Below are 57,060 nucleotides of genomic sequence, written 5' to 3' on the forward strand. Positions count from 1 at the left end.
GATCGAGATCGACAGGCTGACCGTGAGGTACGCGCCCATGATGATGAGAATGCCCTCGATGGCCTGCCCGGTCTGGTTCAGCGTGGTGTTGACCACCGACACGATGTCCGGATAGCCGATGGCCACGGCCAGCGAGCTGTTTTTCAACAGATTGAGATACTGGCTGGTCATGGGAGGAATGATGACCCGCAAGGCTTGCGGCAGCACCACCAGGCGCAGGGCCAGCGGCCGCCGCAATCCGAGGGCGCCGGCCGCTTCCCATTGGCCGTTGCCGACCGCCTGGATGCCCGAGCGCACCACCTCGGCGATGAACGCCGCGGTGTAGATCACCAGGCCCAGCAGCAGCGCCGCGAACTCCGGCGTCAGCGTCAGGCCGCCCGTGAAGTTGAAGCCCTTCAGTTCCGGCATGTCCAGCGTCAGCGAGGCGCCGCTGGCGAGCCAGCCGATCACCGGCAGGCCGATCAACAGGCCGATGGCCGCGCGGCCCTGCGGGAACGCCTGGCCGGTGGCTTCCTGGCGTTTCCGGCCCCAGTGGCCCAGGAACAGGATGGCGACGACCGCCAGGCCCAGCCCGGCCAGCACCCAGTCGAGCGAGGCGCCTTCCAGCCCCGGCACCTTGAGGCCGCGGTTGGAGATGAAGACGCCCGGCAGCGGATGGTGCGCCTGGCGCGGACCCGGCATGTTCTCGGTGATGAGCGCATACCAGAAGAACAACTGCAGCAGCAGCGGCACATTGCGCATGACCTCGACGTAGATCGAGGCCAGCCGCGCCACCAGCCAGTTCCTGGACAGCCGGCCCACGCCGATCAGCACGCCCAGCACGGTGGCGGCCACCAGCGCCAGCAGGCCGACCCGCAGCGTGTTCAGGATGCCCACGACGATGGCGCGGCCGTAGGTGTCGGCCGGCCCGTAGGCGATGGGCGATTCGCCGATGGCGAAACCGGCTTCGCGCGCGAGGAAGCCGAAGCCGGTAGCGATGTTGCGCAGCGCCAGGTTCTGCAGGGTGTTGTGGACCAGGAACCAGATCGTCGATCCCGCCAGCGCCAGCGCCAGGGCCTGGTAGGCCAGGGCGCGGGTGGCGGGATCGTTCCAGGACCAGCGGCGCGGCGCTCGCCGCGCGTTGGCATTGTTCTGCTTGCCCACGGTTCAGCCCGCCATCAGCGCGCCGACCGCGGCGGCCAGCCGGTCCATGCCCTGTTCGATTACTTCGGTGGCGGTGGCGAAGGAGAACCGCACATACGGCGACAGGCCGTACGAACCGCCGTCGATCACCGCCACGCCGGCCTGGCGCAGGAAGAACAGGCTGACGTCCAGGTCGGTCTTGAGTTCGCCGTCCGGCCCCTTGCGGCCGATCAGGCCGGCGACGTTGGCATAGACGTAGAAGGCGCCGTCGGGCGTGGCGCAGGAAATGCCGGGAATCGCATTCAGGCGCCGCACGATCAGGTCGCGGCGCGCCTTGAAGATGGCGACCATCTCGGTCACGCTGGACTGGTCGCCTTCGAGCGCGGCCTGGGCCGCGGCCTGCGAGATGGCGCTGGGGCAACTGGTGCTTTGCGACATGACCGTGCTCATGGCCTTGATGAGGTCGGCCGGGCCGGCGCCGTAGCCGATGCGCCAGCCGGTCATGGCGTAGGCTTTGGACATGCCGTTGACGATCAGCGTGCGCTCGGCCAGGCGCGGCTCGACCTGCACCGGCGAGACGTGCGCTTCGGCGCCATAGCAGAACGGCGCGTAGATTTCGTCGCTCAGGATCCAGACGCGGGGGTGGCGCACCAGCACCTCGGTCAGGGCGCGCATCTCGGCGCGGCTGTAGACCGCGCCGCTGGGGTTGCTGGGCGAATTCAGGATCAGCCAGCGGGTGCGCGGGGTGATGGCCGCCTCCAGGCTGGCGGCGTCGAGCTTGAAGCCCTGCGATTCGGGTCCGGTCACGACCACCGGCTTGCCCTCGTTGAGCAGCACCATGTCGGGATACGACACCCAGTACGGCGCGCACACGATCACTTCGTCGCCCGGTTCCAGGCTGGCGGTCAGGGCCGCGCCGATGATCTGCTTGGCGCCGGCGCCCACGGTGATCTGGTCCAGGCCGTACTTGGCGCCCAGGGTCTGCTCCAGGCTGCCGGCGATGGCGCGGCGCAGGCCCGGGGTGCCGTTGGGGCTGGTGTAGCGGATATCGCCGCCGGCGATGGCGTCCTGGCCGGCGCGCGCGATGTGGGCGGGCGTGGCCATGTCGGGCTCGCCCAGGGTGAAGTCGGCGATCTCGCGCCCGGCGCGGCGCAATTCGTCGACCACGATCTTGGCGGCCATGCTGGGGGAGGGTTTGATCTGCTTGAGGCGGGCGTTGACGATGCTGTTCATGGTGACTGCTTCAAAGAATGCGGAGGCCGGCGCGAGGCGGCCAGTCCGCGGAAATCGGGAAAACGCGGCGCGGCCCGGCGCCATCGCCGGGCCGCGCGAGAGTCGCTCAGCGCACGGGCCAGCCGTACATCAGGCCGCCCTGGGTCCACAGCTTGTTCAGGCCGCGGTCCAGCTTCAGGGGGCTGTCCTTGCCCATGGCGCGGTCGTAGCTTTCGCCGTAGTTGCCGACCTGCTTGATGATGTTGTAGGCCCACTTGTCGTCCAGGCCCAGGTTCTTGCCCATGCCGGGCGTCACGCCCAGGATGCGCTGCACGTTGGGGTTGGCGCTCTTGAGCATCTCGTCGACGTTCTTGGACGTGATGCCGTATTCCTCGGCTTCGAGCATGGCGTTGAGCGACCAGCGCACCACGTTGAACCACTGTTCGTCGCCCTGGCGCACCATGGGGCCGAGCGGTTCCTTGGACAGGTTCTCCGGCAGGATCTCCCAGTCGTCCGGCTTGGCCAGGCGGGTGCGCATGTTGGCGGCGGTGTTGGACTTGTCGTTGGTGTAGGCGTCGCAGCGGCCGGACTCCAGCAGGCGGAAGTTCTCGTCGTAGTTCTCGACCAGCACCGGCTTGAAGGTGATGCCGCGGGCGCGGAAGTAGTCGGCCAGGTTCAGTTCGGTGGTGGTGCCGGGCTGCACGCAGACCGTGGCGCCGTCCAGTTCCTTGACCGTCTTGACGTTCATCGACTTCTTCACGATCAGGCCCTGGGCGTCGTAGAAGTTCACGCCCACGCCGATCAGGCCCAGGGTGGTGTCGCGCGTCAGGGTCTGGGTGGTGTTGCGCGACAGCATGTCGATCTCGCCCGATTGCAGGGCCGTGAACTTGGCCTGCGCGGTCAGCACGTTGCCCTTGACCTTCGCGGCGTCGCCGAACATCGCGGCGGCCACGGCGCGGCACATGTCCACGTCCAGGCCGGTCCATTCGCCCTTGCTGTCGAGCACCGAGAAACCGGGAATGCCGGCAAAGCCGCATTGCAGGAAGCCTTTTTTCTTGACGGCTTCGAAGGTGACGCCGGCCTGGGCGCCGGAGGCAACGCACAACAGGGTCGCCGCGACGGCGGTGGTCAGGAACTTGCGCATGAGAGTGTTCTCCAGGGGTACGGAAAAGGGCAGGGAATGGCTAGGAAACAGACCGGCGGCGCACCGTCGCGTCCCCCGGGCGGGCGGGATGGGACAGGCGCTTGGGACGGGGAGGGGAAAGGCGGGGCGTCAGCGACGATGGCCTTCCGGGCGGGCCTTACCGGTGGAGGCGGGCGGCGTAGCGTTGGAAGGTCGGGCGGGGGACAGGCAACAGGCTCATCGGCGGCACTTGGACGGCAGATCTTGCATAACTGATGCGACGTATGATGGCAGCCATCATACAAGTGAGCAAGTCAGGGGATTCCCGTAATTTGCAATGTCGGCAGCGGTTATATGGCGCGAGCGGCCGGGCGCCATGAGGGCGCGGCGCGCGGCAGGCGACGGGCCTGGGCGGGGCGGCGCGTGGCCGCCCCGGAGGATTCCGCGGCGCCAGTCGCGCCGGGAACGGGACCGGGGCCGGTCAGGCCGGCGGGTTGGACAGCAGCTTGCGGTAGCGGGCGATGCTGTCGCCCAGGTGGCGGGCCATGGCGGCGCGCGCGGCGCCGGGATCGCGGCGCATGATGGCGGTCAGGATGGCTTCGTGCTCCTGCACGTTGCGGGTCTCGTAGACCTCGAGCTCTTCGGGGGTCTTGCCGCCGTGCTTGATGTTCAGGTCCAGCATCACGTCGCGCACCGCCGCCTGCAGCAGGGCCGGGAAGTGCGGGTTGTTGGACGCGCGCGCGATCGACAGGTGGAACTCGTAGTCGGCTTTGACGGCGGCTTCCATGTCGCGGGTGGCGCGGTTGAAGGCGTCGAAGGCCTCGACGATGCCGCTCAGGTCGGCGGCGCTGCGGCGCTCGGCCGCCAGGCCACAGGCCTCGACCTCGAGGCCGGCGCGCAGTTCCATGATGTGCAGCGCCCACCGCGGATCGGCGGCCGGGGCGACGACGAAATCGATGGGCTTTTCGCGGTCTTCGGTGACGAACACGCCGATGCCGGCCTTGCTGACCAGCCGGCCGCTCAGGCGCATCGAGGCCACGGCCTCGCGGATCACGGTGCGGCTGACGTCGAATTCGGCGCACAGCGCATGCTCGGACGGCAGCTTGTCGCCGGGGCGGTACTGGCGGGCGTCCAGCCGCTTGGTCAGTTCGTCGATCACGACGTCGGTCAGGCGCGAGCGCGGGCGGGGCCGGGGAGTTTCCATTGTCTCTCTTGTAGGGTTGCGGCGCCGGGAGGGCCGTAACCCCTATGATAAACGCCCGATGCCGTATGACAGCATACAGGAGCGTTATCGGGCCATGGCTGGGGCGGGCTCATGGCGCCGTGGCCGTGGCGCCCAAAGCAGGACGCCCTCCGGTGGGCGGAGGGCGTCCTGGCTGCGCGGAACCGCAAGAGGCAGTGGTCGGCGCGTGGCCGCCCGTTGCGGGCTGGCGTTTACTGCGGGCCGAGCTTGCGGATCAGGGCGTCGAGCATCTCCAGTTCCTCGGGATGCAGGTCGGTCAGCGGGGCGCGCACCGGGCCGGCATCGTGGCCGACCAGCTTGGCGCCGGCCTTGACGATGCTGACGGCGTAGCCGGCGCAGCGGTTGCGGATCTCCAGGTAGGGCAGGAAGAACTCGTCGAGCAGGCGGTTGGTGGTGTCGTGGTCATTGGCGGCGATGGCGCGGTAGAACTGCATCGCGGTCTTGGGCACGAAGTTGAAGACGGCCGACGAGTAGACCGGCACGCCGAGCGCGCGGTAGGCGGCGGCATAGACCTCGGCGGTGGGCAGGCCGCCCAGGTAGGAGAAGCGGTCGCCCAGCTTGCGGCGGATGCGGACCATGGCTTCGATGTCGCCGACGCCGTCCTTGAAGCCGATCAGGTTGGGGCAGCGCTCGGCCAGGCGGGCCAGGTGGTCGGCCGACAGGCGCGACTGGGCGCGGTTGTAGACGATGACGCCGATCTTGACGGACTTGCAGACCTGTTCGACGTGGTCGGCGATGCCTTGCTGGGAGGCCTCGGTCAGGTAGTGCGGCAGCAGCAGCACGCCCTTGGCGCCCAGGCGCTCGGCCTCCTGGGCGTAGGCGATGGCCAGGCGGGTGGGGCCGCCTGCGCCGGCCAGGATCGGCACCTTGCCGGCGCAGGTGGTGACGGCGGTGCGGATGACATCCGAATACTCGTCGGGGGCCAGCGAGAAGAACTCGCCGGTGCCGCCGGCGGCGAACAGGGCGGTGGCGCCGTAGGGGGCCAGCCATTCCAGGCGCTGGGCATAGGTCTTGGCGTTGAAGTTGCCTTGCGCGTCGAAATCGGTCACGGGGAAGGAGAGCAATCCTTCCGAGACGATGGCCTTGAGTTCCTGGGGTGTGGTCATGCCTGGGTCCATTGAAGCGAAGTGAAGGCCGCCGTAGCGTCATGCCCGCGGCCGGGGATTGGGTAACTGATGATGTATGTCATCGTACAACATACAAGTTGAATCGACAATGCCTGCGCGCCGATCCAAAAGAAAACGGGCGGCCCGTGGCCGCCCGTTCATGGCTTCGCCGGAAGCGGCTCAGGCCGACAGCACGCCGTCGGTCATGCGCGGCAGGCCGAGCGGATTGGCGCGCTTGAGGCCGTCGGGCAGCAGCGCGTCGGGCAGGTCCTGGTAGCAGACCGGACGCAGGAAACGGCGGATGGCGGTGGCGCCGACCGAGGTCGAGGCGGGATTGGAGGTGGCCGGGAACGGGCCGCCGTGCACCATCGCATGGCTGACTTCGACGCCGGTGGGATAGCCATTGGCCAGGATCCGGCCGGCCTTGCGTTCGAGCACCGGCAGCAGGCCGCGCGCCATGTCGGCGTCGGCTTCGTCCACGAACAGGGTCGCGGTCAACTGGCCTTCCAGGTGCTCGGCCACCGCGCGCATCTGCGCGGCGTCGCGGCACGCCACCACCAGCGAGGCGGGGCCGAAGACTTCGGCCTCCAGCTCGGGCGAGGCCAGGAAGCGGGCGGCGTCGGTGCCGAAGACGGCGGGGCCGGCGGCGTTGGCGGCGGGCCGCGAGGCTTCGCCGCGTCCCAGCGTGGCGACGCTGGCGTGGCCGGCCAGGGCCTGTTCGCCCTGTGTGTAGGCGGCGAAGATGCCGGGGGTCAGCATGGTGGCGGCGCCCTTGGCCTGCACCGCCTGGCCGGCGGCCTGGCGGAAGCGCTCCAGCGCCGGGCCTTCGATGCCGATCACCAGGCCGGGGTTGGTGCAGAACTGGCCCACGCCCATGACCAGCGATTCGACGAAGCCCTTGGCGATAGTCTCGGCGCGCGCTTCCAGGGCGGCGGGCAGCAGGAAGACCGGGTTGATGCTGGACATCTCGGCATACACCGGGATCGGCACCGGGCGCGCGTTGGCGGCCGCCACCAGGGCCAGGCCGCCGCGGCGCGAGCCGGTGAAGCCGACCGCGGTGATGGCCGGGTGCGTCGCCAGCGCGGTGCCGATCTCGTTGCCGGCGCCGAACAGCAGCGAAAACACGCCTTCGGGCAGGCCGTGCCTGGCCACCGCTTGCTGGATCACGCGGCCCACCATTTCGGAGGTGCCGGGATGGGCGTTGTGCGCCTTGACGATCACCGGGCAGCCGGCGGCCAGCGCCGACGCGGTGTCGCCGCCCGCCACCGAGAACGCCAGCGGGAAGTTGCTGGCGCCGAATACGGCCACCGGGCCCAGCGGCACGTTGGCCAGGCGCAGGTCGGCGCGCGGCAGCGGCTGGCGGTCGGGTTGGGCGGGGTCGACGGTGGCGTCCAGGAAGTAGCCGTCGCGCACCACGCGCGCGAACAGGCGCAACTGGCCGACGGTACGGCCGCGCTCGCCCTGCAGGCGGGCCAGCGGCAGGCCGGTCTCCAGGTGGGTGCGCTCGATCAGCGCATCGCCCAGTGCCAGGATGCCTTCGGCGATGCTTTCGAGGAATTGCGCGCGGGTCTCGAGCGGCGCGGCGCGGTAGGGGTCGAACGCGGCGGCGGCCAGTTCCGCGGCGCGCGCTACGTCCTCGGCGGTGCCGGCGCGGAAACCGGGTTGCAGCGGTTCGCCGCGGGCCGGGTCGATGGCGTGCAGCGGGGCGCCGGCGCCCTTTACGGACTGGGCGCCGATCAACATATTGCCGGTCAAGGTCATGAATCTCTCCGAATGAAAACGCCCCCGGAACGGGGGCGAACAGGTGTGGCGCGTCGCGGACCTATTGCGGGCCGAGCTTGCGGATCAGGGCGTCGAGCATCTCCAGTTCCTCGGGATGCAGGTCGGTCAGCGGCGCGCGCACGGGGCCGGCATCGTGGCCGACCAGCTTGGCGCCAGCCTTGACGATGCTGACGGCGTAGCCGGCGCAGCGGTTGCGGATCTCCAGGTAAGGCAGGAAGAACTCGTCGAGCAGGCGGTTGGTGGTGTCGTGGTCATTGGCGGCGATGGCGCGGTAGAACTGCATCGCGGTCTTGGGCACGAAGTTGAAGACGGCCGACGAGTAGACCGGCACGCCGAGCGCGCGGTAGGCGGCGGCATAGACCTCGGCGGTGGGCAGGCCGCCCAGGTAGGAGAAGCGGTCGCCCAGCTTGCGGCGGATGCGGACCATGGCTTCGATGTCGCCGACGCCGTCCTTGAAGCCGATCAGGTTGGGGCAGCGCTCGGCCAGGCGGGCCAGGTGGTCGGCCGACAGGCGCGACTGGGCGCGGTTGTAGACGATGACGCCGATCTTGACGGACTTGCAGACCTGTTCGACGTGGTCGGCGATGCCTTGCTGGGAGGCCTCGGTCAGGTAGTGCGGCAGCAGCAGCACGCCCTTGGCGCCCAGGCGCTCGGCCTCCTGGGCGTAGGCGATGGCCAGGCGGGTGGGGCCGCCTGCGCCGGCCAGGATCGGCACCTTGCCGGCGCAGGTGGTGACGGCGGTGCGGATGACATCCGAATACTCGTCGGGGGCCAGCGAGAAGAACTCGCCGGTGCCGCCGGCGGCGAACAGGGCGGTGGCGCCGTAGGGGGCCAGCCATTCCAGGCGCTGGGCATAGGTCTTGGCGTTGAAGTTGCCTTGCGCGTCGAAATCGGTCACGGGGAAGGAGAGCAGTCCTTCCGAGACGATGGCCTTGAGCTCCTGCGGCGTGGTCATGGGCGGGTTTCCGTAAGTGGCGGGGTGGCCGCTGGCAGGCGAGCCTGTCGCGCGGACCCGATTGAATAGGTACGTCATCGTACAACATGATTTTGGTCGGTTCAACCTATTGCCCAGCGCTTGCAGGCGTAATGTTCGGGAAATCCGCAATGCGAGCCAGGCTTGGGGCAAAGCATAATTGCATTAGTTGTACGATAACGTATCGCGCGCCGCCTACCGCGGCACTCCATTCTGGCACTCCATTCTCAGAGGACTCCCCCATGCTGCCCGCGGCTGGCCCTGCGCCCGTGCTGATCAAGATTCATCCCGAGGACAACGTTGCCATCGTCGCCAATGACGGCGGCCTGGCGGCCGGCGCCGCGCTGGCCGACGGCCTGACGCTGGTCGAAGCCGTGCCGCAAGGCCACAAGGTGGCGCTGCGCGACCTGGCGCAGGGCGAGCCGGTGCGCCGCTACAACGTCATCGTGGGCTACGCCGCGCGCGACCTGCCGCGCGGCAGTTGGGTCAATGAACGCGTCACCACCATGCCCGCCGCGCGCACGCTGCAGGACCTGCCGGTCGGCACGCGCAAGCGCGCGCCGCTGCCGCCGCTGGAAGGCTACACGTTCGAGGGTTACCGCAATGCCGACGGCACCGTCGGCACGCGCAACATCCTGGCGATCAGCACCACGGTGCAATGCGTGCAGGGCGTGGTCGAACACGCGGTCGAGCGCATCCGCCGCGAGCTGTTGCCGCGCTATCCCAACGTCGACGGGGTGGTGGGCATCGAGCACACCTATGGCTGCGGCGTCGCCATCGACGCGCCGGGCGCGGCGATTCCGGTGCGCACGCTGCACAACATCGCCCGCAATCCCAACTTCGGCGGCACCGCGATGGTGGTGAGCCTGGGCTGCGAGAAACTGCAGCCCGAGCGCCTGCTGGCGCCCGGCGCCATCCCGATCCGCGCTGGCGAGGGCATGGCGGCAGACGGCGGCGTCGATACCATCGTGCTGCAGGACGACGAACACGTGGGCTTCGAGTCCATGATCGCCAACATCATGCGCACCGCCGAGCGCCATCTGCGGATCCTGGACCAGCGCCGCCGCGAAACCTGTCCGGTGTCGGAGCTGGTGGTGGGCGTGCAGTGCGGCGGCAGCGACGCGTTCTCGGGCGTGACGGCCAATCCGGCGGTCGGCTTCGCTGCCGACCTGGTGGTGCGCGCCGGCGGCACCGTGATGTTCTCGGAAAACACCGAGGTGCGCGACGGCATCGACCAGTTGACCGCGCGCGCCGCCACGCCGGAAGTGGCGCAGGCGCTGGTGCGCGAAATGGCCTGGTACGACGAATACCTGCAACGCGGCAGCGCCGACCGCAGCGCCAACACCAGCCCGGGCAACAAGAAGGGCGGCCTGTCCAACATCGTCGAGAAGGCGATGGGGTCGATCATCAAGTCCGGCACGTCCAATATCGATGGCGTGCTGTCGCCGGGCGAACGGCTGACGCGCAAGGGCCTGATCTTCGCGGCCACGCCGGCCAGCGATTTCATCTGCGGCACGCTGCAGTTGGCGGCGGGCATGAACCTGCACATCTTCACGACCGGCCGCGGCACGCCTTATGGGCTGGCGCAGGTGCCTGTGATCAAGGTCGCCACCCGCAGCGACCTGGCGCGGCGCTGGCACGACCTGATGGATGTGGACGCCGGCCGCATCGCCACCGGCCAGGCCAGCATCGAGGACGTGGGCTGGGAGCTGTTCCGTCTGATGCTGGACGTGGCCAGCGGCCGGCGCCAGACCTGTGCCGAGGCGCTCAAGCTGCACAACGCCCTGGCGCTGTTCAACCCGGGTCCGGTGACCTGACGCCTGTCAGGCGGGCCCGTACACGCTAAATACAACGACAACGGAGACAACATGGATTCAAACAGAAGGCACCTGCTGGCCGCCGCCGCCGCGCTGGGACTGGCGCGGCTGACGCCGGCCTGGGCCCAGGCAGACGCATGGCCGACGCGGCCGGTGCGCATCGTGGTGCCGTACCCGCCCGGCGGTTCGTCGGACATCATCGCCCGCGTGATCGCGCCGCGCCTGGCCGAAGCGCTCAAGCAGACGGTGGTGGTCGAGAACAAGCCGGGCGCCAACGGCAACCTGGGCGCCGGCATCGTGGTGCAGTCGGCGCAGGAGGGCCACTCGGTGCTGCTCTGCGACGTCGGCGCGCTGGCGATCAGCCCGTCGGTCTACACCAAGCTGTCGTTCGATCCATCCAAGGATCTGCGCGCGGTCGGCATGCTGGCGTATTCGCCGCACGTGCTGGCGGTGCATCCCGATGTGCCCGCCAGGACCGTGCCGGAGCTGGTGGCGCTGTCGAAGAAGCAACGCCTGAATTTCGCCGTCACCGCCATCGGCAGCGCGCCGCACCTGGCGGCCGTGGCGGTGCAGCAGGCCACCGGCGCGCAATGGGAATACGTGCCCTACAAGGGCGGTTCGCAGGCGGTGACGGACACCATCGGCGGCCAGACCCAGGTCATCATGAACGGCCTGCTGGCGACGCTGCCGCACATCAAGGGCGGCAAGCTGCGCGCGATCGCGATCTCGAAGAAGGAACGCATGCAACTGGTGGCCGACATCCCGACGATTTCGGAGCAGGGCGTGGCGGGCTTCGAGTCCGGCACCTGGCAGGGCGTGATGGCGCCCGTCACCACCACCGACAAGACCGCCAGCCTGCTGGCCGCGCTGATGGGCCAGATTGTCAACCAGCCCGACGTGAAATCGCAACTGAACGAGCAGGGCGCCGAGATCGTGGTGCGCGATCCGGTGCAACTGGCGCAGTTCTTCAACAGCGAGCGGGCGCGCTGGGCCAAGGTGGTGCAGAGCGCCGATATCCGGCTGGATTGAGGCGGGCGGCTCCGCCCGGCCCTCCAAAGCACCGCGGACCGTGGAGCGCCTGGCGCCGCACGGTCCGCGTTCTTTGGGATGCAGCGATCAGTCGGCCGTCTGCGTATCCGACGGCGCCTGGGCCGGCGTTGCCACCGAGGTATCGACAGACTTATCGACAGACGTGTCGACCGTCGCGTCCACGGACGTGGCGGCGGGCGCGGCGGCCTCGACCTGCGCCGGCTGCTGGGCGCCTTCCGCGGCCGGCTTGCCCTTGTTCGCATTGCCCTTGCCGCCGCGACCGCCCGCCTTGGCGTGGCGGCGCGAGGCCATGCGTTTGGCGTGCTGCGCCTCGTTGGCGGTGACGGCGCCGGCGGGTTCGCCGTTCAGGTCCACGCGCGCGGCGGCCTCGACCATGCAGTCCCAGTAGCGGCGGCCGTCACACCAGGTCTTGACGGCCTGCTTGATCTCGTCGGCGCTGAGCTGCAGGGCCTTGGCGTGTTGCACCAGATCCTCGAGCACGCCCAGCTTGAGCGGCACCTTGGGCGCCGGCTTCTTGGGGAAGGCCTTGGGGAATTGCCGTTGCAACCGCGAAATGGCGATCAGCACCGGGTCGACCGCCGGCGCCTCGCGTCGTTCGCCAGCCGGCGAACGCGCAGGTTTCTTCCGGGCGGCAGCCGCATCGTCGGACGGACGCGCGGAGGGCTTGCGCGACCCCGCTTCGTTGGCGGCCGGACGGGCGGGTTTCTTTTTGGAAGCCGCCTCTTCGGGAGCCTGCTTCACGAGCAGTTCTCGGATTGCGGCGAGCTGTTCTAGACCCATGGTGTGCTGCGACTTCAAATGTTGAAAGCGTGGAGCATAACAGTTGTAGCGGGTCAGATTGAAGTTGCGGCCCTCCGGCGGCCGTCGTAAGCTCGTGGCCACCATGGGGATGCACACGCCGGTTACGTTTACAAGCCCGTCCGCCGCCACCCGCCGCGCGGTGGCGTGGCTGGCGGCGGCGTTGCTGGTTTTCCAGTCGCTGGTGGCCTCCGCGGCGTTCGGCGCGCCCGCGCCGGCGGCGTCCGCGGGGGTGTCCGGAAATGGCGCCAGCGTCATCCTCTGCACCGCCAGCGGTCCGCGCGTGGTGGTGTTGGCGGCGGATACACCGGCCAGCCCGTCCGCGGCCGGCCATGACGCCGGGGCCCTGGGCGGCCCGTTGCCGCACTGCTGCGCATCGACCTGCGCCATGCTGGGCGGGGCTTGCCCGCCCGCGCCAGCCGACATCGCCTGGCGCCTGCCGGCCGAGCTGCCGGCGTTGCCTTTTGCCATCGACGTCGCGCCGCATCCCCGCGGCGAGCCGCTGTGGCTGCCACAGCAGTCACGGGCCCCGCCGCGCGCGGCCTGATGCCGTTTTCGCGCCGCGCCTGCACGGTTTCGCCCGGCTGGCTCGTCGTTGACACGCACGGGACCCCGGCCCTGGCGCCTGCCTCGCCCCGTCTCGCGCGCCATTCCTTTCGCGACTTTCCCCCGCGCCTGCCGCGCGTCTCTTATTCGCCACGCGGCCCCGCGCCGCCCATTTTCCAGGAGATTCATCATGTTCAAACCCGTTCTGATCGCCGCCACGCTGATCCTGGCCCCGCAATGGGCCTGGGCCCACGCCCACCTGCAGCGCGCTACGCCGGCCGACAAGGCCGAAGTGGCCACGCCGTCCTCGGTGAGCGCCAGCTTTTCCGAAGGGCTGGAGCCCGCGTTTTCCACGCTGACCGTGCTGGATGCCGCCGGCAAGCCCGCCGTCACGGCCAAGGCGGCGCCGGCGCCCGGCGACGACAAGACCCTGGTGCTGCCGGTGGCCCAGCCGCTGCCGGTCGGCGCCTACACGGTCAAATGGCAAGCGCTGTCCAAGGACGGCCACAAGACCGACGGCGCCTGGACCTTCACGGTCAAGCCTTGAGATGACCCCGTTGTTGCTGGCGTTCGCGCTGTGCCGGGCCCTCGCCGCCGGCGCGGTGGCGGTGTTGTTCGGCGCTGGCGCGATGCTGGCCCTGGGCGGTTCGCCCCGCCTCGGGCTGGAGACGGAAGCCGCGCTGCGGCGCGCTTTCCGCCTGGCGGGGATCGTCGGCCTCGTCGCCACGCTGTCCCTGTTGCCGTTGCAGGCCGCCAGCATCGCCGGCGACTGGCACGCGATGTTCGATGAAGACATGCTCGACACCGTCATCCTGCAGACCCGCTACGGGCAGGTCTGGATCGTGCGGGCGCTGGCCGCGGCGGCGCTGCTGGGCGTGGTGCTCGGCTTGCGGCCCGGCAGCCCCAGCCTGATCGCCGGGGTCGCCGCGCTGGCGCTGGCGCCGCTGGCCCTGAGCGGCCATGCGGCGATGCACGAGGGCTGGTTGGGGTTGGCGCACGCGCTGAATGACTTCCTGCACGTGCTTGCGGCGGCGTTCTGGCTGGGATCGCTGCTGGTCTTCCTGCTGTGGCTGGCGGCTTGGCGGCGGCCGGCGTGGCGGCGGGACGCCACGCGGGCGCTGCTGCGGTTTTCGGCCTGGGGGCATGTGGCCGTGGCCGTGCTGCTGTTGAGCGGCGTCGCCAATGCGGCGCTGATTCTCGGCCCCGGGTTGCCCGACCCAGCCTCCGGATACGTGCAGGCGTTGATGGTCAAGGTGGCGCTGGCGCTGGCCATGACGGGCCTGGCGCTGTGCAACCGCTATCGCTGGATCGCGCGCATCCGGACACAACCCGTGGTGGCGTTGCGCGCGATCCGGCGCAACACGCTGTGGGAGCTGGCGCTGGGCGCGTTGGTGCTGGCGGTGGCGGGCCTGCTGGGGCTGACGTCGCCGCACTAGCCTGCGCCCGCCACGTTGGCCGGGCGCGGCGTGCGGTTCAGCCCGCCAGCACCAGCAGCAGCGCCAGGCCCAGCAGGATGGCGAAGGCGCCCACCGCGAACGGCAGCAGTTGCGCGTAGACCGCGCGCTCCTGTCCGCGGCCGTGGGCCAGGCCGGCGGCGATCGACATGCGGATCGGCGAGAAGAATCCCATCGACGTGCCCGACACGTGCAGCAGCGCGGCCGCCGCCGGCAGGCTCAGGCCGGCGTGCAGCGCCAGCGATAGCTGCGATGGCATGAACAGGCTGTTGGGCGCGTTACCGCTGTTGGCCAGGATGCCGAAGGCGCCGGCCAGCAGCGGCGTCAGCAGCAGCGTCCAGTCCTGCAGGCTGCGGAACAACCCATCCGCGAAAGCCTGCGAAATGCCGGCGCCGGCCAGCACCTCGGCCATCATCGCGAACAGGAACACGGACAGCACTGCGTGCTTGCCGGTGTTCCAGGCGTGGCGCGCATTACCGGCCAGCAGGCCGGGCTGGCGGCGCAGCAGCGCCATCAGCAGCGCGCCGCCGATCAGCCAGCTCCCGGCGTGCAGGAAAGGCGCCCAGGCGGGCAGGTCGGGATAGGGCGCGATCCTGGCCAGCCGGGCCAGGGCCGGGTTCAGGCCCGGCGTCAGGCGCGTCACCACCAGGCAGGCGATCAGCACGACGTAGGGCAGGGCGCCGCGCGCCGCCGCGCGCAGCTCGGCGCGGCCGGGCCGGCGGTCGAGCACGAAACGCAGCACGATCAGCGGGCCATAGGCCGCCAGCAAGGCGGTCTCGGGCCCCAGCAGCGCCGTGGCCGCCGTCAGCAGCGCCAGGCAGGCCAGCATCCAGCCGGCCTCGCGGGCGCGCTCGTTGGCGGCGGCCGGCAGTCCGGCGCGGTTCGCGGTGCGCCAGAATAATGTCATCCAGACGATCATCAGCAGGGCCACCGGCACCATGCCGACCAGCGCCAGATGGGATGCCGGCACGCGCGCATAGGCCGAGGCCAGCAGCGTGCCGCTGCCCATGGCGCCCCAGGGAATCAGGGTCTGGCTCAACAGCGCGAACACCATCAGCTCGCGCGGCTTGAAGCCGAGCGGCCGGATCAGCAGCACCGTGCCCAGCATGCCGACGCCGAAGCCGGTGGCCGACTCCGCGAAAGGGCCGATCAGGAAACAGGCGAAGAACAGCAGGCGGCGCCGCGCCAGCAGGTCGGCCGGCGCCCGCGCGTTACGCTGGCCGGGATCGCCGCGCGCCGCCATCTGCCAGAACAGCAGGCCGCCCAGGATGTAGGGAGTGATGATGGCGCCGATCCACAGGCCGCGCGCCAGGGCATGGCCCAGTTGGCCCGCGCCGAAGACGCCGGGCGCGCTGAACAGGGCCACCGGCGCGGCCGCCAGCAGGCCCAGCACGGCGGCCAGGGTGGTGTTCAGGCGGCCGCTGGCGATGGCGGCAATGACGATCAGCGCCGGCAGCGACCACAGCAGGTAGGTCAGCATGCCGCCGCGAAGCCGCGCAGGATCGATTGCGCGTGCGGGGTGGGCGCCAGGGCGGCGCGCAGCGCGGCGACGTCATGGCCGTCCGCCGCGAGCAGGCCCTGGCGCCGCGCCAGGCAGGCGTCCATCAGGCCGGCGGTGAATTCGGGGTGGAACTGCACCGACAGCGCGCGCGGGCCGTAACGCAGCACCTGGTGCGGATCGTGCGCCGTGCCGGCTAGCACCGTCGCGGTCGCGGGCGGCCGCAGCACGCTCTGCTCGTGCGTCAGGTGCGCCAGGAAACGGTCGGGCAGGCTCGCCAGCAGCGGATCGGCGGCCGCGGCGGGCAGGCGCTGAACCGTATGCAGGCCGATTTCGCGGCCGCGCGGGTGATAGTCGACCACGCCGCCGAACGCGTGCGCCATCAGTTGATGGCCATAGCAGATGCCTAGCAGCGGCAACTGCGCGGCCATGGCGTCGCGCAGCCATTGCGCGGTGCGCTCGCTCCACGGCTCGCGGTCGGTCACCATGGACCAGGAGCCGGTCAGCACTGCGCCGCGCAGCGAGGCGGGGTCGGGCAGCGCGTCGCTGGCGGCGGGATGCAGGACCGCCAGGGGGACGTCGATGCCGTCCAGGGCGGCGGCGACCCAGTCGGCCTGTTCGCCGTGGGTGGCGCGCAGGTCTTCGGGCGGACGGCCCATTTGCAGGATGGCGAGCGGTTTGTGCGGCATGTCGGTGGCGGAATCGGCGCGGGGTCCGGACGGACCCCGCGCCATGATGAGGCCAGCGCGGTCATTCATCAATATGAAAAACCGTCTATCTGCTATGAGCCAGGATGATATCGCCGGGCCGCCTGGCGTCCCGCCACGCCCGGCCTCAGGCGGAGGCGGCTTCCGCCTCGGCGACAGCGGCTTGCGCCGCCGCCACGGCCCGATGCGGCGGACGCGCCAGGCCGAGATGCTGGCGCAGCGTGGCGCCCTCATACTCACTGCGGAACAGGCCGCGGCGGCGCAGCTCCGGCAGCGCCAGTTCGATGAAGTCGTCCAGCCCGCCGGGCAGCCATGGCGACATGATGTTGAAGCCATCGGCGCCATCTTCCTCGAACCATTGCTGCAACTGGTCGGCCACGCTCTGCGGCGTGCCGACCACCTGCTGGTGGCCGCGGGCGCCGGCGATGCGCAGGTACAGCTCGCGGATCGTCAGGTTGTCGCGCCGCGCCAGATCGATCAGCAACTGCTGGCGGCTCTTGCCGCCGTTGGTCTCGGGCAGGTCGGGCAGGGGCCCGTCGACCGGATACCCCGATAGGTCGAAGCCGCCGATCATGTTGGACAGCAACTGCACGCCGACCACCGGATGGATCAGGTCCTGCAGGCGCGAACTTGTCCTCGGCCTCGGCCTGGGTGCGGCCGATCACGGGAAAGATGCCGGGCATGATCTTGATATCGTCGGGATCGCGGCCGTACGCCACGGCGCGGCCCTTGATGTCGCGGTAGAACGCCTGGGCTTCGTCGAAGGTCTGGTGGGCCACGAAGATGACCTCGGCGGTGCGCGCCGCCAGGTCGCGGCCGGCGGGCGAGGCGCCGGCCTGCACCACCACCGGCCGGCCCTGCGGCGAACGCGACACGTTCAACGGCCCGCGCACCGAGAAATGCTCGCCGCGATGGCGCAGCGGATGCAGCTTGGCGGGGTCGAAGTACTGGCCGCTGGCCTTGTCGCGCAGGAAGGCGTCGTCCTCCCAACTGTCCCACAACCCCAGCACCACGTCGTGGAATTCGGCGGCGCGGGCGTAGCGGCGGGCGTGTTCCACGTGTTCGTCCAGGTTGAAGTTCTGCGCCTCGCCCTGGCCGCTGGAGGTCACCAGGTTCCAGCCCGAACGGCCGCCGCTGATGTGGTCGAGCGAGGCGAACTTGCGCGCCACGTGGTAGGGCTCGTTGTAGGTGGTGGAGACGGTGGCGATCAGGCCGATCTTCTCGGTCACGGCGGCCAGCGCCGACAGCAGCGTCAGCGGCTCGAAATGGTCGCTGCGCGCGGTGCGCGACAGCGACGGCAGGTCGGTGTTGCGCACGCCGACCGAGTCGGCCAGGAAGATCGCATCGAACTTGGCGGCCTCGGCGCGCCGCGCCAGTTCGACATAGTGGCGGAAATTGACCGGCGCATCGGCCTGGGCCTCGGGATGGCGCCAGGCGGCGATGTGGTGGCCGGTCTGCATCAGGAAGGCGCCGAGCTTGATCTGGCGCGAGGAGCGGGTCATGGGTTTCCCTCCAAAAGGAATGGCGGCCTCGCTCGGGCGGCGGCCGTCGGCAAGTGACGAAACAGGCGGTCAGGGCGCGACAAGTGGCGTGGCCGTCGCAGGCATCACCAGGCCATCCGCAGCGAGGCCAGCGACGGCAGCGCCGGCACGCCGCCGGCCGCCTCCGCGCCCAGCGGCGGGCTGTCGTCGGCGGGCGCGCCATCCGGCTCCAGGAAGTCGGACAGCACGTCGTCGCGCAGGCGGATGAAGCGTGGATCGCTGCGGTTGCGGGCGTGCGCCAGCGGCACGTCGACGATGCGGCGGATGCGCCCCGGGCGCGGCTGCATGATCACCACCCGGTCGCCCAGGTAGACCGCTTCCTCGACATCGTGCGTCACCAGGAGCATGGTGATGCGCTCCTTCTGCCAGATGCGCTGCAACTCGGTCTGCAGCCGCGCCCGGGTCAGCGCGTCGAGCGCCCCGAAGGGTTCGTCCAGCAGCAGCACGCGCGGCCGGTTGACCAGGCCGCGCGCGATCGCCACGCGCTGCGCCATGCCGCCCGAGATCTGGTGGGGATACGACTGCTCGAAGCCCTCCAGCCCCACCAGGGCGATGTGCTCGGCCACCCGGTCGCGCTTTTCGTTGTTGGAAATCGCCGCGTTGCGCAGGCCCACGGCGATGTTCTGCGCCACCGTCAGCCACGGGAACAGGCGGTGGTCCTGGAACACGATGCCGCGTTCCGGCCCGGTGCCGCGCACCGGCTCGCCGCCCAGCGTGATGGCGCCCTCGAAGCTGTCGTCCAGCCCCAGGATCAGGCGCAGCAGGGTGGACTTGCCGCAGCCGCTGGCGCCTACGATGGAAACGAACTGGCCTGCGGGGATGTCCAGGTCCACGCCCGTGAGCACCTGCAGCACGCCGCCCTCGGCCTGGGCGCTGGGATAACGCTTGCCGACCGCCTGCAGCGACAGGTCCAGCGAAGTAGGTTGAGTCATGCCTGAGTTTTCCTGCGGTTATTGGTCCTGCCCGCGCAGGCGCGCGAGCCGCCGTTCGGCCACGCGGGCCAGGGCATTCATGAGCCAGCCGATCACCCCGACCACGAACATGCCGAAGATCACCAGGTCCATCTGGAAATGTTCGCTGCCCTCGATCAGCAGGTTGCCGATGCCGACACCCGCCACCAGCAGGTATTCGGCGCCGATGGTGGCCAGCCAGGAATAGATCAGCGCCAGGTAGACGCCGGTGAAGATGGCCGGCGCGGCGGCCGGCAGCACCACCTGGGCGAAGGTCTGCCAGCGGCTGTAGCCGTAGACCCGCGCCACCTCCAGCAACTTGGGCGGCGCGTTGCGCACGCCATCGCAGGTGTTGACCACCACCGGCACCAGCGCCGCCAGCGACAGGAACACCACCTTGGCGGTGTCGCCCAGCCCGAACCACACCGAGATCAGCGGAATCCAGGCGAACAGCGAGATCTGTTTGAAGGTGTTGAAGCTCGGCCCCACCAGCCGGTTGAACAGCGGCGACAGGCCCAGCAGCACCCCCAGCAGCAGGCCCGAGACCGTGCCGATGGCGAATCCGGTCAGCTCGCGCGCCAGGCTGGCGCCCAGTGCGCGCCACAGCTTGCCGCCGACGATCTGGTCGGCGGCGGTGGCCAGCACCTTGCCGGGCGACACCAGCAGGGCCGAGTTCACCAGGTCGGCGCGCGCCAGCAGCCACCACAGCGCGATGGCGGCCACCGGCAGCACCAGGCCGCGCCAGCGGCCGCCACCGCGCACGGCCAGGGGTTGCGCCAGCGCCAGTTCGGCCGCGTCGCGCGAGGCAGGCGTGGGCGCGTTCATGGCCGCACCTGCACGTTGGCGGCGCCGCGGCGGCCGTGGATCAGGCGCGTCTCGGTCCAGTCGAGCAGCCGGTCGATGGCGTAACCGATGGCGCCCACCACGATCACCGCGGCCATCACCAGGTCGAGCTGGAACAGTTGGCGGCCATAGACGATCAGGTAGCCCAGGCCCTCGCTGGAGGCCACCAGCTCGACCACCACCAGCGACAGCCAGGCCTTGGTGAAGCCCAGCCGCAGGCCGGTGAAGAGCGTCGGCAGGGCCAGCGGCACCACCACCTCCAGCACTTCCTGGCGCCGGCTGTAGCCATAGACCCGCGCCACTTCGCGCAGCGTCGGACTGGCCTGGCGAAAGCCCTGCAAGGTATTGAGCGTGACGGGCACCAGCGCCGCCTTGGCGATCAGGATGTACTTGAGCGGTTCGCCGATGCCGACGATCAGCAGCACGAACGGCAGCCAGGCCAGCACCGGGATCTGCACCAGCGCGTTGAAGGTCGGCAGCACGTAGGCCTCGAGCCGGCGAGACAGGCCCATCGCCGTGCCCAGCAGCAGCCCCAGCAGGCTGCCCAGGGCAAAGCCGACCAGCACCCGTTGCAGGCTGGCGCGGGTGTTCAGCCACAGGTCGCCGCTGGTCGCCAGGTCGCGCAGGGTGTCCCAGACGAAGGCGGGCGGCGGCAGCACCTGGGGCGAGATCCAGCCCTGGCTGGCGCCAGTCTGCCACAGCGTCAGCAGCGCCAGCGGCAGCAGCCAGGGCGCGGCGGTCCAGGCCGCCTGGCGCGCCCAGGCCGGCGCCGGGGCCAGGCGCGGCAGGGCGTGATGAGAAAGAGAGGCCATGGCGCGGTCCCGTCAGCGCGCAGCCTGCGCCGGGCCCGATACCGGCTTGCCGGCGGCGTCGAACGCGGTCCAGTAGCGCTCCAGCCCCTGGGCCTTGAGCGCATTCTGCAGATAGCGCGGATCGAACCAGCCGTCCAGCGAGACCTCGCGGCGGATCAGCTTGAGCTTGGCGGCGTCGGCCACCACCGCCTTGTAGCGGGCGATGATGAAGTCGTCGATCAGCGGCGAGTTGCGCGAGGCCAGGTCCTGCTTGTCGAACTCGGCCTGCCACGAGGCGTAGGGCACGCCGCTCTTTTCCCAGATCTTGAAGAGGGCGTCGCGGTTCTTCTCGTCGGACGACCACTGCGCGGCGCGCACGAACACGTCCACCACCTTCTGCACCTGGGCGGGATTCTCGCGCTCGAAGTCCTCGCGCACCAGCAGCGAGGCCTGGCGGGTGTAGGCGGGATCCTGGCCCTGGGTGCTGTAGATGACCTTGGCCAGGCCCTGGTCGCGCACCTTGAACCATTCGTAGCCGCCGAAGGCCGCGTCCACGCCGTTGGACACCAGCGCCGCCTGGGCGCTGCCGGCATCCAGGTTGACGCCCTTGATGTCGCGCTCCGCCAGGCCATGCGCGGCCAGCACGTTGATCGCCACCAGGTGGCCGTTGGTGCCGCGGAAGATCGACACCTTGCGGTCCTTCAGGTCCTCGATGGACTTGAGCGGGGAGTTCGGCGGCGTCACCAGGTACAGGTTGTTGCGCGCGCCGCTGACCAGCAGCAGCTTGGTCTTCAGGCCGTTGGCGCGGCCCACCACCTGCGGCAGGTCGCCCTGGTAGGCGAAGTCGATCTGCTTGTTCGACAGCGCCTCGTTGACGGCCGGGCCGGCGCCCTTGAAGAACAGCCACTCGACCTTGACGCCGTCGGCGGCGAAGGCCTGTTCCAGCCACTGGTTGACGCGCACCACGCCGCCGGGCGAGCCGCCCCAGGTGATCGGGTCGCCGCCGCCGGCCGTGGCCACGCCGACGCGGATCACGTCGGCGGCCCGGGCGCTGCCGCCCCATGCCGCCAGGGCCACCAGGCCCAGTGCGGCAACGCGTTTACTCAGGATCATCAATGACTTCATGGAAAGACTCATTCAGGAAAGGATCGGGCAACCGGCCGGCATCACGCCGCCCGGCGGTCAGGCAAACAGCGGCGGGCGGGATCAGGCGGCCGCGCGCGCGGGCGCGGCGGCGAGCTTGCGCTCGATGGCGGTGCCCTGGAAGAAGGCCGGATTGGCCTCGGTATAGAAGCGGTAGGGGTTGCCGAACACCAGCGCCTTGAAGTCCTGCGCGCTGATCACGCCCTGTTCGACCAGGTCCCAGCTTTCGGCCAGCGGCGCGGTGAGGTCGGGCACGTCCCAGTGGCCGATGTCCGAGGACCAGATGGCGTTGATCTTCACGCCGAGCGGGTTGACCTTGTCGTTGAAGGCCGCCGCCACGGTGCGGTCGTCGGATTCCGAGCCGAAGTAGAAGCTGTCGACCCAGCGCTTGCGGATGTCCTCGACCGATTCGATGCCGGCGGCGGCGAAATCGTCCAGTTCGTCCGGATGCGGGTCGCGGCTGTGCGGCAGGGCCGAGATGCCCAGGCTGTCGCGCAGCAACTGCTGCGGGTCGATGTCGCGGCCCCGGATGAAATCGGCGCCGTAGCGCTGGAACAGCTCGTGCAGCAGCGCCACGTCGGCGTTGGCCGGGTTGTAGTTCTGCACCGCCGCGCGGTTGCGCTTTTCCCAGCGGTCCACCAGGTGGGTGTAGACGTGCGAGCCCCAGTCGGCGCCGCCTTCCAGCAGCGCCACGCGCAGGTTCGGAAAGCGCCGCGTGACGCCGCCGAAGAACAGCGCCTTGGCGAAGGCCTGCGAGCCATCGGCGAAGTGGCCGATGTGGTTGAACATGTAGTTGCTGATGGAATGGCGCCCGGTCCAGCCCTGGCTGCCGTAGTGCGTGGTGACCGGCAGGCCCAGCTCGACCACCTTGGCCCAGAACGGGTCGTAGTCGTACTCGCTGTCGATGCCGTAGAAGTCGATGTAGCTGGCGTGTTTCGAGATCTCGGGATGGTCGGCGGCGGGATACTTGCGCGCGATCGCCTTGATCGGCCGCTTCACGCCGCCGGCGATGTTGATGACTTTCAGGCCCAGCGTCTTGACCGCGAACTCCAGTTCCTCGATGCCTTCCTGCGGCGTGTTCAGCGGAATGCCGGCCACCGGCGTCAGGCGGTCGCTGTACTTGCGGTACTGGTCGGCATGGAAGTGGTTGATGGCGCGGTGCAGCGGCTGGCGGAACTCGTCGCCCGCGGCCAGCGGCGCCAGGACGTCATTGGGGAATAGCACGGAGTAGTCCGCGCCTTGCTCGGCCAGGCGCTCGTTGAGCAGCTCGGGCAGGGTGTAGGTGGCCAGGTCCAGCGTGTTGCGCGTGACCCGCGCCCACCAGGGCGAGCGCAGGGTGCGGTTGTCCTGGCGCTCGGCCGGCGTCTGCTGGTACCAGTCCTTGCCACCGCTCTTGGTGGCGAAGCGCGAGCCCAGCGCCTTGCGCAGCGCATCCACCAGCTTGCCACCGCCGTAGTGCTGGACATAGTCCTCCAGGACCGGCGCGTAATCGTTGACGTGCACGTCGGTGTCGATCACCGGGAAATCCAGGGTCGCCTTGACGGCGGCGGATCGTGACGCGTGGCTCGGGTGCAAAGGCTGGTTCATGCTGGCGCTCTCCGTGGGTCATGTCGCGAGGCGCAGGGGAAGGTCCCTGCTTGCCCGGCAAACATTACGGGAGCGCCGCGCGGCGACCAACGAAGGATTGGTTGTTTAGTTGTGCGTCATGACCAAATAACCAGCGCACGCTCGACGCGCCGGCTTATAGCCATATAGCGCCAGGTTGGTTCGCCTGGCCGTCGGAGCGCGCTATCTTTTTCGTTTCGGCGAAAACAGGGTTCTTGTCATGCCAGCGCAACGTCAACTCAAGCTGGGCGCGTTCATGCGCCCCGTCAGCATCCACACCGGCGCCTGGCGCTACCCCGGCGCCCAGCGCGACGCCAATTTCAACTTCGAGCACCTCAAGCGCTACGCCCAGGCGCTGGAGCGGGCGCGCTTCGACGCGTTCTTCATGGCGGATCACCTGGCGCTGCTGAACATGCCGATCGAGGCGCTCAAGCGCAGCCATACCGCCACTTCGTTCGAGCCGTTCACGCTGCTGTCCGCGTTGAGCCAGGTGACCGAGCGGCTGGGGCTGGTGGCGACCGCGTCGACCACCTTCGATGAACCGTTCCACGTGGCGCGGCGCTTCGCCTCGCTCGACCACCTGAGCCAGGGGCGCGCCGGCTGGAACATCGTGACCACCTCCAATCCCGACGCCGCGCTCAATTTCGGCCGCACCGAACAGCCCGACCATGCCCGGCGTTATGCCCGCGCCCGCGAGTTCTACGACGTGGTCACGGGCCTGTGGGACAGTTGGGCCGACGACGCCTTCATCCGCGACGCCGACAGCGGCATCTATTTCGACCCGGCGCGCCTGCGCACGCTGGATCACCGCGGCGAACACCTGTCGGTGCGCGGACCGCTGCACATCGCGCGGCCGGTGCAGGGCTGGCCGGTGATCGTGCAGGCGGGCGCCTCCGAGCCCGGCCGGCAACTGGCGGCGGAGACCGCCGAGGTGGTATTCGCCGCCTCTGCCACGCTGGAGGACGGGCAACGCTTCTATGCCGACGTCAAGGGCCGCATGGACGCGCTGGGGCGCGACCGCGACCATCTCAAGATCCTGCCCGGCGTGCTGGTGGTGGTGGGCGAGACCGATGACCAGGCGCGGGCCATCCGCGCGCGCCTGGACAGCCTGGTGCACTACGAAAGCGCGATCGCCTCGCTGTCGGTCGCGCTGGGGTGCGACGCCTCGCGCTTCGATCCGGACGCGCCGCTGCCGCCGTTGCCCGAGACCAACGCCAGCAAGAGCAGCCAGGAACGCGTGCTGCGCCTGGCCGAGCGCGAATCGCTCACGGTGCGTCAACTGGCGCAGCGCCTGGGCGGCTATGGCGGGCTGGCGATGGTCGGCACCGCCGCGCGCATCGCCGACCAGATGCAGGAATGGCTGGAGACCGAGGCATCCGACGGCTTCAACGTCATGTTCCCGTGGCTGCCGGGCGGCCTGGACGCTTTCGTCGGCCAGGTCGTGCCGGAACTGCAGCGGCGCGGCATCTTCCGGCGCGAGTACGAGGGCCGCACCCTGCGCGAGAACCTGGGGCTGCCGCGTCCGGCCAACCGCCATTTCACGCCGTGACGGGCGCCGCGGTCAGTGCGTCGGCGCGGGACGGGCCTCGCCCCGGCGCCGCTCCATATAGGTCTTGACCACCAGTGTCAGCAGCGCCATGCAGGCCAGCAGCGCCGCCGCCGTGAAGGCGGCAACGGTCTTGTAGTCATCGTTGAGCTGTTCGATCAGCAGCGGCAGCGTCAGCGTCTTGCCCCGGATGGCGCCGGCCACCACCGACACCGCGCCGAACTCGCCGACCGCGCGCGCATTGGTGATGACCGCGCCGTACAGCAGGCCCCACTTGATGTTGGGCAGTGTCACGCGGCGGAAGATCTGCCAGCCGCTGGCGCCCAGCGTCAGCGCGGCCAGTTCCTCTTCCTGGCCTTGCGCCTGCATCAGCGGAATCAGCAGGCGCGCGACGAACGGCGAGGTCACGAACACCGTCACCATCAGGATGCCGGGCCAGGCGAACATCAGTTGCACGCCGTGGCCGCTGAGCCAGCGGCCGAAGATGCCTTCCAGGCCGTACACCACCAGGTAGCACAGGCCCGCCACCACCGGCGAGGTGGCGTAGGGAATGTCGACCAGCGCCACCAGCAGGCGGCGGCCGCGGAAATCGTAGCGTGTCACGCACCAGGCCAGCAGCACGCCGAACACCAGGTTGACGGGCACGCTGACCACCGCGGCCAGCAAGGTCAGGCCGATGGCGGCGCGCATGTCGCTGGCGCCCAGGTTCTGCAGCAGGGCGTCGAAGCCGCCGGCGATCACCCGGGCGAAGATCAGGGCCAGCGGCAAGGCCAGCAACAGCAGGGCGGCGAGCAGGCCGGCGCCGATCAGCAGGCGGCGCGGCCAGGGGGAAGGGCGCGTCATGGCTCAGATTCCCGGCACGCGCTGCCACGGCAGCAGGCGGCCCTGCAGCACCTGCAGGGCGAACAGCAGCAGCAGGGAGGCCGCCAGCACCACGGTCGCGATGGCGGCGGCGGCGGGGTAGTTGTATTCGGCCAGGCGGCTGAAGATCATCAACGACGTCACCTCGGTCTTGTAGGGAATGTTGCCGGCGATCATGACCACCGCGCCGAACTCGCCCAGGCTGCGGATGAAGGCCTGCGAGCCGCCGGTGAACAAGGCCGGCACCAGCGCCGGCAGCAGGATGCGCCAGGCGGTCTGGCCCGGGCTGGCGCCGAGCGTGCGGGCGGCTTCCTCGTATTCGGCCCCGATGTCGGCCAGCACCGGCTGCACCGAGCGCACCACGAACGGCAGGCTGGTGAAGATCATGGCGATCACCAGGCCCGGGAATGCATACGAAATCTTGATGCCCAGCGGCGCGAACCATTGGCCGACCCAGCCGCCCGGCGCCAGCAGCACCGACAGGGTCAGCCCGGCCACGGCCGTGGGCAGCGCGAATGGCAGGTCGATGGCGGCGTCCAGCAGGGCCCGCCCGGGGAAGCGGTAGCGCACCAGGATCCAGGCCAGCAACAGGCCGATGACCAGCACCACGGCGGTCGAATAGAACGCCGCCAGCAGCGTGACGCGGTAGCTGGCGAGCACGCGCGGGTCGGTGACGGCCTGCCAGTACTGGCCCCAGCTCATCTGGCTGCTGTAGAGCGGCAGGGCCGACAGCGGCAACAGGATCACGAGCGTGATGAACAGGCTGCTGACGCCGAAACTGAGGCCGAAGCCGGGCAGGACGGGATGCTGCCGGAAGAACGTGGACATGCGGACCTGAACGTAAAAACGCCAGCCACCCTCGCGGGCGGCCGGCTGACGAGACGGAAGGCGGGGATCGACGCGGCGCGTCAGCGGCCGGCGCCCAGCAGTTGGTCGAGCACGCCGTTGGCGGCGAAGTGGGTCTTGGTGATCTGGTCCCACGAGCCCAGCACGTCCTGCGGATTGATCAGCCGGATCGACGGAAAGCGGCTGGCCGCGGCCTTGACCGCCTCGGGGTCATGCACCCGGTAGTTGAAATCGGTCAGCAGCTTCTGGATGGCAGGCGAGTACTGGAATTGCAGATAGGCCTCGGCGACCTTGCGCGTGCCTTTCTCGTCGGCGACCTTGTCGACCACCGCCACCGGGAACTCGGCCAGCACGCTGACCGGCGGCACCACCACCTCGAAGCCCTGCGCCTTGAACTCGTCGCCCTTGGCGATGTTGTTGACCTCGGATTCGAAGGTCAGCAGCGCGTCGCCCTGGTTGTTCTGGGCAAACGCCACGGTCGCGCCGCGGCCGCCGGTGGGAAAGCTCTCCACGTTCTTGAGCAGCTTGCCGACGAAGGTGCGGGTCTGCGCGTCGTCGCCCTTGAACTTCTCGTTGGCGTAGAGCCAGGCGCCCAGGTACGAGTAGCGCGCGTTGCCCGAGGTCTTGGGATTCGGGAACACCAGCTTGACGTCGTCGCGCACCAGGTCGTCCCAGGTCTTGATGTTCTTGGGATTGCCCTTGCGCACCAGGAAGGCGATGGTGCTGTAGTAGGGCGAGCTGTTGTTGGCGAACTTCTTCTGCCAGTCGGCGGCCAGCAGCTTGTTCTGCGCCAGAATGTCGACGTCGGGCACCTGGTTGAAGGTCACCACGTCGGCCTTCAGGCCCTGGATGATCGACTGCGCCTGGCGCGAGGTGCCGGCGAACGACTGTTCGATCGTGACGTCCTGCCCGGTCCTGGCCTTCCAGTCGGCCTGGAATTTCGGATTGATGGCGGCGAACAGTTCGCGCGCGATGTCATAGGACGTGTTGAGCAGGGCCTGGGGCGCTTGCTGGGCTTGGGCGGCGCTGGCGGCCAGCGCCGTCAGCGTCAGGGCCGAGGCGAGCAGTCGTTTGAGCAAAGGGCTTCTCCGGATGAAAGACGCTACGCGGGAAACCCGCGGCCGGGGCGAAAGGCCCCGATACCGCATGATGCTTATGCCGGCCGATATTTGGAAATATTCAATTACCTTTAACTCATAGCCGGGCGTTGTAACCGGCGCGCCGCACCCGCGTTTTCCGGCATGTGGTGGTCTTGCGGATCGACCAGGCCTGGCGCGGGCGGCGCCGGTCTCACGGGAACGCCATCAACGCGTCGCTTTCCGCGGGATCGAGCTCGATCAGTTCGACCCGTTCCGGCGCCATCTCCTTGACCAGCCGGATCAGCATGCGGGCGAACTCGCGCGCCTGCTCCGACGGCGCAAAGGCGCTGGGCAACAGGAAGCCGTAGGGCATGGTCAGCCGCGGCTCGAAATCGCGCAGCACGATGCCCGGCACATTGGCCGCCAGGATCGGATCGGCCAGCGCAATGCCGATGCCCAGCGCCGCCAACTGGCAGGCCGACTGGCCGGAGGAAGTTTCCATCACCAGCCGCAACGGCAGCCGGCGCCTGGCCATCAGATCGTCGATGTGCTGACGCAGCAGGGTGAACGGGCGCAGCGCGATGAAAGGCTCGTCCTGGATGTCGTCGGCGGTGACCACCGCCTTGGCCGCCAGCCGATGGCCCTCGGGCATGGCGATCACCAGCCGCACCTGGGCGAAGGTGCGCGAGATGATGCCGGGGAAGTCGATCGGCAGCGCCGCCACGCCCAGGTCGAACTGCTGCCCGGACATCCACAGGCCGACGTCGACCCGCGAGCGCACCTCCAGCGACACCCGCGTATGCGGATGACTGCGGGCAAACTCGGCGATGGCGCGCGGCGTGACGCTGTAGGCGAAATACGGCTGGGTCAGGATGCGCAGCCAGGCGTCCTGCCTGTCGCGGATCGAATCGGCGATGCGCGAGACCTCTTCGAACCCGGCCAGGATGTGGCGCGTGCCTTCGTAAAAGCGCAGGCATTCCTGCGTCGGGATCAGGCCGCGCCCCTGGCGCAGGAACAGCGGAAAGCCGACTTCCTCCTCCAGCGCCGAGATCAGCCGGCTGATCTGCGGCTGGGTCCGATGCATGCGATGCGCGGCCTCGGTAACGCTGCCGGTCTCGAGCACGGCGCGCAGCGCCTGCAGGCGGTTCAGGCGCATAGGGACAAACCCCGATGGGTCGGACAGGGGGGTGGCGCTAGTTGGATACCGCGCCAGAGGGAAAATCGCCTTGGCTGCGCCAACACATTACAAAAGCGCATGAATCAATACTCCAAACGAAATTGACGCATGAATTCACGCAATCTTAGGATCATCCCACCTTCAATGAAAGAGGCGCGGCGTGAATATCCTCGACAAACCGGTTTCCGTGGGCGGACCCGCGGCACTTTTTCCCGATGACCGCAACGGCATCGAACAGCTCGACTGGAGCAATATCGGCGACGCGTTTCCGATCAAGCAGCGGCGGGCCTACCTGAACAACGCCTCGATCGGAGCGCTGAGCCTGCCGGTGGTGGCGGCGGTGAACCGCTTCATGGAGGACGTGCGCGACAACGGCCGCAACGCCTATCCCGAGTGGTGCCGCTACGCCGAGGAGACCATCAAGGCCCGCATCGGCCGCCTGATCGGCGCCCATCGCGATGAGATCGCCTACGTCAAGAACACCACCGAAGGGCTGGTTAACGTGGCCAACGGCTTTCCCTGGCGCGACGGCGACAACCTGATCCTGCCGGACATCGAATACCCGTCCAACGTCTATTGCTGGATGAAGCTGGCCGCGCGCGGCGTGACCATCCGCTGGGTCAAGAACCGCAACGGCCGCATCCTCGTCGATGACATCCGCAAGCTGATGGATGACCGCACCCGCCTGGTGTCGCTGAGCGCGGTGCAGTTCTCCAACGGCTTTCGCCAGGACCTGGAGGCCACCGCCAACCTGTGCAACGAGCGCGGCGTCTACCTGAACCTGGACGCGATCCAGTGGGCCGGTTCGCTCGAACTGGACGTGGAGAGGCTGGGCGTCCATTTCCTGTCGGTGGGCGGCCACAAGTGGATGCTGGCGCCGATCGGCACCGGCTATTTCTATTGCCGCAAGAGCGTGCTGGGCCTGCTGGATCCGCCCAGCGTGGGCTATCACAGCGTCGACAGCACCGAGGACCACATGCACTACCTGCTGGAGTACCGGGCCAACGCCGGGCGCTTCGAGGAGGCCCTGGCCAACTTCACCGGCATCTGGGGCCTGGACGCCGCGGTGCGCATCCAATTGGCGCTGACGCCGGCCCGGATCGAATCGCATATCCTGGAGCTGACCGATTACGCCAGCGCCGCGCTGCAACGCAAGGGCTACCAGATCGTCAGCTCGCGCGCGCCGGGCGAGGCCTCGGGCAACCTGTCGTTCAAGCACTCGGGCCAGGATGCGCAGGAACTGGCGCTGCGCCTGCGCGAGGCGGGCGTGGATCTGGCGGTGCGCGGCGGCAACCTGCGCATTTCGCCGAGCTACTACAACGATTCCACTGAAATTGACCGCCTGGTCGAGGCGCTGCCGTCCTGAGGGCGCGCCTGGCAAGCGGATAATCCAGAGCAAAAGGGGTACAACATGACGTTCAAGCAGACCTGGCGCCGGATGGCGCAACTGGCGGGCGCGTGCGCGCTGGCGGCCGCCGCCGCGGTCGCGCACGCGGCCGACACGCCCAAGCCCGGCGGCACGCTGCGCTATGGCACGGTGTCGGAAATCGTGTCGCTCGATCCGCACGTCTACGGCGGCAGCGCCTGGAAGGTCCTGATCGAGGCGCTCTACAGCCCGCTGGCGGGCTACGACAAGAGCGGCGCCATCGTGCCGCGCCTGGCGCAAAGCTGGGACCAGCCCGACGCCCGCACGATCGTGTTCCACCTGCGGCCCGACGTGGCGTTCCAGGACGGCACGCCGGTGACCGCCGACGACGTCAAGTTCTCGCTCGACCGCATCCTGGAGCCGGGCACCGGCGCCACGCTGCGCTCGAACCTGCTGGGCGCCACCGTCACCGTGGTGGATCGCGCCACCGTCAAGGTCGAAAAGCCGTCGCCCGACGCCACCATGCTGAGCGTGCTGGCCTTGCCCGAGGCGGCCATCGTGTCGCGCAAGTGGGTCGAGAGCGGCGCCAACCTGAAGCTGTCGGCCAACGGCACCGGCCCGTTCCTCTTGAAGAGCTACGAACCCGCCGTGCGCGCCAGCCTGGTGCGCAACCCGCGCTATTTTGTGGCCGGGCAGCCGTACCTGGACGGCGTTGACTTCCGCATGATCAAAAGCGACGACGCGCGCGTCAACGCGCTGCGCAGCCAGTCGCTGGACATGATCGACTTCGTGCCGTGGAAGGACATCGACGTCCTGCGCCGCAATGCCGGCACCAGGATCGACACCGCCGGCGGCGCCTTCATGAGCGTCTGGTTCAACGCCAGCAAGAAGCCGTTCGATGATGCCCGCGTGCGCCGCGCGGTGTCGTACGCCATCGACCGCGAGGCCGTGTCCAAGGCCGCCTTCTTCGGCTATGGCAAGCCCATCTACGGCGCGCCGACGCCCGAGGATTCGCCGTACTACGACAAGTCGCTGGACGGCACCTACAAGCGCGACACCGCCAAGGCCCGCGCGCTGCTGGCCGAGGCTGGCTACGCCAATGGCGTGGACGCGTCGATGGTGGTGTTCCAGGGCCTGGGCATCTACACCACGATGGCGCAGGTGGTGCAGGCCAACCTGAAGGATGTCGGCATCAACCTGAAGCTGGAGCCGGTCGAATGGGCCACGCTGGTCGAGCGCAAGAACCGCGGCGACTATGACTCGATGATCTATGGCGTGTCGGTCAAGCTGCCCGACCCCGATGCCTACGCCTATTACCTGGGCGGCGACTCCAGCTATTGGGCAAAGCCGATCGGCTACCGCGACCCCGAGCTGGAAAAACTGCTGGCCGAGGGCCGCGCGCTGACCGACACGAAGGCGCGCCAGCCGATCTACCAGCAGGCCGAAAAGCGCATCCTGGAGACCAGTCCCTGGGTGTTCGTGAGCTGGCGCGAACAGGCCCAGGGCTACTTGCGCAAGGTGCACGGCTACACGCAGTTGGGCGGCGCGCTGAGCGAAAGCAGCCCGGGCATTTCGCTGCCGACCATGTGGATCAACTGAGGCCGGCATGCTGCCTTTCCTGTTCAGACGCCTGGCGTCGGCCATCGTCACCCTGGCGCTGGCGACGGGCGTGGTCTTCATCGCCATCCACCTGCTGCCGGGCGATCCGGTCGCCATCATGCTGGGCGATCAGGCCGGCAGCGATCCGGTGGCCGTGGCGCGGGTGCGCTCCCAGCTCGGCCTGGACCTGCCGCTAGGCACGCAGTTCACGCACTGGGCCGGCGCGCTGGCGCGCGGCGACCTGGGCGTGTCGCTGCGCACCGGCGAGCCGGTGGCCGACGAGCTGGCGCGGCGCATTCCGCGCAGCCTGGAACTGATCGGCGCCGGCCTGCTGGTGGCCGTGCTGCTGGGAGTGCCGCTGGGCGTGGTGGCGGCGCGCTCGCGCGGCCGGCTGGCGGGCGCCGCGGCCTCGGTGGTGGCGGTGGCCGGCTTCTCGGCGCCGGTGTTCGTGCTGGGCATCCTGCTGGTGCTGCTGTTCAGCCTGGCGCTGGGCTGGCTGCCGTCGTCGGGCTTCGTGGCGTTCTCGGACGATCCCGCGCAGCATCTGCTGGCGCTGATTCTGCCGTCGCTGACCATCGGCCTGAACTTCATGGGCGTGGTGGCGCGCATGACCCGCGCCAGCCTGTCAGACGTCATGGGCCGCGACTACGTCAAGCTGGCCCGCGCCAAGGGTCTGCCGCGCGGCAAGGCGATCCTGCGGCACGCGCTGCCCAACGCGCTGGTGCCGGTCATCGCCATCGTCGGCGTGCGCGCCGGCAACCTGCTGGGAGGCACCGTCATCATCGAGGCCCTGTTCGACTGGCCGGGCCTGAGTTCGCTGCTGGTGAGCGCTGCCTTCTCGCGCGACTATCCGGTGATCCAGGGCTCGCTGCTGGCCATCTTCGCCTTGTTCATCCTGATCAGCCTGGTCATCGACCTGGCGCAGGGTTTCGTCGACCCCCGCATCCGCAGGCCCTCCGCATGATCGCATTCCTTCGAGCTTCCAAGGCCGGCGTGCCGGTGCACCTGGCGCTGGGCTTCCTGACGGTGGTGGTGCTGGCCGCCGTCTTCGGGCCGGCGCTGGGGCTGGCCGATCCCTATCGCATCGACGCCGCCAATCTGCTGTCGTCGCCATCCTGGCAGCACTGGCTGGGCACCGACGAGCTGGGGCGCGACCTGCTGGCCCGCGCGGTGTACGGCGCCCGCGTGTCGCTGTCGGTGGCCGCGGCCGCCGTGATCCTGGCCGGCGTGCTGGGCGTGGCCGTCGGCGTGGGCGTGGCCTTCCTGGGCCGGCGCGCCGAGGCTGCCGCCATCCGGGTGGTGGACGTGTTCGTGTCGCTGCCGGAGATTTTCGTGGCGCTGGTGGTGCTGGCCTTCATCGGCGGCAACCTGCCGACGCTGGTCGCCACCATCGGCGTGCTGTACGCGCCGCAGTTCGCCCGGGTCGCGTGGGGCGTGGCGCGCGGCATCCGGGCGCGCGAGCACGTGCTGGCGGCCAGTTCGCTGGGCGCGGGCACCGGCTGGATCATCTGGCACGAGGTGCTGCCCAACATGCGCTCCATCATCGCGGTGCAGGCCTCGTTCACTTTTTCCTTCGCGATGCTGCTGGAGGCGGGCCTGAGCTTTCTCGGCCTGGGCGTGCGTCCGCCGGTGCCGTCGTGGGGGCAGATGGTCGGCTCGCTCAAGAATTACCTGTTCACAAATCCATGGCCGGTGCTGGTGCCGGCGCTGGCGCTGTTCTTCACGGTGCTGGCCGTCAACGTGCTGGGCGACTGGCTGCAGGACGCGCTCAATCCGGAGTTGCAACGATGAGCCCCGAAACGGATGTGCTGCTGTCGGTCAGGAACCTGACCGTCGATTTCGACACGCCGCAGGGGACGTTCGCCGCGGTCAAGGGCGTGGACCTGACCCTGCGGCGCGGCGAGGTGGTGTGCCTGGTGGGCGAATCGGGCTCGGGCAAATCGGTCACCGGCTTTTCCCTGATGGGATTGGTGGACGCGCCCGGACGGGTCGCGGCCGACGAGCTGCGTTTCGCCGGCCGCGACCTGTTGCGCGCCACCGAACGCGAACGCGACGCGCTGCGCGGCAAGGACATCGCCATGGTGTTCCAGGAGCCGATGACCGCCCTCAACCCCGGCCGCAACGTCGGCAGCCAGATTGCCGAAGTCATGCGCATCCATGGCGACATCGGCCGCCAGGCCGCCTGGGAGCGGGCGGTGGCGCTGCTGGAGCGGGTCGGCATCCGCGAACCGGCGCAGCGCGCCAAGGCCTATCCGCATGAGCTGTCCGGCGGGATGCGGCAGCGGGTCATGATCGCCATCGCCTGCGCCTTGTCGCCACGGCTGATCATCGCCGACGAGCCGACCACCGCGCTGGACGTGACGGTGCAGGCCCAGGTGCTGGAACTGCTGTTTTCAATCCAGGCCGAGACCGGCGCCGCCGTGCTGTTCATCACGCACGACCTGGGCGTGGTGGCCGAGATCGCCGACCGCGTGGTGGTGATGCGGGCGGGCGAAGTGGTGGAGGAGGGCGACGTGGGCCGGATCTTCGGCCGGCCCGCGCATCCCTACACCCAGGCGCTGCTGGCCGCCGTGCCGGACGTCGACGCGCCGCGCGATCGCGGCCGCCGGCTGGCGCGGCGTGCGCGGGCCGAGGCACAAGGATCCTCATCATGAGCGAATTCATTTTGCGCGCCGAAGGCGTCACCAAGGATTATGTCGCCGCCCGCGGCCTGCTGGGCCAGCCGACGCGGCTGGTGCACGCGGTCAGGGGCGTCAGCCTGGCGGTGGCGCCGGGCACCACGCTGGCGCTGGTAGGCGAATCGGGATCCGGCAAGAGCACCCTGGGCCGCTGCATCGCCGGACTGTTGCGTCCAACCTCAGGCCATATCGAGCTGGCGGGCCACGACGTGCGCCATCTGGCGGGCAGTCGGCTGATGGCGTTCCGGCGCCAGGTGCAAACGATTTTCCAGGATCCCTATTCCAGCCTGAATCCGCGCCGCCGGGTCGGCGACGCCATCATGGACGGCATGGTGATCCACAAACTGTACTCACCCGACGAGCGCCGCGACCGCATGCAGGCGCTGCTGGCGCGGGTGGGACTGCGGCCCGAGCACGCGCAGCGCTTCCCGCACCAGTTCTCGGGCGGCCAGCGCCAGCGCATCGCCATCGCCCGCGCCCTGGCGCTGGAGCCGCGCTTCATCATCGCCGACGAGGCCGTGTCGGCGCTCGACGTCTCGGTCAAGGCGCAGGTGCTGGACCTGCTGGCCGACCTGCAGGCCGAGCAGGGGCTGACCTACCTGTTCATCTCGCACGACCTGGGCGTGGTGCGTCATTTCGCCGACCGGGTCGCCATCATGGCCGCGGGCGAACTGGTGGAAGAGGGCGAGTGCGACCGCATCTTCGAGGCGCCCGCGCAGGACTACACGCGCAGGTTGATCGCCGCCGTGCCGCGCCCCGATCCGTCGCGCCGTCGCCTGCGCCAGGCGGCCTGATCCGGGGCGCGGGCTTGACGCGGATCAAGCCCGCGCATCGGCCGCGGCCGTTGACGCGTTTCCGAACGTCCTACAAGGCGCCGCGCACCTTTTTGGCCGGATCCTGCGTGCTACCATCGGCGCCTTCGAGGGGATGCGAATGCACACGGGCGCCAATACCGGGAGACGATGGACCGCGTTAGCCGCGGCGTTCCTGTTCGTGTTCCAGGCGCTGATCGCCTCCGCCGCGCTGCCCGGCCCTGGCGCCAGGGCGGGCGCCACCACCATCATCTGCACGGCCAGCGGCCCGCGCGTGGTCACGCTGGACGCCGAGGGCGGCGTCGCGCAGGACGCGCAACAACACAGCGGCGCCTTGCCGCATTGCTGCTTCGCCGGCTGCGCCATGCTCGGCGCCGCGGCGTTGTCCGGGCTGCTGCCGCTGGCCTGGCGCCTGCCCGTGGTGCGGCAGGCGCTGCCGGCGCCCACCGTCGACATCCACTTCTCCAGCGCGCAGGCGCGATTGCCGCGGCAGTCGCGCGCGCCGCCCGTCCTGGCCTGAACCCCACCCGTTCCCGTTGTTGCTGGCGCGCCTTGCTTGCGGCCCGCGCGGCCGCGCGCGTCCAGCCCGTTCAGATCCAGAGACTCTCATGCACAAGAACAACGACATCCTGCGGGCGACCGGCCTGGCCTGCGCCCTGGCCGCGTCGTTTCCCGCCTGGCCGCAGGCCGCCGGCGTCGACGCCATCACGACCGTCGATCCGGTGGTGATCACCGGCGTCGCCCCGAGCGCGCCGCTGACCTTCACGACCGACCCCAAGATCCCGCGCCAGCCCCTGCCGGCCAGCGACGGCACCGACTATCTCAAGACCATTCCCGGCTTTTCGGCCATCCGCAACGGCGGCACCAACGGCGACCCGGTATTGCGCGGCATGTTCGGCTCGCGCCTGAACATCCTGACCAACGGCACCTCGATGCCCGGCGCCTGCCCGGCGCGCATGGACGCGCCCAGCTCGTACATCTCGCCCGAAAACTTCGACAAGCTGACCGTCATCAAGGGCCCGCAGACGGTGCTGTGGGGGCCGGGCGCCTCGGCCGGCACCATCCGCTTCGACCGCGACACGCCGCGTTTCAGCGAGCCCGGCGTGCGCTTGGACGGCAGCCTCGTGGGCGGATCAAACGGCCGCAACGACCAGGCCGCCGACCTGACCGTGGGCAACGACAAGGTCTACACCCGCATTACCGCCAACCACTCGCACGCCCAGGACTACAAGGACGGCGACGGCAACAAGGTGCCGTCGCGCTGGGACAAGTGGAACGCCGACCTGGCGCTGGGTTTCACGCCCGACGCCGACACGCTGTACGAGCTGACGGCCGGCACCGGCGATGGCAACGCGCGCTACGCCGGGCGCGGCATGGACGGCTCGCAGTTCAAGCGCGAAAGCTTCGGCCTGCGCTTCGAGAAGCGCAACCTGGGCGGCGTGCTGGACAAGCTGGAGGCGCAGCTCTACTACAACTACGCCGATCACGTGATGGACAACTACACGCTGCGCACGCCGGACCCGCACGGCATGATGCCGATGGCGATGGCCTCGAACGTGGATCGCGCCACCTGGGGCGGGCGCGTCGCCGGCACCTGGAACCTGGCGCCGGACCTGAGCCTGGTGACCGGACTGGATTTCCAGCAGAGCCGGCACCGCTCTCGCAGCGGCACGGACACGGTCTCGTACCGCTCGCAGAACTGGGTCAAGGACGCGAGCTTCGCCAATACCGGCCTGTTCGGCGAGCTGACCTGGCACGCCACGCAGGACAGCCGCATCATCGGCGGGGCGCGGGTGGACTGGGCCTCGGCCAAGGACTTCCGCCGCGACAACGGTTCGATGATGATGCCGATGCCCAACCCGACGGCCGGCGAACGCCGCAACGAGACGCTGCCCAGCGGCTTCCTGCGCTACGAACGGGATCTGGCGGACCTGCCGGCCACGGTGTACGTCGGCCTGGGCCACGCTGAACGCTTCCCGGACTACTGGGAGCTGTTCTCGCCGAAAAAGGGACCCGACGGCTCGGTCAATGCGTTCCGCGGCGTCAAGCCCGAAAAGACGACGCAGCTCGATTTCGGCGCGCAGTACAAGACCGAGACCCTGGATGCCTGGCTGTCCGGCTACGCCGGCTATGTCGACGACTTCATCCTGTTCGACTACGCCAAGCGCGGCATGGGGGGGATGGGAGGCATGGGCGGCATGCATGGCGGCCATGGCGGACACGGCAGTTCGACGCAGGCCGCCAACATCGACGCCCGCATCGCCGGCGGCGAACTGGGGCTGTCCTACCAGGCGGCGCCGCGCTGGAAGCTGGGCGCGACGCTGGCGTATGCCTGGGGCCAGAATCGCAGCGACGGCCGCGCCTTGCCGCAGATGCCGCCATTGGAGGCCAAGCTCAGCGCCGCCTACGACGACGGCACCTGGTCGGCCGGCGCGCTGTGGCGGCTGGTGGCGGCGCAGCGCCGCTACGCGCTGAACCAGGGCAACGTGGTGGGCAAGGACTTCGGCCCCAGCGCCGGCTTCGGCGTGTTCTCGCTGAACGGCGGCTACGCGGTCAGCAAGCAGGTCAAGCTGTCGCTGGGCGTGGACAACCTGTTCAACAAGACCTACGCCGAGCACCTGAACCTGGCGGGCGACGCCGGCTTCGGCTTTGCCGCCAACACGGCCTTCAATGAACCCGGCCGCACCCTCTGGGCGCGCCTGAGCTTCAAGTACTGAGCGCCGTCCGGATCCGCTTGAGGTCCCGTTCCAGCTCGATGCGCATCGCTTTCAGCAACGCCCGCGCGTTTTCCGAAAGCGGTGTGCCGGGCCGGAACACCAGCAGGCACGCAAAGCCGATGTCCAGTTCCAGCGGCTTGATGGCCAGCCCGCGCGCCAGGTAGTCCAGCGCCATGACCGGATGCACCATGCCGATGCCCACGCCGTGCAGGGCGAACTCGCAGACGGAGTTGGAGTAGGGCGTCTCCAGCACCGGGCGCAGCGCCAGGCCCTGGTCGTGCAGCGCCGCTTCCAGCCGTCGACGGCTGGCGTCCTCGGGGTTGAGCGCGATGAAGGCGTGCTCGGTCAGGTCGCGCAGCGTGATGCGCGGCCGCGCCGCCAGCGGATGGCGGCTGTGCATGGCGATCACGCCCGGCAGCCGCAGGAATTCCGAGTGCTCCAGGCCGGCCACCGACAGCTCGTCGGCCATCAGGCCGAAATCGAGCTGGCCGGCCGCGACCTGCCGCAGCACCTCGCGCGAACTCATGATCTGGAACGACATCTGGATGCGGCGGTCCTGCAGGCCGAAGGCGGCAATGGCGCGCGGCATGAAACCGGTGCCCAGCGCCGGCAGCGAGCCGACCGCCAGGCGCCCGACGCCGAACGATTTCAGGCTGCGGATGCGGTGCTCGATCAACTCGAAGCCGGCGAAGCAGCGGTCCACTTCCTCCATCAGCGCGCCGGCCTCCTGGGTCGGCACCAGCCGGCCGCGCACGCGCTCGAAGAGGCGCAGTTCCGACGAGGTTTCCAGCTTGCGGATGGCCTGGCTCACCGCCGGCTGCGAAATGCCCAGCAGGGTGGCAGCCTTGCTGGTGGTGCCGGCCTGCATCACGGCCCGGAAGACCTGGATCTCGCGCATGTCCATCTATAAGTCCCGCTTATTGACTAAGTTTTTTCGATTGTTGAGGCAATGGTGGGAAAGGCAGACACTGGCGCTGTTCCCGGTCACTCCTAAGCCCAGCAAATAGAGTAGATGAAAGCTATCAATCAGACTAATAGAGATTTCGCCAGTCTCTCGCCCGCCGTCCAGCGGGCCTCCACCGTGGTGTTCGATTCGCTCGACGCCTTCGTCAACCGCAAGCACCGCCAGCCCGACGGCTTCAGCTACGGCGTCACCGGCACGCCCACCGCGCGCCTGCTGGAAGACCGCATCGCCGCGCTGGAGGGCGGCCGCCACTGCGTCATCACGCCGTCGGGCGCGGCGGCGCTGATGACGGTGGTGATGGGCTTCGTGCGCGGCGGCGACCACCTGCTGCTGTCGGCCGCCTGCTACGGCGCGCTCAAGACCTTCGGCGAGAAATGGCTGGCGCACATGGGCGTGGACGTCGAGCTGTACGACCCGTCCATCGGCGCGGGCATCGAGGCCTTGATCCGCCCGGCCACCCGCATGATCTGCATCGAGGCGCCCGGCACCGTCACCATGGAAATGGTCGACGTGCCCGCCATCGCCGCCGCCGCCCGACGCCATGGCGTGCTGACCATGATGGACAACACCTGGGCCAGCCCGCTGGGTTTCCAGCCGCTGGCGCACGGCGTCGACTTCAGCGTCGAGGCCGCCACCAAGTTCTTCGGCGGCCATTCGGACGTGCTGATGGGCAGCATCAGCATGAACGACGCCGACCACTACGCCGTCCTGCGCGAGACCCAGAGCATCCTGGGCCAGCAGGTCAGCCCGGACGATTGTTTCCTGGTGCTGCGCGGCCTGGAGACGCTGGCGCTGCGGCTGCGCGCGCAGAGCGACGCGACGCTGCGCGTGGCCGAGTGGCTGCAGAGCCAGCCGCAGGTCGAGCGCCTGCTGTATCCGCCGCTGCCGTCGGACCCGGGCCATGGCCTGTGGAAGCGCGACTTCCGCACCAACGGCTGCCTGTTCTCGATGGTGCTGACGCCGGCGCCCGAGGCGGCTTTCAACGGTTTCTTCGATTCGCTGCGTCATTTCGCCATCGGCGCCAGTTGGGGCGGGGTGCACAGCCTGGCCGCCTATTACCCGGCGGGCTTGCAGGCGGGCCGCGCGTTCCCGGCGACCGACCGGCCGATCGTGCGCCTGTCGATCGGGCTGGAGGACGTGGACACGCTCAAGGACGACCTGCGCGGCGCGCTGGCGGCGTACCAGGCGCAACGCTGAGCGCCGGCCGGCAAGGGTGCAGGCCGAGCGTTCGCCGCTGGCGCCGCCCCGCACGCCGGCTCGCGCCGAATCCAGTTCAACACACCGGCCGGCCGCGCATGGCCGACCGGCACAAAGCGCCCCAAGGCGCTCACCACATAGCAAGGGGAATTGCCATGTTCAGCTTCAAGCAGACTTACCGTTGTCTCGCCCTGGCCATCGCGGCCTGCGTCCCGGCCGCCGTGCCGGCCCTGGCCGCCGCCCAGCCCGCGGCGCAACCCGAGGCACAAGCCGCGACACAAACCGCGACACAAGCGCCCGCCGCCGGCGCCTCGCCGGTGGCGGCGGCCGTCACCCAGGCCAGCAGCCCCACGGTCGACCAGATCCGCGCCCGCGGCTACGTCATCTGCGGCTCCGGCCATGGCACCACCGGCTTCTCGGCGCCCGACAAGGACGGCAACTGGAAGGGCCTGGACGTCGACACCTGCCGCGCCATCGCCATCGCGGTGCTGGGCGACGCCAGCAAGACGCGCTTCGTGCCGCTGACCGGCCAGCAACGCCTGACCGCCTTGCAGACCGGCCAGATCGACGTGCTGCCGCGCACCACCTCGTGGACCCTCCGGCGCGACGCCAACGGCATCAACTTCACTTATCCGAACTACTACGAGTACGACGCCTTCATGGTGCGCAAGGACCTGGGCATCACCCAGACCAAGGACATGAACGGCGCCACCATCTGCGTGCAGACCGGCTCCACCAACGAGGTCACGGTGGCCGACCTGTCGCGCAAGTTCAAGCTGGGCCTGAAGACCGTGCTGTTCGACAACGTCGCGGCCTCGCGCCAGGCGTTCTTCTCGGGCCGCTGCGACGGCCTCATCACCGACGCCTCGGCGCTGGCGGCGGTGCGCGCGACCCAGGCGCAAAACCCGGACGACTACGTGATCTTCCCAGCCAGCGGCCACAGCGAGGCGCTGACGCCGTCGGTGCGCCATGGCGACGACCGCTGGTTCGACATCGTCAAATGGGTCATCCAGGTGCCGATCGCCGCCGAGGACATGGGCATCACCCAGGCCAACGTCGACGACATGCTCAAGTCCGACGACCCGCGCATCGCCCGCTTCCTGGGCACGGAGCCGGGCAACGGCAAGGCGCTGGGGCTGGATGAGCGCTGGGCCTACAACATCGTCAAGCAATTGGGCAACTACGGCGAGATCTTCGAGCGCAACGTCGGCAAGAACAGCCCGATGAAGCTCGAGCGCGGCATGAACCGCCTGTATCGCGACGGCGGCCTGATGTACCCGTACGTCTTCAACTGAGCGGCGCGCGGGGCTCATCATGTTCAAGCGACTCTGGTTCGACGGCCGCGCCCGGTCCGTCCTGGCGCAACTGCTGATCGCCGGCGCCTTCGTCGGCGGCGTGGGCTGGCTGGCCTGGAACGCCCACGCCAACCTGACCCAGCGCGGCATCGCCATGGGTTTTGACTACCTCGGCGAGGCGGCCCGTTTTCCCATCGCCGAAAGCCTGCTGGCCTACCAGCCCACCGACAGCTACGGCCGTGCCTTCCTGGTGGGGCTGGCCAACACGCTGTACATCTCGGCGCTGGTGATCGCGGCTTCGACGCTGCTGGGCTTCGGCCTGGCGCTGGCGCGCCGCAGCCGCCATCCGCTGGTGACGGGCGTGGCCACGGTCTACCTGGAAGCCGTGCGCAACACGCCGCTGGTGGTGCAACTGCTGTTCTGGTACAGCCTGGTGACGATCAACCTGCCGCCTGCGCGGCAGGCGTTGCAGCCGCTGCCGGGCGTGTTCCTGTCGGTGCGCGGGCTGTTCTTTCCGAGCCTGTCGTTGCAGGGCGATACCGGGCCGCAGTGGTGGGCGCTGGGCGCGGCGGCGCTGCTGCTGTGGGGCGCGTGGCACCTGGCGCGCCGGTCGGTTGCGCCGCGCATGCCGTGGCGCCGCCTGGGCCTGGTCGCGGCGCTGGCATTGGTAGCCGCCGTGGCGCAGTGGGGCGGCGCCTCGCTGCACGCCGACGTGCCGGCGCTGCGCGGCCTGAATTTTGCCGGCGGCAGCGCATTCACGCCGGAATTCACTGCCTTGCTGGTCGGACTGACGATCTACTCGGCGGCGTTTTCCGGCGAGATCATCCGCGGCGGCATCGACGCGGTGCCCGCCGGCCAGTGGGAAGCGGCCCATTCGCTGGGCCTGAAGCCCGGCGCCGCGCTGCGCTGGATCGTGGTGCCGCAGGCGCTGCGCGTGATCATCCCGCCGATGACCAGCCAGTACCTGTCCATCATCAAGAACACCACGCTGGCGCTGGCGGTGGGCTACCCGGACCTGTCCTTCGTCATCACCACCACCATCAACCAGACCGGCCAGGCCATCGAGGGCGTGGCGGTGCTGATGGCGGTGTACCTGAGCATCAGCCTGAGCGTGTCGCTCTTCATGAATCTGTACAACCGCCGCATCCTGAGGACGCAACGCGCATGAGCCTGTCCCATCCTTCCTCTCTGCCGCGGGTTCTGCCGCCGCCGGCGGACCGCCGCGACAGCGCCTGGCACCGCCTGTTCGGCAGCGCCGTCAGCGCGCTCGCCACCGTGGCCACGCTGGCGCTGGTGCTGGCCGCGGCCGGCAAGCTGCTGAACTGGGCGGTGCTGGATGCCGTCTGGCCCGGCGCCACGGGCGCCGTCTGCCGCCAGGCCAGCGGCGCCTGCTGGGCCTTCCTGGGCGAAAAAATGCGCCAGATCCTGTTCGGCATCTATCCGCCCGGCGAGCAATGGCGGCCCACCGTGGTCTGCCTGTTCATCCTGGCGATGACGGTGTTTTCGCTCAGCCCGCGCCAATGGCGCGCGCGCACGGCGGTCATCTGGATCGCGGGGCTGCTGGCGGGCCTGGCGCTGATGCAGGGCGGCATGTTCGGCCTGGCGCGGGTGCCGACCTCGTCGTGGGGCGGCCTGCCGATCACGCTGCTGCTGGCGGTATGCGCGCTGGGCGCCGGCCTGCCGCTGGGCGTGCTGCTGGCGCTGGGACGCCGCGGCAGCCTGCCGACGGCGCGCTTCATCAGCATCGGCGTGATCGAGCTGATCCGGGGATTGCCGCTGGTCAGCCTGCTGTTCATGGCCTCGATCGTGCTGCCCATCATGCTGCCGGCCGGCATGACCATCGACAGCCTGCTGCGCGCCGGCATCGCGCTGACGGTGTTCTCGGCCGCCTACCTGGCCGAGGTGATCCGCGGCGGCCTGCAGGCCATTCCGCCCGGGCAGGCCGAGGCCTCGCGCGCGCTGGGGCTCTCATGGTGGCAGATGACGCGTCTGGTGGTGCTGCCGCAGGCGCTGCGCAAGGTGATCGCGCCGCTCACCAACACCGCCATCGTGATGATCAAGAACACCAGCCTGGTGCTGATCGTGGGCCTGTTCGACCTGCTCAGCTCGGGACGCGCGGCGTTGACCGATCCGGCCTGGCCCACGCCCTACGTCGAGACCTATCTCTTCATTGCATCGATCTATTTCTGCATCTGCTTCGGCCTGTCGCGCTATTCGATGTGGCTGGAACATCGCTATAAAAAAGGGGAACTCCGATGACCACGCCTTCCGCCGCCACGCCGCCCGCCATCGCCATCGCCGGCATGCACAAGTGGTATGGCGACTTCCATGTGCTGCAGGACATCAACCTGCAGGTCCGGGCGGGCGAGCGCCTGGTGATCTGCGGGCCGTCCGGTTCCGGCAAATCCACCATGATCCGCTGCATCAACCGGCTCGAACGCCACCAGCAGGGCTCCATCGTGGTCAACGGGGTTGAGCTGAGCGACGACCTGCGCGCCGTGGACGGCGTGCGCACCGACGCCGGCATGGTGTTCCAGCACTTCAACCTGTTCCCGCACCTGACCGTGCTCGAGAACTGCATCCTGGCGCCGACCCAGGTGCGGCGCATGCCGCGCGCGCAGGCGGTGGATCTGGCCATGCGCTACCTGGAGCGGGTGCGCATTCCCGACCAGGCCGGCAAGTACCCGGGCCAGTTGTCGGGCGGGCAGCAGCAGCGGGTGGCCATTGCCCGCTCGCTCTGCATGCAGCCGCGCATCATGCTGTTCGACGAGCCAACCTCGGCGCTCGATCCGGAGATGGTCAAGGAAGTGCTGGACACCATGACCTCGCTGGCCGAGGACGGCATGACCATGCTGTGCGTGACCCACGAGATGGGCTTTGCCCGCAACGTCGCCGACCGGGTGGTGTTCATGGACGGCGGCCGCATCATCGAGATGGGCGAGCCGGGCGATTTCTTCGACAACCCCCGGCATGAACGCACGCGCGCCTTCCTGGAGCGCATCCTGCATTAAGGAGGGCAGGGCGGCGGACGCAGCCATCACGCCCGGGTTTGTTTATGAAAATGGAAACCATTATCATGCATGCCTCTGTCGATTGTGCGTCATGTCCTCGCGTCCGTCCCGTCCCTCCGGCTTCCTGGCCTATTACGAAGAGCTGCTCGCGGTCTGGACCCGCAAGCTGGGCTGCCGCGACGCCGCGCGCGACCTGGCCCACGACGCGCTGGTGAAGTGCCTGGAAACCGACCCGGCGCAGGTGGCGCAGCCGCGCGCCTATCTGCACCAGGCCGCGCGCAACGCGGCCGTCGACCAGTTCCGCCGCGACGGCGGGCAGGAATGGGTGCCGCTTGATACCATTGCCGACCACGCCAGCCCCTTGGGCGACCCGATGGCCCAGGCGCGCACCGGCCAGTTGGGCCAGGCGCTGGAAGCGGCGCTGGCGGAACTGCCGCTCAAGTGCCGCCAGGTGTTCGTCTGGCAGCGGCTGGAAGGCCTGACGCAGGCCGAGATCGCCGAACGCATGGGATTGAGCAAGAACATGGTCGAGAAATACATGATCCGTACCGCGCTGCATCTGCGCGAGCGGCTGGGGGCGTATGCGCCCCACTGACGCCGCATCGCCCGGGCAGGCCGGCGGCGAGGCCGGCGCCGACGCCATCCGCGTCGAGGCGGCGCGCTGGTTCGCGCGCGCCCATTCCGGCGAGTGGGACGCCGCGCAAGAACATGCGCGCGCCGACTGGCTGGCCGCCGATCCGCGCCACGCCTATGAGTACCGCCTGCTGGAATCGATCTGGCAGGCCGCGGACGCCGTCGCGCCCGAGCGCCTGCGCGCCCTGGCCGAAGCGCCGCGCCGCGCGTCCCATTCCGGACGGCGAGCCGCGCTGGCCTTGAGCCTGGGCGCCGCGATCCTCGCCGTCGGCGGCTGGGCGCTGTGGCCGCGCGGCGCGGGCTGGACCGAATACCAGACACAGATTGGCGAACTGCGCAGCGTGGCGCTGCCCGATGGTTCCCGCGCCGAATTGAATAGCAACAGCCATATCCGCGTGCACTTCGACGACGCCGAGCGGCGCGTGCTGCTGGTGGCGGGCGAGGCGCTGTTCTCGGTCGAGAAGAACGCCGGCCGCCCGTTCGTGGTGGACGCCGGCCTGGGCACCGCGACCGTGACCGGCACGCGCTTCGACGTGCGCCGCGACGCGGAACAGGTGCGGGTGCTGGTGGAGTCGGGTTCGGTCAAGGTGGCCGGCGCGCACGACGCGGCGGCCGTGCCGGTCACGGCCGGGCAGGGCGTGCGCATCGGCGCGGCCGGGCAGGCCGGGGCGGTCGAGCCCGCCGACGTGGCCGCGACGCTGGCCTGGCGCGGCGGCCAGATCCGCTTCAGCAATACCGACCTCGCCACGGCGGCGCGGGAAGTATCGCGGTACCGGCAGCATCCGATCGTGCTGGGAGCCGGGGTGGCGCATCTCACCGTGACCAGCGTGTTCCAGACCCGCGACACGGACGCCTTCCTGACGGCTTTGCCGCACATCCTGCCGGTGCAGGTGCGCCAGTTGCCCGACGGCCGCAGCGAGATTTCGGCGCGGTGACGCTGTTACAAAATAGTTCGGCCAGACATTCAGGTTTTTTTGCCGTATTGCGTCTTCTTCTTGATTCCGTGGGGCATGGGGCCCATCGATAGCGGATCAGGAGCAGAAGCTGTGGTTCACAAGAAAATGGGACAAGGCGCGCCGGTGGCCGCGCGCCTGACGATGGCCGCGATGGCGGCAGTGCTGGCGTTCGGTCCGGGGATGGCCGACGCGCAGGCGACGGCGCCCGTCGCCATCGACATGCCGGCGCAATCGCTCGACCAGGCGCTCAAGCGGCTGGCCGAAACGCACGGCCTGCAGATTTTCTATGCGCCCCAGACCGTGGCCGGCATGCAGGCGCCGGCACTGTCCGGGTCCATGACGCCACAACAGGCGCTGGCCGCGCTGCTGCAGGGCAAACCATTGCGGCTGCGGCAGGAAGGCTCGGCCACCATCATCGAACCCGAGGCGGCCAGCGGCGGCGCCACCGTGATGGCGCCGATCGAGGTCAGCGCCTCGCGCACGGCCAGCAACCTGGTCAGCCCCGTGCAGCAGACCATCGTGCTGGAGCGCGACGCCTTGCAGGAACTGCGCACCGGCTCGGACAGCCTGGCCAGCGTGCTGGCCAAGACCGTGCCGGGCATGGCCGATTCCAGCCGCACCATGACCGACTACGGCCAGACGCTGCGCGGACGCGGCGTGCTGGTGCTGGTGGACGGCATCCCGTTGAACACCAACCGCGACTCTTCGCGCAATCTGGCCAACATCGACCCGGCCACCATCGAGCGCGTCGAAGTGCTGCGCGGCAGCAGCTCGATCTACGGCGCCGGGGCCACCGGCGGCATCGTCTCGATCACCACCCGGCCCGCCGGCGGCGAACCGGTGGCCGAAACCACCGTGACCGCCGTCAGCCCGCTGAGCCGGCTGAATTCGGACGGGCTGGGCGGCCAACTGCAGCAGCATTTCGCCGGCAGCCAGGGCATGCTGGACTACGCGCTGGACCTGGGCGCGCGCCACAACGGCGCCTCCTACGACGCGCGCGGTCGCCGCATCGCGCCCGAACCCAGCCAGGGCGATCTGTTCGACTCCAACATCTACAGCCTGGGCGGCAAGCTGGGCCTGCGGCTGGACGACAAGCAGCGCCTGCAGCTGTCGGCCAGCTACTACAACGCCGACCAGCATTCCGATTACACCTCCGATCCCTCGGTCGGGCGCCTGCCGCCGGGCACGGCGCGCGCGCTGCCGCTCGGCGGCCTGGACCTGGCCGACCAGAACCAGATCCGCAACACGCTGGTGAACCTCGAATACCAGCATCTGGACCTGCTGGGCAGCAAGGTCACGGCGCAGATGTACTACCGCGACTACTACACGCGCTTCACGCCGTTCGACGCGCGCGCCGTGGTCACGCGCGGCGGCAACGTCGACCAGGTCATGCAGAACACAAAGGTGTTCGGCAGCCGGCTGACGATCGACACGCCGCTGGGCGAGCAGTCGAAACTGCTGTGGGGCATGGACTTCAACCAGGAACGCAGCGACATGCCGATCGACGTGTTCGACGCGGCCGCCTACGACGCCAGCGGCGGCCGGGTGTTCCGCAAGACCGGCCGCCTGACCTACATGCCCGAGCTGACCTCGCGCAGCACCGGCATCTTCGGCCAACTGGAGCACCGCTTCAACGAGCAATGGTCGGTGCAGGGCGGGGCGCGCTACGAGTACGCCACCGCCCGCTTCGGCGACTTCGTGCCCCTGTCGCAGTCGCGGGTGGCGTCGCCAGCCTCGGTACGGGGCGGCTCGGTCAGCTACGACGCCTTCCTGTTCAACGCGGGCCTGACCTACGCGCCGATCCGCGGCCAGGAGCTGTACGCCAACTTCAGCCAGGGCTTCCAGTTGCCGGACATCGGCGTGCAGATGCGCAACGCGCGGCCGGGCTTCGACATCGGCTCGTCCGACCTGCAGCCGGTCAAGACCAATAACTACGAGCTGGGCTGGCGCGGCGGGGTGGGCAACACGACCGCGTCGCTGGCGCTGTTCTACACCACCTCCAAGCTGGGCGATGTGCAGAGCTTCAACAACGGCCTGATCCTGACGCGCACCGAAGAGCGCATCCACGGCATCGAGGCGACGGTGGACTACCTGACCGACGATGAGAAATGGGGCACGGGCGGCACGTTCACGTGGATGAAGGGACGCGAGCGGCCCGACAACGGCCAGTGGCGCGACATGACCGGCTACCGCATTCCGCCGCTCAAGCTCACCGCGTACCTGCAGTACCGGCCCAACGAGCGCTGGAGCAACCGCATCCAGGCCAATTACTTCGGGGCCAAGGACTACCGGCTGGATGGCGTCGAGAGTTTCGGCCGCCGCGACGTGGGCAGCTACTTCACGGTGGACCTGATGAGCCGCTACCAGGTCACGCCGAAGGACACGCTGATCGTCGGGGTCGAGAACCTGTTCAACCGCGACTATTACCCGCTCTATAGCCAGTTGATGCGCACCAGCACCAATACCAGCCGCCTGCCGGCCCCGGGCACGGTGCTGACGCTGACGTACCAGCATCGCTGGTAGCGACCGGGAAGAGGCAAGGGTCAAGGGCCGTCGGCGTGTTTTAATACGCGCTTTACGAGCCCTTGAACCCTGACACGGTTCCCCTGCCTCATGTTGCGCCTGACCGAAATCATCCTGCCCCTGTCGACCTCCCAGGACGACATCGAAAACACCCTGCGCGCCGCGGCCTGTAGCCGCCTGGGGATCGCCCCGGAAGCCCTGCGCGCGTTGACCATCTTCCGCCGCAGCTATGACGCGCGCAAGCGCAGCGCCATCACGCTGACCTATTCCGTGGATGTCGAGGTGGCCGACGAGGCCGCCGTGCTCAAGCGCGTCGCCGGGTTGCGCACCGTCATGCCGACGCCGCCCATGGAATACCAGTACGTCGGCCACGCGCCGGCCGATCTGCCCGAGAGCCGTCGCCCCGTCGTGATCGGCTTCGGCCCCTGCGGCCTGTTCGCGGCGCTGATCCTGGCCCAGATGGGGTTCCGGCCGATCATCCTGGAGCGCGGCCGGGTGGTGCGCGAGCGCACCAAGGACACCTGGGGGCTGTGGCGCAAGAACACCCTGCAACCCGAGTCGAACGTGCAGTTCGGCGAGGGCGGGGCGGGCACGTTCTCGGACGGCAAGCTCTCGACCCAGGTCAAGGACCCCAAGCATTACGGCCGCAAGGTGCTGCAGGAATTCGTCGCCGCCGATGCGCCGCCCGAGATCCTGTATGTCAGCAAGCCGCACATCGGCACCTTTCGCCTGGTCAAGATGATCGAGCAGATGCGCGCGCAGATCGCCGCGCTGGGCGGCGAGTTCCGCTTCGAGAGCCGCGTGGACGATATCGAGATCGAGGACGGCCGGGTGCGCGGCGTGCGTCTGGCGGGCGGGGAGTTTATTGCCGCCAGCCACGTGGTGCTGGCGGTGGGCCACAGCGCCCGCGACACCTTCCGCATGCTGCACAAGCGCGGGGTGTTCATGGAAGCCAAGCCGTTCTCGCTGGGGTTCCGCATCGAGCATCCGCAGTCGGTGATCGACCGCGCCCGCTTCGGTCCCAGCGCCGGCCATCCGGTGCTGGGCGCGGCCGACTACAAGCTGGTGCACCATGCCGGCAACGGCCGCGCGGTCTACAGCTTCTGCATGTGCCCGGGCGGCACCGTGGTGGCCGCCGCGTCGGAGCCCGGCGGCGTGGTCACCAATGGCATGAGTCAGTATTCGCGCAACGAGCGCAACGCCAATGCCGGCATCGTGGTCGGCATCGAGCCCAAGGACTTTCCCGGCATCGAGGACTCGCCGCTGGCGGGCATCGACTTCCAGCGCCATTGGGAAAAGCGCGCTTACGAACTGGGCGGCGGCGATTACAGCGCGCCGGCGCAGTTGGTGGGCGACTTCCTGGCGGGCCGGCCGTCGACCGCGCTGGGCAGCGTCACGCCGTCGTACAAGCCGGGCGTGACGCTCACCGACCTGTCGTCCAGCCTGCCGGACTACGCCATCGCCGCCATCCGCGAAGCCCTTCCGGCGTTCGAGCGCCAGATCAAGGGCTTTTCCATGCACGACGCGGTGCTGACCGGCGTCGAGACGCGCACCTCGTCGCCGCTGCGCATCACGCGCCGCGACGATTTCCAGAGCATGAACACCGACGGGCTGTTCCCGGCGGGCGAGGGCGCGGGCTACGCGGGCGGCATCATGTCGGCCGCCATCGACGGCATGAAGGTGGCCGAGGCGGTGGCGCTGCACCTGCTGGGCCGCGACGACATCACCGGCGGCAATCGTCGCGGCGCCAGCGACGACTATTGATACGCGCCCGGGCCGTTGGCGACCGGGCGCGTTTGCTGCGCCTGGCGCGGCGCATCGAGGCCGGCATGGTGATCCTGGAGGGCGGCCGCGGCGCCGCCCATCCCTCGCCGCAGCTCATTCCGCCTTCATGTTGGCGCTCTTGACGATCCCGCCCAGCCGCTTGTCCTCGGCGGCGATGAAGCTGCCGAACTTCTCCACCGAGCCGGGAATCGCCTCGTAGCCCGCGTCCGCCAACTGCTGCCGGACCTTGGGCGTGGCCATGACGTCGGCGATGGCCTGGTTCATCGCCTTGATGACGTCCTGCGGCGTGCCCTTGGGCGCATACATGCCGCCCCAGTGGGTGATGTTGATCTGGGCGAAGCCCTGTTCCGCCGTGGTGGGCGTGTCGGGCAGCAGCGGCGAGCGGTGGTCCGCCGTGGCCGCCAGCGCGCGCACCCGGCCCGAAGCGATATAGCTGCGCACCGACACCGCCGCCTCCGAGGCCGCGTCGACCTGGCCGCCCATCAGCGCGGTGGAACTCTCGGAACCGCTCTTGTAGGGCACGACCGTGACCGGCACCTTGAGCGCCTGGCCCAGCATTTCCGCGACGAAGTGGCCAGTGCTGCCGGTGCCGGCGGTGGCGAACAGGATGGGGCGCTTCTCCTTGGCGGCCTGTTGCTGCCAGTCCTTGAGCGAATGGATCTTGCTGTTGGCGCTGACGACAATGACCGAGGACGATTCGAACAGCAGTCCGACCGGCACCAGATCGCTGTCCTCATAGGGCATCTTGCTGCGCAGCAGCTTGTTGGTGATGGCGCCATTGCCGGCCACCAGGAAGGTGTAGCCATCGGCCGGGGCCTTGGCCACCATGTCCGAGCCGATGATGCCGCCCGCCCCGGGGCGGTTGTCGATGATGACGGGCTGCTTGAGATGATCGGACAGCCCGGTGGCGAAGATCCGCGTCATGTTGTCGAGCTGGCCGCCCGCCGAAAACGGCACGACAAGTCGCACCGGCTTCTCGGGCCAGGCGGCGGCGCTCGCGGCGGACGCCGTCATCACGCCCGCCGCGAGCGCGAGGGCGTACAGGGGATGCTTGAATCGGTCGAACTTCATGTTGTCTCCTTGGTAGGGCGTGAGGCGCTGCCTCATCTTTATGGTTGTGAAACGCGCTGCGAATCCTCCAGGGCCTGGCGCAGCACGGCGGGCAGGATGCCGCCCGCGCGCCAGATATCCATTTCGTGTTCGTTGTCCAGGCGGCAGAGCAGCGCCAGCGTGCGCGGCGCGCCAACGCCGCGGATCACGCACCGCGCCTCGCCCTGGGGCGCCAGGTCGGCCGGAATCTCGAGGTCGAACGTCTCGCTGCCGTCCAGGCCCAGCGTCAGGCGCGTGACGCCTGACGGCAACTGCAGCGGCAGGACGCCCATGTTCACCAGGTTGGAGCGGTGGATGCGCTCGAAGCTCTCGGCGATGACCGCGCGCACGCCCAGCAACCGCGTGCCTTTCGCTGCCCAGTCGCGCGACGAGCCATTGCCGTAATCCTTGCCCGCGACCACCACCACCGGCACGCCCGCGTCGCGGTAGCGCATGGCCACGTCGTAGATCGGCTGGATCTCGCCGTCGGGCTGGTGGCACGTCAGTCCGGCCGGGCCTTGTGGCAGCAGTTCGTTGACCAGCGTCGGCTGCGCGAAAGTGGCGCGCATCATCACGCGGTGGTTGCCGCGGCGCGCCAGGTAGGTGTGCAGCGCATCGGCCGGCACGCCCAGCGACAGCAGGTAACGCCCGGCGCTCGATTCGGGCGGGATCTCGTTGGCGGGCGAGATATGGTCGGTGGTGACCGAGTCGCCCAGGATGAGCAGGGCGCGCGCGCCCTCGATGCGCACCGCGCCGGTCTGCGGCGGCACGTCCAGATAGGGCGGGCGGCGCAGGTAGAGGCTGTCGGCGTCCCACGGATAGCAGGCGCCGCTGCCGCCGGGCAGGGCCTGCCAGGCCGGATCGCCCTCGAATACGTCGCGGTAGCGTTCGGTGAACATCGCCGGCCGCAAGTAGCCTGCCACCACGGCGTCGATCTCGGCGTCGCTGGGCCACAGGTCCGCCAGCATCACGGCCGTGCCATCGGCGCGCCAGCCGACCGCTTCGCGTTGCAAGTCGCGCATGACCGTGCCGGCCAGCGCATAGGCCACCACCATCGGCGGCGACACCAGGTAATTGGCGCGCGCCAGCGGATGGACACGGCCGGGGAAATTGCGGTTGCCCGACAGCACCGCCGCCACGCGCGGCGAGCCGTCCGCAATGCGTTGCTCCACCGCCGGCGCGAGCGAGCCCGACAGCCCGGCACAGGTCGCGCAGCCATAGCCGGCGGCGTGAAAACCCACCGCGTCCAGCGCGTCCTGCAGTCCGCTGGCGCGCAGGTAGTCGGTCACCACCCGCGAGCCGGGCGTGAACGACGTCTTGGTCCACGCCGCGGGCCGCAGCCCCAGCGTCCGCGCCTTGCGCGCCAGCAGCCCGGCGGCCACCAGCAGGCGCGGATTGGAGGTGTTGGTGCAACTGGTGATCGCCGCCAACACCACCGCGCCCTGCGGCAGGTCGGCATGCTCATGGCGGGGCAGGGCGGCGGTGGCCTTGGCGAAGGTCAGCGGCACTTCCTCCAGCGGCAGGCGGTCCTGCGGCCGGCTGGGACCGGCCGCCACGCGCGTGAACTGCGACAGATCGACCTCGACCAGCCGGCTGTAGCCGGGACGTTCCTGCGTGCGCCAGAGCCCGGCGGCCTGGGCATAGCGCCGCACGCGTTCGATGTGCGCCGCGTCGCGGCCGGTGCGGGCCAGATAGGCCAGGGTTTCCTCGTCGACCGGGAAGTAGGCGCAGGTCGAGCCGTACTCGGGCGCCATGTTCGCCAGCGTGGCGCGGTCTTCCAGCGATAGCACGCCGTCCAGCGCCTCGCCGGTGAACTCGACGAACTGCGCCACCACCTTGGCCTCGCGCAGGACACGGGTCAGGTTGAGCACCAGGTCGGTGGCGGTGACGCCGGGCGCCGGCTGGTTGAACAACCGCACGCCGATGACCTCGGGCGCGCGCAACACCAGCGCGTCGCCCAGCATCGCGGCCTCCGCCTCGATACCGCCGACGCCCCAGCCCAGCACGCCCAGGGCATTGACCATGGTGGTGTGGCTGTCGGTGCCGACCAGGGTGTCGGGACAGGTCACCGCCGCGCCCTGCGGCGTGCGCCGCATGGTGGCCACCTCGGCCAGGTACTCGATGTTGATCTGGTGCAGGATGCCCTTGCCGGGCGGCACCAGGCGCAGATTGTCGAACGCGCCCTGGGCCCATTTGAGGAAGGTGTAGCGTTCGCGGTTCTGGCGGTATTCGCGCGCCTCGTTGGCCTGGCGCGCGCCGGCATGGCCGCCTTCCTCGGCGATCAGCGAATGATCGACGATCAGGTCGGTGGGAATGAGGGGATTGATGCGGCGCGGGTCGCCGCCGCGCGCCTGCAGCGCATCGCGCATGGCGGCCAGGTCGATCAGGCTGGGAATGCCGCTGACGTCCTGCGCCAGCACCCGCGTCGGATGCAGCCAGACATCGGCGGGCGCGTCCGGCGCCGGCGCGTCGGGATGATAGGCCTGCAACAGGGCCAACGCGTGCGGCCGATGGCCGTGGAGGGCACTTTCATGCCGCAACGCGTTCTCGATCAGCACGCGCGCCACGTAGGGCAGGCGGCCGGCCTGCAGGCCGTGCTCGGCGGCGAAGGCCGGCACGCTGAAATGGCGGCCATATTCCGCGTCCGGGTCATAGGCCTGCAGATAGGGATCTTGCTCGGGGGGCTGCACGATGCGTTTGTCTCCGTTCCGTTGTCGCCGGGTCGGCGCCCGGCTGTCTTCAGCGCGTATCAGGCGGCCTTGCCAGCGTACAGCGCGTCCAGCCGCGCTTCATAGGCGAAATAGCCGATGCTTTCATAGAGTTCCATGCGCGTCTGCATCTGGTCGATCATGCCGCGCTGGGTGCCGTCGCGGCGGATCGCCTCGTAGGTGCGCTGGGCCGCGCGGTTCATGGCGCGAAACGCCGACAGCGGATAGAGCACCATGGCGACCTGGGCGGCTGCCAGTTCCTGCACCGTCAACAGCGGCGTCTGGCCGAATTCGGTGATATTGGCCAGGATGGGCGCTGGCAGCGCGCGGGCGAAATCGCGGAAGCCCTCGAGGTCGTGGACCGCTTCGGGAAAGGCGATGTCGGCGCCGGCCTCGATGCAGGCGGACAGCCGCTCCAACGCGCTCTGCCGGCCTTCGCTGGCCAGCGCATCGGTGCGGGCGATGATGACGAAGTGCGGATCGGTACGGGCGTCGACCGCCGCCTTGATGCGATCGACCATCTCCGGCAGGGACACCACTTCCTTGTTGGGGCGATGGCCGCAACGCTTGGCGCCGGCCTGGTCCTCGATCTGCATGGCGGCGGCGCCGGCGGCGATCATCGAACGGGTGGTGCGCGCCACATTGAAGGCCGACGCGCCAAAGCCGGTGTCGACATCGACCACCAGGGGCAGGGGGCAGACCTCGGTGATGCGGCGCACGTCCGTCAGCACGTCCTCCAGGCCGACGATGCCCAGGTCGGGCACGCCCAGCGAACCCGCCGCCACGCCGCCGCCCGACAGGTAGATGGCGCGAAAGCCAGCCTGCCGCGCGAGCAGCGCGTGGTTGGCGTTGATGGCGCCGACCACCTGCAGAGGCTGCTCGGCCTGCATCGCCATGCGCAGCCGCAGGCCGGCGCTGGCCGGCAGGTCGGGTTCGGGGGAAGTCATCATGGGGAGCTCCGTGGTGGGTAAGGGCAGGGGAGGAATGACTTCCATCAAGCAAGATACATGCCAATCGCATCCGCACTGGGGCCGAAGGCGGTGGAGCGGGGTAGGGTTTTCATAATTGAAATGCGGCCATCGCAATGATGAAATCCCCTCTTCGAGTTTCGTTACCGGTGCCGCCATGCTGACTGTCCCGACGCCCGTGGAATCCGACCTGGCGGCGCTGCCGCGCATCTGGGCCGTGGGCGTGGCGCGCATCGCCCGCACCTTCGCCCAGATCCTGCCCAGTTATGCCCAGCGCGGCGAATTCAAGCTGATCGAGGCCGGTTTCGACGCGGCCGCCAGCGTCATCAACGAGGCCGCGCGCCAGGGCCGCGTCGACGTGGTGGTGGCCGCCGGCCTGAACGGCAGCTATCTGCGGCGCCACGTCACGGTGCCGGTGGTGCAGGTCAAGATCAGCGGCTTCGAGGTCATGAACGCGCTGGCCACCGCACGCCGGATCTCGCCGCGCGTGGCCCTGCTGGGCCAGCACGCGCAGTATCCCGAGCTGCAGACCTTCATGCAGACCTTCGCCGTCGACATCCTGGTGCGCACTTACCGCGACCAGGACGACGCGCTGGCGCAGGCCAAGCAGCTCAAGGACGAAGGCATCGAGGTCCTGGTCGGTTCGGGCCTGATCGTCGACTACGCCGAGCGCATGGGACTGGCCGGCGTGCTGGTGTATTCGCTGGCCACGGTGGCCGCGTGCATCGAGGACGCCATCGAGATCACGCGCCTGCAACGCGTCGAGTCGGGCCGGCGCGACTACCTGAACGCCGTGCTGGCCAATCTCGACGAGGGCGTGGCCGCCGTTGACGCCGCCGGCCGCGTGCAGGCGCTCAATCCCGCCGTCGAACGCCTGCTGGGCATCACCGCCGCCGGCCTGGCCGGACGGCGGCTGGAGGAAATATCGCCGGCGCTGTCGCTGGACGAGGTGCTGCGCACAGGCAAGCGCGAAGCCGAATCGGTGCATCGGCTCGGCGGCAAGATGGTGGTGGTGAACCGCATTCCGCTGGCCAGCGGCGCCGGCCTGTCGGGCGCGGTGCTGACCTTGCAGGAAGCCGGCGCCATCCACCGCGCCGACCGCAGCCTGCGCACGCGGGCCCGCACCCCAGTGCGCACCGTGCGCTACACGCTGGACGACCTGCACGGCCAGTCCGCCCCGTTGGCAAAGGCCCGCATGCTCGGCCTGCGCTACGCCCGGGTCGATTCGACCGTGCTGATCGGCGGCGAAAGCGGCACCGGCAAGGAAGTCATGGCCCAGGGCATCCACCAGGCCAGCGCGCGCCATCATTTCCCCTTCATCGCGGTCAACTGCGCCTCGCTGCCCGAAACCCTGCTGGAAAGCGAGCTGTTCGGCTACGAGGACGGCGCCTTCAGCGGCGCGCGCCGCGGCGGCAAGCCCGGGCTGTTCGAGGCGGCCCACAACGGCACGCTGTTCCTGGACGAGATCGGCGACATGCCGCCGGCGTTGCAGATCCGCCTGCTCCGCGTGCTGCAGGAGCGGCAGGTGATGCCCGTGGGCGGCAGCGAACCGGTGCCCGTCAATGTGCGCATCATGGCTGCCACTCATCGCGACCTGGCGGCCATGGTGGCGGCCGGCGCGTTCCGCCAGGATCTCTTTTTCCGCCTGAACATCCTGCGCATCGACATGCCGACACTGCGCGAGCGCCGCGACGACATCTGGCTGCTGGCGCAGCACCTGTACCAGCGGGTGCGGCAGAACCTGGGCCTGGCCGGCGAGCCGCCGTTGCCCGAAGCCTTGCGCGACGCGTTGCTGGCGCACGACTGGCCCGGCAACATCCGCGAACTGGAGAACGTGCTGGAACGCCTGGCGGTGTTCCTGGCGGAAATGCCCGAGACACCGCTCGACCCGGAAGTGCGGCGCATCCTGGCCGACGTGGCGCCGGAACTGACGCGAGGCGCCGCCC

The 57,060-nt window shown here is 69.4% G+C and carries 47 protein-coding genes and 1 pseudogene (1 of these 48 only partly in view); 24 read left to right on the top strand and 24 right to left on the bottom strand.

From position 1 onward, the window contains the following. The 7 genes from HV783_RS14345 to kdgD (HV783_RS14375) all read right to left on the bottom strand — a co-directional run. The coding region (locus HV783_RS14345; protein ID WP_175189356.1) for an amino acid ABC transporter permease at nt 1–1,143 on the bottom strand (1,143 nt) is incomplete at its 3' end. A 3-nt stretch (nt 1,144–1,146) separates the two neighbouring features. Next, nucleotides 1,147–2,355 (bottom strand): aminotransferase class I/II-fold pyridoxal phosphate-dependent enzyme, encoded by a 1,209-nt coding sequence (locus tag HV783_RS14350; protein ID WP_054504563.1) that lies wholly within the window; start codon nt 2,353–2,355, stop codon nt 1,147–1,149. Between the two features lie 106 nt (nt 2,356–2,461). Continuing rightward, nucleotides 2,462–3,478: an amino acid ABC transporter substrate-binding protein gene (locus HV783_RS14355; RefSeq protein WP_144657403.1), complete on the bottom strand. Its 1,017-nt coding sequence runs from the start codon at nt 3,476–3,478 to the stop codon at nt 2,462–2,464. Between the two features lie 460 nt (nt 3,479–3,938). After that, nucleotides 3,939–4,661: a FadR/GntR family transcriptional regulator gene (locus HV783_RS14360; protein ID WP_049073862.1), complete on the bottom strand. Its 723-nt coding sequence runs from the start codon at nt 4,659–4,661 to the stop codon at nt 3,939–3,941. A gap of 230 nt (nt 4,662–4,891) precedes the next feature. Continuing rightward, entirely contained in the window at nt 4,892–5,806 is a 915-nt protein-coding gene (gene kdgD, locus HV783_RS14365) for a 5-dehydro-4-deoxyglucarate dehydratase (RefSeq protein WP_059270414.1), read from the bottom strand. A 180-nt stretch (nt 5,807–5,986) separates the two neighbouring features. Next, nucleotides 5,987–7,567 (bottom strand): aldehyde dehydrogenase (NADP(+)), encoded by a 1,581-nt coding sequence (locus HV783_RS14370; RefSeq protein WP_175167780.1) that lies wholly within the window; start codon nt 7,565–7,567, stop codon nt 5,987–5,989. Nucleotides 7,568–7,628: 61 nt separating this feature from the next. Continuing rightward, the gene (gene kdgD, locus HV783_RS14375) at nt 7,629–8,543 is read right to left on the bottom strand and encodes a 5-dehydro-4-deoxyglucarate dehydratase (protein ID WP_059270414.1); all 915 of its coding nucleotides are present in this window, start codon (nt 8,541–8,543) and stop codon (nt 7,629–7,631) included. A 260-nt stretch (nt 8,544–8,803) separates the two neighbouring features. Between kdgD (HV783_RS14375) and garD the strand changes: the two genes are divergently transcribed. Together garD and HV783_RS14385 are read left to right on the top strand one after the other, a co-directional pair. Beyond that, nucleotides 8,804–10,378: a galactarate dehydratase gene (gene garD / locus HV783_RS14380; RefSeq protein WP_144657397.1), complete on the top strand. Its 1,575-nt coding sequence runs from the start codon at nt 8,804–8,806 to the stop codon at nt 10,376–10,378. A gap of 51 nt (nt 10,379–10,429) precedes the next feature. Further along, nucleotides 10,430–11,407 (top strand): Bug family tripartite tricarboxylate transporter substrate binding protein, encoded by a 978-nt coding sequence (locus HV783_RS14385; RefSeq protein WP_116793544.1) that lies wholly within the window; start codon nt 10,430–10,432, stop codon nt 11,405–11,407. An 87-nt stretch (nt 11,408–11,494) separates the two neighbouring features. On the opposite strand, the gene HV783_RS14390 is transcribed toward HV783_RS14385, so the two are convergent. Beyond that, nucleotides 11,495–12,169 carry a ProQ/FinO family protein gene (locus tag HV783_RS14390; protein ID WP_175167782.1) on the bottom strand — a complete coding sequence of 225 codons (675 nt, stop codon included), beginning with the start codon at nt 12,167–12,169 and terminating at the stop codon, nt 11,495–11,497. Between the two features lie 148 nt (nt 12,170–12,317). Between HV783_RS14390 and HV783_RS14395 the strand changes: the two genes are divergently transcribed. The 3 genes from HV783_RS14395 to copD all read left to right on the top strand — a co-directional run bounded on the left by HV783_RS14395 (nt 12,318) and on the right by copD (nt 14,208). Beyond that, on the top strand, nt 12,318–12,773 hold the full coding sequence (locus HV783_RS14395) for a hypothetical protein (protein WP_175189357.1): 456 nt from the start codon (nt 12,318–12,320) through the stop codon (nt 12,771–12,773). 189 nt (nt 12,774–12,962) lie between these two features. Further along, on the top strand, nt 12,963–13,319 hold the full coding sequence (gene copC / locus HV783_RS14400; RefSeq protein ID WP_175167784.1) for a copper homeostasis periplasmic binding protein CopC: 357 nt from the start codon (nt 12,963–12,965) through the stop codon (nt 13,317–13,319). Between the two features lies 1 nt (nt 13,320). Then, nucleotides 13,321–14,208 (top strand): copper homeostasis membrane protein CopD, encoded by an 888-nt coding sequence (gene copD / locus HV783_RS14405; protein WP_175189358.1) that lies wholly within the window; start codon nt 13,321–13,323, stop codon nt 14,206–14,208. A gap of 37 nt (nt 14,209–14,245) precedes the next feature. On the opposite strand, the gene HV783_RS14410 is transcribed toward copD, so the two are convergent. The 8 genes and pseudogenes from HV783_RS14410 to HV783_RS14445 form a co-directional block, all read right to left on the bottom strand. Beyond that, on the bottom strand, nt 14,246–15,706 hold the full coding sequence (locus tag HV783_RS14410; RefSeq protein ID WP_217484233.1) for a hypothetical protein: 1,461 nt from the start codon (nt 15,704–15,706) through the stop codon (nt 14,246–14,248). Beyond that, the gene (locus HV783_RS14415; RefSeq protein WP_054502852.1) at nt 15,700–16,413 is read right to left on the bottom strand and encodes a glutamine amidotransferase; all 714 of its coding nucleotides are present in this window, start codon (nt 16,411–16,413) and stop codon (nt 15,700–15,702) included. The genes HV783_RS14410 and HV783_RS14415 overlap by 7 nt, the downstream gene beginning before the upstream one ends. Before the next feature lie 145 nt (nt 16,414–16,558). Then, nucleotides 16,559–17,933 (bottom strand): annotated as a pseudogene (locus HV783_RS29655) (LLM class flavin-dependent oxidoreductase). A 104-nt stretch (nt 17,934–18,037) separates the two neighbouring features. After that, a complete protein-coding gene (locus HV783_RS14425) occupies nt 18,038–18,904 on the bottom strand; it encodes an ABC transporter ATP-binding protein (RefSeq protein WP_064525120.1) in 867 nt (288 codons plus the stop codon). A gap of 18 nt (nt 18,905–18,922) precedes the next feature. Continuing rightward, a complete protein-coding gene (locus HV783_RS14430) occupies nt 18,923–19,747 on the bottom strand; it encodes an ABC transporter permease (RefSeq protein ID WP_116793538.1) in 825 nt (274 codons plus the stop codon). Further along, a complete protein-coding gene (locus HV783_RS14435; RefSeq protein ID WP_240317424.1) occupies nt 19,744–20,577 on the bottom strand; it encodes an ABC transporter permease in 834 nt (277 codons plus the stop codon). Before HV783_RS14435 ends, HV783_RS14430 begins: the two co-directional genes overlap by 4 nt. 12 nt (nt 20,578–20,589) lie before the next feature. Continuing rightward, the gene (locus tag HV783_RS14440; protein WP_054502456.1) at nt 20,590–21,681 is read right to left on the bottom strand and encodes an ABC transporter substrate-binding protein; all 1,092 of its coding nucleotides are present in this window, start codon (nt 21,679–21,681) and stop codon (nt 20,590–20,592) included. Nucleotides 21,682–21,762: 81 nt separating this feature from the next. Beyond that, nucleotides 21,763–23,286, bottom strand: a complete 1,524-nt coding sequence (locus tag HV783_RS14445; RefSeq protein WP_175189359.1) for an amidohydrolase family protein — start codon at nt 23,284–23,286, stop codon at nt 21,763–21,765. A 238-nt stretch (nt 23,287–23,524) separates the two neighbouring features. On the opposite strand from HV783_RS14445, the gene HV783_RS14450 reads away from it, so the two are divergent. Then, on the top strand, nt 23,525–24,853 hold the full coding sequence (locus HV783_RS14450; RefSeq protein WP_064525129.1) for an LLM class flavin-dependent oxidoreductase: 1,329 nt from the start codon (nt 23,525–23,527) through the stop codon (nt 24,851–24,853). 12 nt (nt 24,854–24,865) lie between these two features. Here HV783_RS14450 and cysW read toward each other — a convergent pair whose 3' ends face one another. The 4 genes from cysW to HV783_RS14470 form a co-directional block, all read right to left on the bottom strand. Further along, nucleotides 24,866–25,693 carry a sulfate ABC transporter permease subunit CysW gene (gene cysW, locus HV783_RS14455; protein ID WP_054502459.1) on the bottom strand — a complete coding sequence of 276 codons (828 nt, stop codon included), beginning with the start codon at nt 25,691–25,693 and terminating at the stop codon, nt 24,866–24,868. 3 nt (nt 25,694–25,696) lie between these two features. Beyond that, nucleotides 25,697–26,539 (bottom strand): sulfate ABC transporter permease subunit CysT, encoded by an 843-nt coding sequence (cysT, locus tag HV783_RS14460; protein WP_054430478.1) that lies wholly within the window; start codon nt 26,537–26,539, stop codon nt 25,697–25,699. A gap of 80 nt (nt 26,540–26,619) precedes the next feature. Beyond that, entirely contained in the window at nt 26,620–27,636 is a 1,017-nt protein-coding gene (cysP, locus tag HV783_RS14465; RefSeq protein ID WP_175167791.1) for a thiosulfate ABC transporter substrate-binding protein CysP, read from the bottom strand. 211 nt (nt 27,637–27,847) lie between these two features. Beyond that, entirely contained in the window at nt 27,848–28,792 is a 945-nt protein-coding gene (locus tag HV783_RS14470; RefSeq protein ID WP_054502460.1) for a LysR family transcriptional regulator, read from the bottom strand. A 181-nt stretch (nt 28,793–28,973) separates the two neighbouring features. Between HV783_RS14470 and HV783_RS14475 the strand changes: the two genes are divergently transcribed. The 8 genes from HV783_RS14475 (at nt 28,974) to HV783_RS14510 (ending at nt 37,985) form a co-directional block, all read left to right on the top strand. Continuing rightward, the gene (locus tag HV783_RS14475; RefSeq protein WP_054502461.1) at nt 28,974–30,179 is read left to right on the top strand and encodes an aminotransferase class V-fold PLP-dependent enzyme; all 1,206 of its coding nucleotides are present in this window, start codon (nt 28,974–28,976) and stop codon (nt 30,177–30,179) included. Between the two features lie 45 nt (nt 30,180–30,224). Continuing rightward, complete coding sequence (locus HV783_RS14480; RefSeq protein WP_054502462.1) at nt 30,225–31,778, top strand: ABC transporter substrate-binding protein; 1,554 nt, start codon at nt 30,225–30,227, stop codon at nt 31,776–31,778. A 7-nt stretch (nt 31,779–31,785) separates the two neighbouring features. Further along, nucleotides 31,786–32,742 carry an ABC transporter permease gene (locus tag HV783_RS14485; protein ID WP_054502463.1) on the top strand — a complete coding sequence of 319 codons (957 nt, stop codon included), beginning with the start codon at nt 31,786–31,788 and terminating at the stop codon, nt 32,740–32,742. Beyond that, nucleotides 32,739–33,569, top strand: a complete 831-nt coding sequence (locus HV783_RS14490; protein ID WP_175189360.1) for an ABC transporter permease — start codon at nt 32,739–32,741, stop codon at nt 33,567–33,569. The genes HV783_RS14485 and HV783_RS14490 overlap by 4 nt, the downstream gene beginning before the upstream one ends. Continuing rightward, entirely contained in the window at nt 33,566–34,432 is an 867-nt protein-coding gene (locus tag HV783_RS14495) for an ABC transporter ATP-binding protein (RefSeq protein WP_116793529.1), read from the top strand. The genes HV783_RS14490 and HV783_RS14495 overlap by 4 nt, the downstream gene beginning before the upstream one ends. Next, complete coding sequence (locus tag HV783_RS14500) at nt 34,429–35,250, top strand: ABC transporter ATP-binding protein (protein WP_054502466.1); 822 nt, start codon at nt 34,429–34,431, stop codon at nt 35,248–35,250. The genes HV783_RS14495 and HV783_RS14500 overlap by 4 nt, the downstream gene beginning before the upstream one ends. A gap of 139 nt (nt 35,251–35,389) precedes the next feature. Continuing rightward, nucleotides 35,390–35,788: a DUF2946 family protein gene (locus HV783_RS14505; RefSeq protein WP_175189361.1), complete on the top strand. Its 399-nt coding sequence runs from the start codon at nt 35,390–35,392 to the stop codon at nt 35,786–35,788. An 88-nt stretch (nt 35,789–35,876) separates the two neighbouring features. Continuing rightward, a complete protein-coding gene (locus HV783_RS14510) occupies nt 35,877–37,985 on the top strand; it encodes a TonB-dependent copper receptor (RefSeq protein ID WP_175189362.1) in 2,109 nt (702 codons plus the stop codon). On the opposite strand, the gene HV783_RS14515 is transcribed toward HV783_RS14510, so the two are convergent. Further along, complete coding sequence (locus HV783_RS14515; RefSeq protein ID WP_054502469.1) at nt 37,975–38,889, bottom strand: LysR substrate-binding domain-containing protein; 915 nt, start codon at nt 38,887–38,889, stop codon at nt 37,975–37,977. The genes HV783_RS14510 and HV783_RS14515 overlap by 11 nt on opposite strands. A gap of 108 nt (nt 38,890–38,997) precedes the next feature. On the opposite strand from HV783_RS14515, the gene metC reads away from it, so the two are divergent. The 9 genes from metC to HV783_RS14560 all read left to right on the top strand — a co-directional run bounded on the left by metC (nt 38,998) and on the right by HV783_RS14560 (nt 50,328). Continuing rightward, nucleotides 38,998–40,146, top strand: coding sequence for a cystathionine beta-lyase (gene metC, locus HV783_RS14520; protein ID WP_054502470.1), 1,149 nt, complete (start codon nt 38,998–39,000; stop codon nt 40,144–40,146). A gap of 155 nt (nt 40,147–40,301) precedes the next feature. Further along, nucleotides 40,302–41,441 carry an amino acid ABC transporter substrate-binding protein gene (locus HV783_RS14525; protein ID WP_175189363.1) on the top strand — a complete coding sequence of 380 codons (1,140 nt, stop codon included), beginning with the start codon at nt 40,302–40,304 and terminating at the stop codon, nt 41,439–41,441. 19 nt (nt 41,442–41,460) lie between these two features. Next, a complete protein-coding gene (locus tag HV783_RS14530) occupies nt 41,461–42,609 on the top strand; it encodes an amino acid ABC transporter permease (protein ID WP_175189364.1) in 1,149 nt (382 codons plus the stop codon). Then, a complete protein-coding gene (locus HV783_RS14535; RefSeq protein ID WP_175167798.1) occupies nt 42,606–43,700 on the top strand; it encodes an amino acid ABC transporter permease in 1,095 nt (364 codons plus the stop codon). Before HV783_RS14530 ends, HV783_RS14535 begins: the two co-directional genes overlap by 4 nt. Next, nucleotides 43,697–44,452, top strand: a complete 756-nt coding sequence (locus HV783_RS14540) for an amino acid ABC transporter ATP-binding protein (protein ID WP_054502473.1) — start codon at nt 43,697–43,699, stop codon at nt 44,450–44,452. Before HV783_RS14535 ends, HV783_RS14540 begins: the two co-directional genes overlap by 4 nt. Nucleotides 44,453–44,543: 91 nt before the next feature. Then, the gene (locus tag HV783_RS14545) at nt 44,544–45,047 is read left to right on the top strand and encodes a sigma-70 family RNA polymerase sigma factor (RefSeq protein WP_049073825.1); all 504 of its coding nucleotides are present in this window, start codon (nt 44,544–44,546) and stop codon (nt 45,045–45,047) included. Further along, a complete protein-coding gene (locus HV783_RS14550) occupies nt 45,034–46,020 on the top strand; it encodes a FecR family protein (protein WP_175189365.1) in 987 nt (328 codons plus the stop codon). The genes HV783_RS14545 and HV783_RS14550 overlap by 14 nt, the downstream gene beginning before the upstream one ends. Before the next feature lie 162 nt (nt 46,021–46,182). Further along, nucleotides 46,183–48,564, top strand: coding sequence for a TonB-dependent receptor (locus HV783_RS14555; RefSeq protein ID WP_254603906.1), 2,382 nt, complete (start codon nt 46,183–46,185; stop codon nt 48,562–48,564). 90 nt (nt 48,565–48,654) lie between these two features. Further along, on the top strand, nt 48,655–50,328 hold the full coding sequence (locus HV783_RS14560) for an NAD(P)/FAD-dependent oxidoreductase (RefSeq protein WP_155865912.1): 1,674 nt from the start codon (nt 48,655–48,657) through the stop codon (nt 50,326–50,328). 114 nt (nt 50,329–50,442) lie between these two features. Here HV783_RS14560 and HV783_RS14565 read toward each other — a convergent pair whose 3' ends face one another. Genes HV783_RS14565 through prpB form a run of 3 tightly spaced genes read right to left on the bottom strand, consistent with a single transcriptional unit; the run spans nt 50,443 to nt 55,096 of the window. Further along, nucleotides 50,443–51,420 (bottom strand): Bug family tripartite tricarboxylate transporter substrate binding protein, encoded by a 978-nt coding sequence (locus HV783_RS14565; protein ID WP_054502477.1) that lies wholly within the window; start codon nt 51,418–51,420, stop codon nt 50,443–50,445. Between the two features lie 38 nt (nt 51,421–51,458). Then, a complete protein-coding gene (gene acnA, locus HV783_RS14570; protein ID WP_175189366.1) occupies nt 51,459–54,128 on the bottom strand; it encodes an aconitate hydratase AcnA in 2,670 nt (889 codons plus the stop codon). Nucleotides 54,129–54,187: 59 nt separating this feature from the next. Continuing rightward, nucleotides 54,188–55,096 (bottom strand): methylisocitrate lyase, encoded by a 909-nt coding sequence (gene prpB, locus HV783_RS14575; protein ID WP_054502479.1) that lies wholly within the window; start codon nt 55,094–55,096, stop codon nt 54,188–54,190. A gap of 175 nt (nt 55,097–55,271) precedes the next feature. Between prpB and prpR the strand changes: the two genes are divergently transcribed. Beyond that, on the top strand, nt 55,272–57,060 hold the 5' portion of the coding sequence (prpR, locus tag HV783_RS14580; protein WP_082401928.1) for a propionate catabolism operon regulatory protein PrpR. It continues 158 nt past the right edge of the window; only the first 1,789 of its 1,947 coding nucleotides appear in the window; its start codon is at nt 55,272–55,274; its stop codon lies off the right edge, out of view.

The sequence above is a fragment of the Achromobacter dolens genome (genome assembly GCF_902859745.1).
Lineage (GTDB): Bacteria > Pseudomonadota > Gammaproteobacteria > Burkholderiales > Burkholderiaceae_B > Achromobacter > Achromobacter dolens.

What these genes read in the sequence shown, in the direction of transcription:
- HV783_RS14360 (WP_049073862.1), bottom strand. Translation starts at nt 4,661, where the DNA reads ATGGAAACTCCCCGGCCCCGCCCGCGCTCGCGCCTGACCGACGTCGTG.
- HV783_RS14515 (WP_054502469.1), bottom strand. Translation starts at nt 38,889, where the DNA reads ATGGACATGCGCGAGATCCAGGTCTTCCGGGCCGTGATGCAGGCCGGC.
- HV783_RS14415 (WP_054502852.1), bottom strand. Translation starts at nt 16,413, where the DNA reads ATGCCGCACAAACCGCTCGCCATCCTGCAAATGGGCCGTCCGCCCGAA.
- HV783_RS14370 (WP_175167780.1), bottom strand. Translation starts at nt 7,567, where the DNA reads ATGACCTTGACCGGCAATATGTTGATCGGCGCCCAGTCCGTAAAGGGC.
- HV783_RS14560 (WP_155865912.1), top strand. Translation starts at nt 48,655, where the DNA reads ATGTTGCGCCTGACCGAAATCATCCTGCCCCTGTCGACCTCCCAGGAC.
- HV783_RS14385 (WP_116793544.1), top strand. Translation starts at nt 10,430, where the DNA reads ATGGATTCAAACAGAAGGCACCTGCTGGCCGCCGCCGCCGCGCTGGGA.
- cysT (WP_054430478.1), bottom strand. Translation starts at nt 26,539, where the DNA reads ATGTCCACGTTCTTCCGGCAGCATCCCGTCCTGCCCGGCTTCGGCCTC.
- kdgD (WP_059270414.1), bottom strand. Translation starts at nt 5,806, where the DNA reads ATGACCACACCCCAGGAACTCAAGGCCATCGTCTCGGAAGGATTGCTC.
- HV783_RS14410 (WP_217484233.1), bottom strand. Translation starts at nt 15,706, where the DNA reads ATGCTGACCTACCTGCTGTGGTCGCTGCCGGCGCTGATCGTCATTGCC.
- HV783_RS14480 (WP_054502462.1), top strand. Translation starts at nt 30,225, where the DNA reads ATGACGTTCAAGCAGACCTGGCGCCGGATGGCGCAACTGGCGGGCGCG.
- cysW (WP_054502459.1), bottom strand. Translation starts at nt 25,693, where the DNA reads ATGACGCGCCCTTCCCCCTGGCCGCGCCGCCTGCTGATCGGCGCCGGC.
- kdgD (WP_059270414.1), bottom strand. Translation starts at nt 8,543, where the DNA reads ATGACCACGCCGCAGGAGCTCAAGGCCATCGTCTCGGAAGGACTGCTC.
- HV783_RS14395 (WP_175189357.1), top strand. Translation starts at nt 12,318, where the DNA reads ATGCACACGCCGGTTACGTTTACAAGCCCGTCCGCCGCCACCCGCCGC.
- HV783_RS14550 (WP_175189365.1), top strand. Translation starts at nt 45,034, where the DNA reads ATGCGCCCCACTGACGCCGCATCGCCCGGGCAGGCCGGCGGCGAGGCC.
- HV783_RS14485 (WP_054502463.1), top strand. Translation starts at nt 31,786, where the DNA reads ATGCTGCCTTTCCTGTTCAGACGCCTGGCGTCGGCCATCGTCACCCTG.
- HV783_RS14435 (WP_240317424.1), bottom strand. Translation starts at nt 20,577, where the DNA reads ATGGCCTCTCTTTCTCATCACGCCCTGCCGCGCCTGGCCCCGGCGCCG.
- HV783_RS14450 (WP_064525129.1), top strand. Translation starts at nt 23,525, where the DNA reads ATGCCAGCGCAACGTCAACTCAAGCTGGGCGCGTTCATGCGCCCCGTC.
- HV783_RS14555 (WP_254603906.1), top strand. Translation starts at nt 46,183, where the DNA reads ATGGCCGCGATGGCGGCAGTGCTGGCGTTCGGTCCGGGGATGGCCGAC.
- HV783_RS14440 (WP_054502456.1), bottom strand. Translation starts at nt 21,681, where the DNA reads ATGAAGTCATTGATGATCCTGAGTAAACGCGTTGCCGCACTGGGCCTG.
- HV783_RS14445 (WP_175189359.1), bottom strand. Translation starts at nt 23,286, where the DNA reads ATGAACCAGCCTTTGCACCCGAGCCACGCGTCACGATCCGCCGCCGTC.
- HV783_RS14500 (WP_054502466.1), top strand. Translation starts at nt 34,429, where the DNA reads ATGAGCGAATTCATTTTGCGCGCCGAAGGCGTCACCAAGGATTATGTC.
- HV783_RS14355 (WP_144657403.1), bottom strand. Translation starts at nt 3,478, where the DNA reads ATGCGCAAGTTCCTGACCACCGCCGTCGCGGCGACCCTGTTGTGCGTT.
- HV783_RS14565 (WP_054502477.1), bottom strand. Translation starts at nt 51,420, where the DNA reads ATGAAGTTCGACCGATTCAAGCATCCCCTGTACGCCCTCGCGCTCGCG.
- HV783_RS14495 (WP_116793529.1), top strand. Translation starts at nt 33,566, where the DNA reads ATGAGCCCCGAAACGGATGTGCTGCTGTCGGTCAGGAACCTGACCGTC.
- HV783_RS14490 (WP_175189360.1), top strand. Translation starts at nt 32,739, where the DNA reads ATGATCGCATTCCTTCGAGCTTCCAAGGCCGGCGTGCCGGTGCACCTG.
- HV783_RS14350 (WP_054504563.1), bottom strand. Translation starts at nt 2,355, where the DNA reads ATGAACAGCATCGTCAACGCCCGCCTCAAGCAGATCAAACCCTCCCCC.
- garD (WP_144657397.1), top strand. Translation starts at nt 8,804, where the DNA reads ATGCTGCCCGCGGCTGGCCCTGCGCCCGTGCTGATCAAGATTCATCCC.
- HV783_RS14505 (WP_175189361.1), top strand. Translation starts at nt 35,390, where the DNA reads ATGCACACGGGCGCCAATACCGGGAGACGATGGACCGCGTTAGCCGCG.
- HV783_RS14425 (WP_064525120.1), bottom strand. Translation starts at nt 18,904, where the DNA reads ATGACTCAACCTACTTCGCTGGACCTGTCGCTGCAGGCGGTCGGCAAG.
- HV783_RS14430 (WP_116793538.1), bottom strand. Translation starts at nt 19,747, where the DNA reads ATGAACGCGCCCACGCCTGCCTCGCGCGACGCGGCCGAACTGGCGCTG.
- prpB (WP_054502479.1), bottom strand. Translation starts at nt 55,096, where the DNA reads ATGATGACTTCCCCCGAACCCGACCTGCCGGCCAGCGCCGGCCTGCGG.
- HV783_RS14470 (WP_054502460.1), bottom strand. Translation starts at nt 28,792, where the DNA reads ATGCGCCTGAACCGCCTGCAGGCGCTGCGCGCCGTGCTCGAGACCGGC.
- copC (WP_175167784.1), top strand. Translation starts at nt 12,963, where the DNA reads ATGTTCAAACCCGTTCTGATCGCCGCCACGCTGATCCTGGCCCCGCAA.
- HV783_RS14540 (WP_054502473.1), top strand. Translation starts at nt 43,697, where the DNA reads ATGACCACGCCTTCCGCCGCCACGCCGCCCGCCATCGCCATCGCCGGC.
- HV783_RS14525 (WP_175189363.1), top strand. Translation starts at nt 40,302, where the DNA reads ATGTTCAGCTTCAAGCAGACTTACCGTTGTCTCGCCCTGGCCATCGCG.
- metC (WP_054502470.1), top strand. Translation starts at nt 38,998, where the DNA reads ATGAAAGCTATCAATCAGACTAATAGAGATTTCGCCAGTCTCTCGCCC.
- HV783_RS14545 (WP_049073825.1), top strand. Translation starts at nt 44,544, where the DNA reads ATGTCCTCGCGTCCGTCCCGTCCCTCCGGCTTCCTGGCCTATTACGAA.
- HV783_RS14510 (WP_175189362.1), top strand. Translation starts at nt 35,877, where the DNA reads ATGCACAAGAACAACGACATCCTGCGGGCGACCGGCCTGGCCTGCGCC.
- HV783_RS14535 (WP_175167798.1), top strand. Translation starts at nt 42,606, where the DNA reads ATGAGCCTGTCCCATCCTTCCTCTCTGCCGCGGGTTCTGCCGCCGCCG.
- HV783_RS14530 (WP_175189364.1), top strand. Translation starts at nt 41,461, where the DNA reads ATGTTCAAGCGACTCTGGTTCGACGGCCGCGCCCGGTCCGTCCTGGCG.
- copD (WP_175189358.1), top strand. Translation starts at nt 13,321, where the DNA reads ATGACCCCGTTGTTGCTGGCGTTCGCGCTGTGCCGGGCCCTCGCCGCC.